General features: G+C 72.7%; 56 protein-coding genes and 1 riboswitch (1 of these 57 cut by a window edge). Of the genes, 26 read left to right on the forward strand and 30 right to left on the reverse strand.

All coding sequences use genetic code 11. The features are described 5' to 3' along the window. The 4 genes from ABT324_RS20470 to ABT324_RS20485 form a co-directional block, all read left to right on the forward strand. The coding region (locus ABT324_RS20470; RefSeq protein WP_351179702.1) for a GAF domain-containing sensor histidine kinase at positions 1-1,021 on the forward strand (1,021 nt) is incomplete at its 5' end. Further along, entirely contained in the window at positions 1,018-1,644 is a 627-nt protein-coding gene (locus ABT324_RS20475; RefSeq protein WP_351179704.1) for a response regulator, read from the forward strand. The genes ABT324_RS20470 and ABT324_RS20475, both read left to right, overlap by 4 nt. A gap of 223 nt (positions 1,645-1,867) precedes the next feature. Beyond that, positions 1,868-3,889 (forward strand): CocE/NonD family hydrolase, encoded by a 2,022-nt coding sequence (locus tag ABT324_RS20480; protein ID WP_351179707.1) that lies wholly within the window; start codon positions 1,868-1,870, stop codon positions 3,887-3,889. Between the two features lie 103 nt (positions 3,890-3,992). After that, complete coding sequence (locus ABT324_RS20485) at positions 3,993-5,276, forward strand: ATP-grasp domain-containing protein (protein ID WP_351179710.1); 1,284 nt, start codon at positions 3,993-3,995, stop codon at positions 5,274-5,276. Positions 5,277-5,495: 219 nt separating this feature from the next. Here the strand turns inward: ABT324_RS20485 and ABT324_RS20490 are convergent, their stop codons facing one another. Next, complete coding sequence (locus ABT324_RS20490) at positions 5,496-5,846, reverse strand: hypothetical protein (protein WP_351179713.1); 351 nt, start codon at positions 5,844-5,846, stop codon at positions 5,496-5,498. Between the two features lie 24 nt (positions 5,847-5,870). On the opposite strand from ABT324_RS20490, the gene ABT324_RS20495 reads away from it, so the two are divergent. Then, positions 5,871-6,158 (forward strand): MFS transporter, encoded by a 288-nt coding sequence (locus tag ABT324_RS20495; RefSeq protein WP_351179716.1) that lies wholly within the window; start codon positions 5,871-5,873, stop codon positions 6,156-6,158. Positions 6,159-6,542: 384 nt separating this feature from the next. On the opposite strand, the gene ABT324_RS20500 is transcribed toward ABT324_RS20495, so the two are convergent. Continuing rightward, positions 6,543-7,088, reverse strand: a complete 546-nt coding sequence (locus tag ABT324_RS20500; protein WP_351179719.1) for a CGNR zinc finger domain-containing protein — start codon at positions 7,086-7,088, stop codon at positions 6,543-6,545. 74 nt (positions 7,089-7,162) lie between these two features. Between ABT324_RS20500 and ABT324_RS20505 the strand changes: the two genes are divergently transcribed. The 3 genes from ABT324_RS20505 to ABT324_RS20515 all read left to right on the forward strand — a co-directional run bounded on the left by ABT324_RS20505 (position 7,163) and on the right by ABT324_RS20515 (position 9,271). Beyond that, a complete protein-coding gene (locus ABT324_RS20505) occupies positions 7,163-7,834 on the forward strand; it encodes a haloacid dehalogenase type II (RefSeq protein WP_351179722.1) in 672 nt (223 codons plus the stop codon). 63 nt (positions 7,835-7,897) lie between these two features. Further along, positions 7,898-8,413, forward strand: a complete 516-nt coding sequence (locus ABT324_RS20510; RefSeq protein ID WP_351179725.1) for an ABC transporter substrate-binding protein — start codon at positions 7,898-7,900, stop codon at positions 8,411-8,413. A 48-nt stretch (positions 8,414-8,461) separates the two neighbouring features. Continuing rightward, complete coding sequence (locus ABT324_RS20515) at positions 8,462-9,271, forward strand: GNAT family N-acetyltransferase (RefSeq protein WP_351179728.1); 810 nt, start codon at positions 8,462-8,464, stop codon at positions 9,269-9,271. Here ABT324_RS20515 and ABT324_RS20520 read toward each other — a convergent pair. From ABT324_RS20520 to ABT324_RS20530, 3 genes are all read right to left on the reverse strand, one after another. Beyond that, positions 9,264-9,974, reverse strand: a complete 711-nt coding sequence (locus ABT324_RS20520) for a class I SAM-dependent methyltransferase (protein WP_351179731.1) — start codon at positions 9,972-9,974, stop codon at positions 9,264-9,266. The two genes, ABT324_RS20515 and ABT324_RS20520, sit on opposite strands and share 8 nt — an antisense overlap. A 176-nt stretch (positions 9,975-10,150) precedes the next feature. Continuing rightward, positions 10,151-10,426 carry a hypothetical protein gene (locus tag ABT324_RS20525; protein ID WP_351179734.1) on the reverse strand — a complete coding sequence of 92 codons (276 nt, stop codon included), beginning with the start codon at positions 10,424-10,426 and terminating at the stop codon, positions 10,151-10,153. Positions 10,427-10,483: 57 nt separating this feature from the next. Continuing rightward, the gene (locus ABT324_RS20530) at positions 10,484-11,977 is read right to left on the reverse strand and encodes a bifunctional phosphatase PAP2/diacylglycerol kinase family protein (protein ID WP_502949777.1); all 1,494 of its coding nucleotides are present in this window, start codon (positions 11,975-11,977) and stop codon (positions 10,484-10,486) included. 575 nt (positions 11,978-12,552) lie between these two features. Between ABT324_RS20530 and ABT324_RS20535 the strand changes: the two genes are divergently transcribed. The 3 genes from ABT324_RS20535 to ABT324_RS20545 are packed head-to-tail and all read left to right on the forward strand — an operon-like array spanning position 12,553 to position 15,321. Beyond that, the gene (locus ABT324_RS20535; protein WP_351179740.1) at positions 12,553-12,753 is read left to right on the forward strand and encodes a ferredoxin; all 201 of its coding nucleotides are present in this window, start codon (positions 12,553-12,555) and stop codon (positions 12,751-12,753) included. Next, entirely contained in the window at positions 12,750-14,102 is a 1,353-nt protein-coding gene (locus tag ABT324_RS20540) for an NAD(P)/FAD-dependent oxidoreductase (protein ID WP_351179743.1), read from the forward strand. Before ABT324_RS20535 ends, ABT324_RS20540 begins: the two co-directional genes overlap by 4 nt. Before the next feature lie 16 nt (positions 14,103-14,118). Then, positions 14,119-15,321: a cytochrome P450 gene (locus tag ABT324_RS20545; protein ID WP_351179746.1), complete on the forward strand. Its 1,203-nt coding sequence runs from the start codon at positions 14,119-14,121 to the stop codon at positions 15,319-15,321. Positions 15,322-15,486: 165 nt separating this feature from the next. Here the strand turns inward: ABT324_RS20545 and ABT324_RS20550 are convergent, their stop codons facing one another. Continuing rightward, positions 15,487-16,059, reverse strand: a complete 573-nt coding sequence (locus ABT324_RS20550; protein ID WP_351179749.1) for an inorganic diphosphatase — start codon at positions 16,057-16,059, stop codon at positions 15,487-15,489. Positions 16,060-16,171: 112 nt separating this feature from the next. Between ABT324_RS20550 and ABT324_RS20555 the strand changes: the two genes are divergently transcribed. Further along, positions 16,172-16,729: a TetR/AcrR family transcriptional regulator gene (locus ABT324_RS20555; RefSeq protein WP_351179752.1), complete on the forward strand. Its 558-nt coding sequence runs from the start codon at positions 16,172-16,174 to the stop codon at positions 16,727-16,729. Positions 16,730-16,767: 38 nt separating this feature from the next. Beyond that, on the forward strand, positions 16,768-17,787 hold the full coding sequence (locus ABT324_RS20560; RefSeq protein WP_351179755.1) for an SDR family NAD(P)-dependent oxidoreductase: 1,020 nt from the start codon (positions 16,768-16,770) through the stop codon (positions 17,785-17,787). 56 nt (positions 17,788-17,843) lie between these two features. On the opposite strand, the gene ABT324_RS20565 is transcribed toward ABT324_RS20560, so the two are convergent. Both ABT324_RS20565 and ABT324_RS20570 read right to left on the reverse strand, forming a co-directional pair. Then, a complete protein-coding gene (locus ABT324_RS20565; protein WP_351179758.1) occupies positions 17,844-19,043 on the reverse strand; it encodes a cytochrome P450 in 1,200 nt (399 codons plus the stop codon). Between the two features lie 33 nt (positions 19,044-19,076). Beyond that, positions 19,077-20,498 carry an MFS transporter gene (locus ABT324_RS20570; protein ID WP_351179761.1) on the reverse strand — a complete coding sequence of 474 codons (1,422 nt, stop codon included), beginning with the start codon at positions 20,496-20,498 and terminating at the stop codon, positions 19,077-19,079. A gap of 281 nt (positions 20,499-20,779) precedes the next feature. Between ABT324_RS20570 and ABT324_RS20575 the strand changes: the two genes are divergently transcribed. Together ABT324_RS20575 and ABT324_RS20580 are read left to right on the forward strand one after the other, a co-directional pair. Next, positions 20,780-21,433, forward strand: a complete 654-nt coding sequence (locus ABT324_RS20575) for a TetR/AcrR family transcriptional regulator (protein ID WP_351179764.1) — start codon at positions 20,780-20,782, stop codon at positions 21,431-21,433. Positions 21,434-21,487: 54 nt separating this feature from the next. Next, the gene (locus tag ABT324_RS20580; protein ID WP_351179767.1) at positions 21,488-22,645 is read left to right on the forward strand and encodes an NAD(P)/FAD-dependent oxidoreductase; all 1,158 of its coding nucleotides are present in this window, start codon (positions 21,488-21,490) and stop codon (positions 22,643-22,645) included. On the opposite strand, the gene ABT324_RS20585 is transcribed toward ABT324_RS20580, so the two are convergent. From ABT324_RS20585 to ABT324_RS20620, 8 genes are all read right to left on the reverse strand, one after another. Next, on the reverse strand, positions 22,638-23,126 hold the full coding sequence (locus ABT324_RS20585) for a (2Fe-2S)-binding protein (protein ID WP_351179770.1): 489 nt from the start codon (positions 23,124-23,126) through the stop codon (positions 22,638-22,640). The genes ABT324_RS20580 and ABT324_RS20585 overlap by 8 nt on opposite strands. Then, entirely contained in the window at positions 23,119-23,967 is an 849-nt protein-coding gene (locus tag ABT324_RS20590; RefSeq protein WP_351179773.1) for an FAD binding domain-containing protein, read from the reverse strand. Before ABT324_RS20590 ends, ABT324_RS20585 begins: the two co-directional genes overlap by 8 nt. Beyond that, positions 23,964-26,312: a xanthine dehydrogenase family protein molybdopterin-binding subunit gene (locus ABT324_RS20595; protein ID WP_351179776.1), complete on the reverse strand. Its 2,349-nt coding sequence runs from the start codon at positions 26,310-26,312 to the stop codon at positions 23,964-23,966. Before ABT324_RS20595 ends, ABT324_RS20590 begins: the two co-directional genes overlap by 4 nt. 793 nt (positions 26,313-27,105) lie before the next feature. Beyond that, entirely contained in the window at positions 27,106-28,233 is a 1,128-nt protein-coding gene (locus ABT324_RS20600; protein WP_351179779.1) for a magnesium and cobalt transport protein CorA, read from the reverse strand. Positions 28,234-28,298: 65 nt separating this feature from the next. Further along, positions 28,299-29,759: an ABC transporter ATP-binding protein gene (locus tag ABT324_RS20605; protein WP_351179782.1), complete on the reverse strand. Its 1,461-nt coding sequence runs from the start codon at positions 29,757-29,759 to the stop codon at positions 28,299-28,301. A 71-nt stretch (positions 29,760-29,830) separates the two neighbouring features. Beyond that, entirely contained in the window at positions 29,831-30,604 is a 774-nt protein-coding gene (locus tag ABT324_RS20610) for an ABC transporter permease subunit (protein ID WP_351179785.1), read from the reverse strand. Next, positions 30,601-31,548 (reverse strand): ABC transporter permease, encoded by a 948-nt coding sequence (locus ABT324_RS20615; protein WP_351179788.1) that lies wholly within the window; start codon positions 31,546-31,548, stop codon positions 30,601-30,603. Before ABT324_RS20615 ends, ABT324_RS20610 begins: the two co-directional genes overlap by 4 nt. Next, positions 31,548-33,059, reverse strand: a complete 1,512-nt coding sequence (locus ABT324_RS20620) for an ABC transporter substrate-binding protein (RefSeq protein WP_351179791.1) — start codon at positions 33,057-33,059, stop codon at positions 31,548-31,550. Before ABT324_RS20620 ends, ABT324_RS20615 begins: the two co-directional genes overlap by 1 nt. Before the next feature lie 263 nt (positions 33,060-33,322). Continuing rightward, positions 33,323-33,494, reverse strand: a riboswitch (cobalamin riboswitch). Between the two features lie 106 nt (positions 33,495-33,600). Here ABT324_RS20620 and lexA point away from each other — a divergent pair. Next, positions 33,601-34,257: a transcriptional repressor LexA gene (gene lexA / locus ABT324_RS20625; RefSeq protein ID WP_351179795.1), complete on the forward strand. Its 657-nt coding sequence runs from the start codon at positions 33,601-33,603 to the stop codon at positions 34,255-34,257. 146 nt (positions 34,258-34,403) lie between these two features. Further along, positions 34,404-34,724 (forward strand): nucleotide pyrophosphohydrolase, encoded by a 321-nt coding sequence (locus tag ABT324_RS20630; RefSeq protein ID WP_351179797.1) that lies wholly within the window; start codon positions 34,404-34,406, stop codon positions 34,722-34,724. 40 nt (positions 34,725-34,764) lie between these two features. Here the strand turns inward: ABT324_RS20630 and ABT324_RS20635 are convergent, their stop codons facing one another. Next, a complete protein-coding gene (locus ABT324_RS20635) occupies positions 34,765-35,190 on the reverse strand; it encodes a DUF5997 family protein (protein WP_351179800.1) in 426 nt (141 codons plus the stop codon). Positions 35,191-35,251: 61 nt separating this feature from the next. On the opposite strand from ABT324_RS20635, the gene ABT324_RS20640 reads away from it, so the two are divergent. After that, positions 35,252-35,980, forward strand: coding sequence for a LysR substrate-binding domain-containing protein (locus tag ABT324_RS20640; RefSeq protein WP_351179803.1), 729 nt, complete (start codon positions 35,252-35,254; stop codon positions 35,978-35,980). 6 nt (positions 35,981-35,986) lie between these two features. Here ABT324_RS20640 and ABT324_RS20645 read toward each other — a convergent pair whose 3' ends face one another. From ABT324_RS20645 to ABT324_RS20695, 11 genes are all read right to left on the reverse strand, one after another. After that, positions 35,987-37,261 (reverse strand): SLC13 family permease, encoded by a 1,275-nt coding sequence (locus ABT324_RS20645; RefSeq protein WP_351179806.1) that lies wholly within the window; start codon positions 37,259-37,261, stop codon positions 35,987-35,989. A 141-nt stretch (positions 37,262-37,402) separates the two neighbouring features. Next, entirely contained in the window at positions 37,403-38,800 is a 1,398-nt protein-coding gene (locus ABT324_RS20650; RefSeq protein WP_351179809.1) for an Nramp family divalent metal transporter, read from the reverse strand. A 112-nt stretch (positions 38,801-38,912) separates the two neighbouring features. After that, positions 38,913-39,854, reverse strand: coding sequence for a phosphoglycerate dehydrogenase (locus ABT324_RS20655; protein WP_351179812.1), 942 nt, complete (start codon positions 39,852-39,854; stop codon positions 38,913-38,915). After that, the gene (locus ABT324_RS20660) at positions 39,851-41,020 is read right to left on the reverse strand and encodes a sialidase family protein (protein WP_351179815.1); all 1,170 of its coding nucleotides are present in this window, start codon (positions 41,018-41,020) and stop codon (positions 39,851-39,853) included. Before ABT324_RS20660 ends, ABT324_RS20655 begins: the two co-directional genes overlap by 4 nt. Beyond that, on the reverse strand, positions 41,017-41,784 hold the full coding sequence (locus tag ABT324_RS20665) for an HpcH/HpaI aldolase family protein (RefSeq protein ID WP_351179817.1): 768 nt from the start codon (positions 41,782-41,784) through the stop codon (positions 41,017-41,019). Before ABT324_RS20665 ends, ABT324_RS20660 begins: the two co-directional genes overlap by 4 nt. A gap of 95 nt (positions 41,785-41,879) precedes the next feature. After that, positions 41,880-42,827, reverse strand: a complete 948-nt coding sequence (locus ABT324_RS20670) for an aldo/keto reductase (protein WP_351179820.1) — start codon at positions 42,825-42,827, stop codon at positions 41,880-41,882. Then, positions 42,824-43,651: an ATP-binding cassette domain-containing protein gene (locus ABT324_RS20675; RefSeq protein ID WP_351179823.1), complete on the reverse strand. Its 828-nt coding sequence runs from the start codon at positions 43,649-43,651 to the stop codon at positions 42,824-42,826. Before ABT324_RS20675 ends, ABT324_RS20670 begins: the two co-directional genes overlap by 4 nt. Next, positions 43,648-44,454, reverse strand: coding sequence for an ABC transporter ATP-binding protein (locus ABT324_RS20680; protein WP_351179826.1), 807 nt, complete (start codon positions 44,452-44,454; stop codon positions 43,648-43,650). Before ABT324_RS20680 ends, ABT324_RS20675 begins: the two co-directional genes overlap by 4 nt. Further along, positions 44,451-45,341 carry an ABC transporter permease gene (locus ABT324_RS20685; RefSeq protein ID WP_351179829.1) on the reverse strand — a complete coding sequence of 297 codons (891 nt, stop codon included), beginning with the start codon at positions 45,339-45,341 and terminating at the stop codon, positions 44,451-44,453. Before ABT324_RS20685 ends, ABT324_RS20680 begins: the two co-directional genes overlap by 4 nt. Then, on the reverse strand, positions 45,338-46,273 hold the full coding sequence (locus ABT324_RS20690; RefSeq protein WP_351179832.1) for an ABC transporter permease: 936 nt from the start codon (positions 46,271-46,273) through the stop codon (positions 45,338-45,340). Before ABT324_RS20690 ends, ABT324_RS20685 begins: the two co-directional genes overlap by 4 nt. Before the next feature lies 1 nt (position 46,274). Further along, a complete protein-coding gene (locus ABT324_RS20695; protein WP_351179835.1) occupies positions 46,275-47,849 on the reverse strand; it encodes an ABC transporter substrate-binding protein in 1,575 nt (524 codons plus the stop codon). A 301-nt stretch (positions 47,850-48,150) separates the two neighbouring features. Here ABT324_RS20695 and pdxA point away from each other — a divergent pair, with 301 nt between their 5' ends. The 6 genes from pdxA (at position 48,151) to ABT324_RS20725 (ending at position 53,270) form a co-directional block, all read left to right on the forward strand. Further along, a complete protein-coding gene (pdxA, locus tag ABT324_RS20700) occupies positions 48,151-49,155 on the forward strand; it encodes a 4-hydroxythreonine-4-phosphate dehydrogenase PdxA (RefSeq protein ID WP_351179838.1) in 1,005 nt (334 codons plus the stop codon). Between the two features lie 11 nt (positions 49,156-49,166). After that, entirely contained in the window at positions 49,167-49,967 is an 801-nt protein-coding gene (locus tag ABT324_RS20705) for a DeoR/GlpR family DNA-binding transcription regulator (RefSeq protein WP_351179841.1), read from the forward strand. Positions 49,968-50,041: 74 nt separating this feature from the next. Continuing rightward, on the forward strand, positions 50,042-50,674 hold the full coding sequence (locus ABT324_RS20710; RefSeq protein ID WP_351179844.1) for a maleylpyruvate isomerase N-terminal domain-containing protein: 633 nt from the start codon (positions 50,042-50,044) through the stop codon (positions 50,672-50,674). A 72-nt stretch (positions 50,675-50,746) separates the two neighbouring features. Continuing rightward, complete coding sequence (locus ABT324_RS20715) at positions 50,747-51,334, forward strand: DUF1707 SHOCT-like domain-containing protein (RefSeq protein WP_351179847.1); 588 nt, start codon at positions 50,747-50,749, stop codon at positions 51,332-51,334. A gap of 67 nt (positions 51,335-51,401) precedes the next feature. Then, on the forward strand, positions 51,402-52,343 hold the full coding sequence (locus ABT324_RS20720; RefSeq protein WP_351179850.1) for an aldo/keto reductase: 942 nt from the start codon (positions 51,402-51,404) through the stop codon (positions 52,341-52,343). A gap of 78 nt (positions 52,344-52,421) precedes the next feature. Continuing rightward, on the forward strand, positions 52,422-53,270 hold the full coding sequence (locus ABT324_RS20725) for an NAD(+)/NADH kinase (RefSeq protein ID WP_351179853.1): 849 nt from the start codon (positions 52,422-52,424) through the stop codon (positions 53,268-53,270). On the opposite strand, the gene ABT324_RS20730 is transcribed toward ABT324_RS20725, so the two are convergent. After that, on the reverse strand, positions 53,248-54,513 hold the full coding sequence (locus tag ABT324_RS20730; RefSeq protein WP_351179856.1) for an MFS transporter: 1,266 nt from the start codon (positions 54,511-54,513) through the stop codon (positions 53,248-53,250). The genes ABT324_RS20725 and ABT324_RS20730 overlap by 23 nt on opposite strands. Before the next feature lie 282 nt (positions 54,514-54,795). Here ABT324_RS20730 and ABT324_RS20735 point away from each other — a divergent pair, with 282 nt between their 5' ends. After that, positions 54,796-55,593 (forward strand): siderophore-interacting protein, encoded by a 798-nt coding sequence (locus ABT324_RS20735; RefSeq protein ID WP_351179859.1) that lies wholly within the window; start codon positions 54,796-54,798, stop codon positions 55,591-55,593. Between the two features lie 31 nt (positions 55,594-55,624). On the opposite strand, the gene ABT324_RS20740 is transcribed toward ABT324_RS20735, so the two are convergent. Then, positions 55,625-56,209, reverse strand: coding sequence for a TetR/AcrR family transcriptional regulator (locus tag ABT324_RS20740; protein ID WP_351179862.1), 585 nt, complete (start codon positions 56,207-56,209; stop codon positions 55,625-55,627). Positions 56,210-56,320: 111 nt separating this feature from the next. Here ABT324_RS20740 and ABT324_RS20745 point away from each other — a divergent pair, with 111 nt between their 5' ends. Then, on the forward strand, positions 56,321-56,905 hold the 5' portion of the coding sequence (locus tag ABT324_RS20745; protein ID WP_351179865.1) for an NAD(P)-dependent alcohol dehydrogenase. It continues 465 nt past the right edge of the window; the window shows 585 of its 1,050 coding nt (coding positions 1-585); the start codon lies at positions 56,321-56,323; the stop codon falls past the right edge of the window.

Raw genomic sequence — 56,905 nt, forward strand, 5'->3', positions numbered from 1 at the left:
GCGGCGGGTCCGCGAGGAGACCGGCGCGCACATCGGCCTGGCCGGTCCGGTCGAAGCCGAGCAGGTCCTGGTGCTGCGCCAGTGGAACGGCACCTGGGCGACCGGCCTGCACGACCTGCACGTCCGGATGGGGCTGGGGCTGGGCGGGTTGGCCGTGGCCGAGCGCCGCCCGGTGTGGGTGTCCGACTACTGCGCATCCGACCTGATCACGCACGACTTCGACGTCCCGATCTCGGCGGACGGCATCAAGACCATGCTCGCCGTCCCGATGGTCCGCGCGGGCCGGGTGCAGGGCGTGGTCTACGCGGCGATGCGCGAGGTGTCCCACTTCGGCGGCAGGCAGCTCGACGCCGCGGTGAACCTCGCCGACACCGGCGGCCTGGCGCTGCAAACCGCCTCGGCCGCCCGGCGCCAGCGCGAGCAGGCAGCCGCGGCCGAGCGCCGCCGGATCGCCGCGGAACTGCACGATTCGGTCGGGGCGCGGCTGTTCCACATCGGTGCCGAACTGCGCGACCTGCGCACGCACGCCCAGGAGAGCAGCGAGCTGCTGGACCGGCTGGCGTCGCTGGAGGACCAGCTGGCCGAAACGGCGTCGGCGTTCCGCGATTCGGTGCACGCCCTCGACCACGACGAACCGACCGGCGGGCTGGCCGCGGCCCTGACCCGCGACTGCGCGGCCTTCCAGCGCCGCACCGGCACGACCGCGCAGGCGGTGCAGATCGGCGAGGTCCCGGACTGCGGCGGGCACCGCACCCGGGTCCTGCTGGCGGCGGCCCGCGAAGCGCTGCTCAACGTCGAGAAGCACGCCGCCGCCCGATCGGTGCTGATCAGCTCGATCGCGCTGGACGGCGGGGTGGCGATCTCGGTGGCCGACGACGGGAAGGGCTGGTCCGAACCCGCGGGCAACGGAATCGGCCTGCGCACCACCGCGGACCGGCTGGCCGAGCTCGGCGGCACGCTGTCGGTGGTGGCCAACGAGGACGGCGGCCTGACGGTGCGGATCTGGATCCCGCTGCCGTGACCGAGATCCGCCTCGTGGTCGTCGACGACCACCCGGTGGTCGTCGACGGGGTGCGCCTGCTGCTCCGCGACGACCCGGCGATCCGGGTGGTCGGCGGTGCGACCGACGCCGCCTCCGCGGTCCGCCTGGTCACCCGGACCCGTCCCCACGTGGTCCTGCTGGACCTGCGCCTGCCGGACGCGGTGGCCAGCGAACTGGTCGCCCCGCTGCGCCAGGCGGCCCCGCAAGCCCGCATCGTGGTCTTCACCGCCTACCGGGACCACGCGGCCCTGCGCGCCACCCTCGACGCGGGCGTTGACGGCTGCATCCTCAAGGACGCGGGCGCGACGGACCTGGTCGCGGCGGTGCGCCAGGCGGCGAACGGCATCCAGATCTTCGACCCCCGGGTGGACGACCGGGCGGCCCCGAGGATGCGCTCCCGGCTGCACGAAACAGGCCTCACCCAACGCGAGTACGAGGTCCTTCGTCACGCGGCGGCGGGCCGAACCAACCCGGAGATCGCGGACCAACTGGGCCTGACCCGCCACACGGTGACGGGCTACCTCCGCAACGCGATGCGCAAGCTGGCAGCCCGCAACCGGATCGAGCTCATCACCAAGGCGGCCAAGTCCGGCCTCCTCTGAACTCGCACCCCTCGGCTTCCGGGGTGCTGCCGTCGCTGCGGACAGTCGGCGGCACACCGAAGCCGCCACCGGCCAGGAGCAGCGCGAAAGCTCAACGCCCACCGCCGGATCCGCGGGCGACCGCGTGTTCGACGCTCCAACACCAGTTCCCCACCCGACGCATGGCCAACGGCGCCGCGGGGTAGTCGTCGAACAAGCGCCGAAGATTTTTGGAGGCGGTTCGATGCGCACGGTGTCGGCCTTGCCGCACGATGTCAAGGAGGAGTTGACCTGGATCCCGCTGTCCGACGGCACCCGGTTGGCCGCGCGCATCTGGCGGCCGGTGAGCTCGGACTCCGAACCGGTTCCGGGCATCCTGGAGTTCATCCCGTACCGGCAGCGCGACCTCACCGCGCGCCGGGACCACGTCAACCACCCCTACATGGCCGGGCACGGCTACGCGTGCGCGCGGGTGGACCTGCGCGGCAGCGGTGACTCCGGAGGGCTGCTGCTCGACGAGTACCTGGAGCAGGAGCTCCAGGACGGGGTGGAGGTCCTGGCCTGGCTGGCCGACCAGCCGTGGTGCAGCGGGCGCACCGGCATGATGGGCATCTCCTGGGGCGGGTTCAACGCGCTGCAGGTCGCCGCCCGCCGCCCGCCGGGCTTGGCCGCCATCGCCGCGCTGAGCTTCAGCGACGACCGCTACGCCGACGACGTGCACTACATGGGCGGGTGCTTGCTGAGCGACAACCTGTCCTGGGCGTCGACGATGTTCGCCTACAACTCCTGCCCGCCGGACCCGGAGACCTTCGGGCCGGGCTGGCGGAGCCAGTGGTACGAGCGGCTCGCGGCGTGCGAGCCGTGGTTGGTGGAGTGGTTGCGCCACCAGCGCCGGGACGCCTTCTGGGAGCACGGTTCGGTCTGCGAGGACTACGCCAGCGTCGGGTGCCCGGTCCTGGCGGTCAGCGGGTGGGCCGACGGCTACTCCAACGCCGTCTTCCGGCTGATGCAGCACCTCGACGTGCCGCGGCGCGGCCTCATCGGACCCTGGTCGCACAAGTACCCGCACCTCGGCCAGCCGGGTCCGGCCATCGGCTTCCTGCAGGAGCTGGTCCGCTGGTGGGACCACTGGCTCAAGGACGTCGACAACGGGGTGATGGACGGCCCGATGCTGCGGGTGTGGATGCAGGACAGCATGCCGCCCTCCACCGCCTACGACGAGCGCCCGGGGCGGTGGGTGGGGGAGCCGTCGTGGCCGTCGCCGCACGTGCAGCGGGTGCGCTGCCCGCTGGGCCAGAACGCCATCGCCCGCCCCGGCGAGGCACCGGTGTCGCGCCCGCTGTCGATCGAGTCGCCGCTGTCGGTGGGCCAGTTCGCCGGGAAGTGGTGCTCCTACAACGCGCCCCCCGACCTGCCCTACGACCAGCGTGAGGAGGACGGCGGGTCGCTGGTCTTCGACACCGGGCCGCTGGCCGAGCGCTGCGAGATCCTCGGCGGACCGGTGGCCGAGATCGACCTGGAGGTGGACCGGCCGGCGGCGATGCTGGCGGTGCGGCTCTCCGACATCGCACCGGACGGCCGGGCCACCCGCGTCACCTACGGCCTGCTCAACCTCACCCACCGCGAGGGCCACGCCGACCCCGCACCGCTGCAGCCCGGCGTCCGCTACCGGGTCCGGGTGCAGCTCAACGGTGTCGCCCAGGTCTTCCCGCCCGGCCACCAGATCCGGATGTCGCTGTCCACCTCCTACTGGCCGCTGGCCTGGCCGCCGCCGGAGCCGGTCCGGTTGACCGTGCACCCGGAGAACAGCGCGCTGGAGCTGCCGATCCGCCCGGTGGCCGAGCCCGACGAGGTGGCCGACCCGGTGTTCGCCGAGCCCGAGGGCACCGCCCCGCCGCCCACCACCCAGCTCCAGCACGGGGAGCAGCGATGGACGGTCTCCCGCGACCTCGTCTGCTACCAGTCGGCGCTGGAGGTGGTCAAGGACCTCGGCGTGGTGCGGTTCGACGACGTGGACCTGGCGGTGACCCGCCGCGCGTGCGAGCGCTACAGCTGGACCGCGGACGAGTACGACTCGGTGCGCGGGGAGATCGAGTGGGTCATGGGGTTCGAGCGCGGCGACTGGTCGGTGCGCACGGTGACGCGCACCGTGCTGACGTCCAACGCGACCGAGTTCCGCCTGCACGCCGAGCTGGACGCCTACGAGGACGACCAGCGCGTGTTCTCCCGAAACTGGCAGCGGAGCATCCCGCGCGACCACGTGTGAGCGGTGTTTGCTGATCTGAGGCCCCCGGGAATCCCGTTGGTCGGCGAGAACCGCAGCCGTTCGGAGTCCACGCGGACTGAGTCGGGAGTCGAGGGCGTCGCGCATGACCAACGTGTTCGTCGTGGGACTTGATGAGCGCAACCTCGCGCTGCTGCGCGACGTGTCCCCACCGGGCTGCCGGTTCCGAGCCCTGTTCGGCAAGTCGGAGGTGATGCCCGCGGCGGCGGACTTCCCGGCGCTGCGGGACGAGGCGCACCGCCGCCTCGACGCCTTCGGCGGGTCGATCGACGCGATCATCGGCTACTGGGACTTCCCGACCACCTCCCTGGTGCCGGTCCTGTGCGCCGACTACGGCCTGCCCGGCCCGCGGCTGGAGCCGGTGGTCAAGTGCGAGCACAAGTACTGGAGCCGCCTGGAGCAGCGCAAGGTCACCGACGCGCACCCGCAGTTCGAGCTGGTCGACCCGGCCGACGACACTGGTCTGCCGAGCGGGTTGCGGTTCCCGGTGTGGCTCAAGCCGGTCAAGTCCTACAGCTCGGTGCTGTCGTTCCGGGTCGCCGACCTCGCCGGGCTGTGCCGGACGGTGGCGGAGATCTGGCAGGGCATGGACCAGGTGGGCAAGTCCTTCGACGCGGTGCTGGGCGGTCTGGAACTCCCGCCCGAGGTCGCCGCCGCCGGTGGCCGGGCGTGCTTGGCGGAGGAGGAGATCGGCGGGGCGCAGGTCACTGCCGAGGGCTACTGCTTCCACGGCGAACCGCACGTCTACGGGGTGGTCGACTCGGTGCGCTACCCGGGTTCGGCGAGCTTCCTCCGATACCAGTACCCGTCCCGGCTGCCCGCCCCGGTCCAGCAGCGGATCGTGGACATCAGCACCAGGGTCATCCGCCAGATCGGGCTGGACTCGACGACCTTCAACATCGAGTTCTTCTGGGACCAGTCCGCCGACGCGCTGAAGATCCTGGAGATCAACCCGCGGCTGTCGCAGTCCCACGCCCCGTTGTTCGAGCTGGTCGACGGGGTGTCGAATCACCACTGCATGGTGCGCCTCGCCCTGGACGAGGAGCCGGAGATGCCGCGCGGGCGGGGCAGCTACCCGGTGGCAGCCAAGTGCTTCCTCCGCTCCTTCTCGGACGGGGTGGTTCGGGGCGCGCCGACCGCGCAGCACCTCGCGCAGCTGCGCAGGGAGGTGCCGGAGGTGGTCGTCGAGGTGGCGGCGCACGAGGGGACGCGGCTTTCCGAGCTGGCTGTGCAGGACAGCTACAGCTACGAGCTGGCCACCTGCTACCTGGGTGGCCGGGACGAAGCGGAGTTGGTGGAGAAGTTCCACCGGTGCTCCGAGCTGCTGCCCTTCACCGTCGACGAACTGCCCGCGGGAGTGCGCGGTTGACCCCACATCTGTGGGGGCCCGCTGTGCGAGCTGCGTCTCACCGGCCGGGCCAGCGATCCGCAGGCGGCATCGTTCCAGCAGGTCAGGCGGTTTTGGGAAGGTGTGCGCGGTGGAGGCCCGGCGAACCCGGTGGAGAGGCTTGGTGCATGAACAAGACCTCGAACCTGGTACTCATCCTCGTCGTCGCAGTGGTCGCCGTCGGCCTGCTCGTCCTCGCCGTCACCACGCAGTGAGGGGTTGAGTCCACATCGGACACGGCTGGAGCGCGACCGGTGCTCCCTCGCCGAGGTGCTTCCGGGCCTGGAGCTCGCCGCAGTGGTGGGAGCGCTCGGTGGAGATCTGCAGCGCCCGCTCGAAGCACTGCCGGGCCTGCGCGGTGCGGCCGTCGGCCAGCGCGCGCTGACCCAGCTGGCACAGCAGTTCCACCACCTCCGTCCACCGCGCCAGCTCCTCGGCGATGTCGATCATCGCGCGCAGGGTCTGCTGGCGGGACGGGCGACCGCGACCGGCACCGGACGGCAGGGCGAACCGGTCGTGCAGGCTCTCGGCCAAGCGCTGCGCTTCGAACACCCGCAACTGTTCGGGCTGGTCGGCGTGGGCGGGGTGATGTTCCTGGTGACCCAGTACCGGCAGCTGGTCGAAGGGCTCTCCCCGTTCGCCGCGCGCCTGTGGATGGGGCCACCGGCGCTGATGATGTTCCTGGCCTCGCTGACCGCCCCGCTGCTCGCGCGCCGGGTGCGTCCGGGCGTGATCGTGGCGGTGACCCTCGTGCTGTCCACTGCGGGCTACCTGCTGCTGTCCGTTGTGGACCGTGGCGACATCGGGCTGGTGGTGAGCCCGACCTGCTGCGCCAGGCGCAGGACGCATCCACCGCGGGCCTGAACGTGACAACCCTGGTCACCGGCCTCGGCGCCCTGGTGTCGGCCACCGTGCTGCGGCACGTCGGCACCATCGGCGACGACCGCTGAACGAGTGGCCCGATCCTTGCGCAGGATGGCCATCGGGCCACTGGTCGCCGGGGTGCCCAGGCAGCACGATCGAGGGGACGGGACGACGACGTGCTGAGGAGGCGACGATGTGGTTGTGGTTGTGGTTGCTGGTGGAGGCGGTCCTCGCGTTCGCGCTGGCGCTCAGCGCGGTGGGCTGGGTCCGCCGTGGTCCGCGGAGTCGATGCTGAGGTCGTGAGTGGCGATGGTGGTTTGGGCAACCATCGCCACTCACGAAGAGGTCGTGAGTGGGGATGGTGGTTTGGGCAACCATCGCCGCTCACGAGGTGTTGCGGGCGCGCTTGCGGGCGCGGTAGGCCGCGGCCTTGACGCGGTTCCCGCACTCCTCCATGCCGCACCAGGTGCGGCGGGCGCCGCGGGAGCGGTCGAGGTAGATCCGGGTGCAGTCGGCGCGCCCGCACTCCTTGAGGCAGGCGTCGGGGTCGGCGAGCAGCGCGATGGCGCTCCGGGCGAGCTGGGTGAGCACGGCGGGCAGGTCCCCCGACGTGCTCACCCCCGAGTCGCTGAGCCGGACCGCGAGCACCGGTCCGGCGGCGGTGCTGTTGACGATGTCGAGGCTGGCCGGGTCGAAGGACCTGCCGAGCACGCGGTCGAGCGCGAGCCGGTACACCGCTTCCCGCAGCGCGAGCGCGGCTTCGAACGTCGCGCTGTCGGCGGTGACGCGGTCGGGCAGCTCGGCGCACTCGGCGACCCAGTGCTCCAGGTCGGCGGGGCAGATGAGGGCGTCACTGGGCTCGTCCCGGCGGGAGCCGACGGTGCCGGCCAGGTCCAGGGCCGGGTTGCCGCTCACGAACGCGAAGTCCACGTCACCATCTTGACCGGTGACGCATCTCGGGGCAAGCTCGTCACCAGTTGAACCGGTGACGCGGAGGAGCGGGTGTGGACGGGATCGAGGTCGTGGTGTTCGACGTCCTGGGAACGCTGGTCGACGAGACCAGCGGTCTTCGGGCGGAAATCCGCGCAGCAGCCTCGGGATCCGACGTGGACGCGCTGGTCGCGGCGTGGCAGCGGCACGTCGAGCGCGAACAGCAGCGCATCGCGCGCGGAGATCGCGCGTACGCCAACTCCGAGGTCATCGACGCGGAAGCCGCCAGGCAGGTGGCCGACCGCGCCGGGCGCACCGATCCGGCGGTGATCTTCCGGTTGGCCACCGCGAGCCAGCGCCTACCCGCCTGGCCGGACTCCGCCGCCGGTCTCGAACTGCTCGCGCAGCGGTTCCCGGTGGTTGGTCTCTCCAACGCCAGCCGCGCGGCCCTGCTGCGGCTGAACGCGCATGCCGGACTGCGCTGGCACCTGGCGCTGTCCGCCGAAGCCGCCTCCGCCTACAAGCCCGCGGCGGAGGTCTACCGGCTCGCCATCGACTCCGCCGCCTGCCCGCCTGAGCGCATCCTCATGGTGGCGGCCCACTCCTGGGACCTCCGCGGAGCTCAGGCGCAGGGCATGCGGACCACCTACGTCCACCGCCCGGTCGGCGACTCGCCGACGAGCGCCGACACCTTCGACGGGCACTTCGACGACCTGGCCGACCTCGCTGCTTCGCTGGCGAGCTAACCCGAGGGCTGCCATGGCCGATTGCCGCCAGTGCGCGCCGCTGCCGCGTGCCAACGTGGGAGCGTGAGTAACAGATCACCGCTGATCGACGCGGGGGAGTCGGCGTGGGTCGGCGAGCTCCCCGACCCGGCCCCGCACACCGCGGCTGAGCTCTCCGCAGTGGTCGGTCTGCTGGCGCGGCACGACGCGGTCACCGTCGGCCACAGCCGCGACGACGCGTCCCGAACCGCAGCGGAGGCATTCGCCGCCGCGTGGCGGGCAGCAGGGGGCACCGTTCTGGCCACAGTGGACTGGCCGGAGGTGGCCGCCTCCTGGCTGCGCCCGGCGAAGCGGATGACCGCCGACCTCCCGGACGCGTGGGTGGTGGCGGCCGCCCCGCTCGGCTTCGCCCAACTCGCCCGCCGACTGCGGCACAGCACGGGATGGGAACCCTCCCGCACGATCGCCTTCGCGGGCTTGCAGGACTCCCGGCTCCCAGCGCTCACCGGTGGCCGGGTCCTCGACGGGCTGCGCGGCGCAACGGCGGGCGGTGGCACCTGGGAAGTGCGTGGCCGCTGGGTCAGCACGACCGTGGTGTGACCACAGTGGACTCCGCGGTAGTTCGGGTGCGGTCCGTGGTGAGGTGTGGTGCCATCGATCCGTGTGCGCATCGACCCTCCCGAGGACCTGCTCGACCGCATGGAGCGGAACCTGGCCGAGCACGCCTGCCACCTGCACCGCGGGCTGGCGGGCGCGACGGTCGTGGAGAGCGCCGACCTGCTGGTGGCGGACAGCGGCCTCGACGACGACACGTTCAACATCGTCGCGCGGGCCCGCTTCACCCCGAAGTCGGCCGCCGCCCGAATCGACGAGGCGCTCCGGGAGCTGACCGCCACCGGACGCCGGTTCTCCTGGTGGGTCGGCCCGGCCTCGGCCCCGACCAACCTGCGGGACCGCCTGTCGGCGGCCGGTCTGCCCGAAGCGGAACGCGAGGCGGCGATGTGGGCGGAACTCGACGACCTGCCGCGTCCCGAAGTGGCCGGGCTGGAGATCCGCACGGCGACCACGCCCGCGGAACTCGCCGACTACGCCCAGGTCCTCGCCGCGAACTGGGACCCGCCCGCAGAGACCGTCCGCAGCTTCTTCGCCCGCACCGCGGACCGGGCGCTGGCCGCGGACTGCCCGTCCCGCTACCTGGTCGGCTACGTGGACGGGCAACCGGTCTGCTCGGTCGAGGTCTTCCTGCACGCGGGAGTCGCCGGGATCTACAACATCTGCACCCTGACCACCCACCGCCGCCGAGGCTACGGCGGCGCGATGACCTTGGCCGTCCTCCACACGGCCCGCGACCACGGCCACAACACGGCGGTCCTGCAAGCCTCAACGGACGGAGAACCGGTCTACCGCCGCATCGGCTTCCACCCCTGCGGCCACTACACGGAGCACGCCATCAACTGAGCTGTTCGGGGAGGTCGGTGACGCGCCAGAGGCCCAGTGCCTTGTCGGCGTAGTGGCCGTCGCCTTCCTCGCAGCCTTCGGTGATCACTTCGAGGGGTTCGGGGAAGGCGAACGGGGCGAGTTGGAAGTTCAGCGGGCGCCAGTCGCCGGTTTCGACGTCGACGTTCACCTCCAGGTCCGGGAACGTGGTGGTCAGCAGGTAGCCGATTCCGCTGTCCCGGATGGTGCGCAGGGCCGCGCGGATCTGCTCGAAGCTGAGGTGCACCAGGCAGTCCCGGCACAGCAGCAGGTCCGCGGCGGGGAGCCGGTCGCGGGTGAGGTCCAGGACCTCGAAGCGCCGGTCGTCCGAGGCGAAGCGCTGGCGGTTGCGCTCGACCAGCTCTGGCACGATGTCGGCGCCGAAGTAGCTCGTCACGCCCAGGTTGGTGGTCGACAGCCAGCCGAAGTCACCGCAGGGCACGTCCGCGAGGGAGCGCACCTGCCACCGGCGCAGCAACGCGGGGACCTCGGCGCGGATGTGCTCGGTGGCGGCGCCCTCCGACCCCAGCCCGGACACCGATTCCGGGCTGCCCCACAGGTTCTGCTCGTAGATGTAGCGGAACACCCCGCCGGTGTCCTGGTCGGCCAGCCGCTCGCGGTGCTCGCGGAACGTGGCGTTGGTGGTCAACTCCGGGCGTCCCCACGACGTTCCGGCTGCGCTCATCGCGTCGTCCTCCTGGTGGTCCCGGTGGATCCACCACCGGCCGAGATCTCGGTTCCGGACGGCGCTGTCCGCAATCGAAGTGCACCAGCTCCCGACCCGCTCCGCCATCGCGCAACAGGAGTACCGCCACTACCCCCGGCGGCCCCGGTCGCTTGTGGCGCTTGCGTTCTCGCTGCTCACGGGCTCAGGTGGTAGTGCGCGGCGACCAGTTCGGCGGCGCACTCCTCGGGCTGCTGCGCGGCCGCGTGGTCGAGCGCGCAGCGCAGGGCGGCCAGCGCTTCCGGTGCGACCTCGGCGAGCAGGTCGGCGGCGCGGTCGGTGGACTTGGCGAGGTCGACGAGCAGCGCCTGCACCTCGATGCTGTCCGGTCTGACGAGGACCGAGGGAATGGTGCTGCGAAGTTGCGCGCGCAGGGCGTGCATGACGCGGTCCGCGTCGGGATGGGCGACCACGGCATCCCTCCTTGGGCGCTTCGGGCCTGCTACCGGGGGGGGGGGACGCTCCAGGGATCAGCTCGTGACGGCGTCCTCCGGGCGGTAGACGCGCAGCACCTCGTCGCGCGAGGTGAACCGGAAGTCCCGCCCCGGTTCGACGACCTCGCCGTCGCAGGCCAGCGCCACCGGTTCGCTGAGCACCTCGACGTGCGTGGCCTTCTGCTCCTGCTGGACGTAGGTGCGGCTGTTGATCAGCGCACCGGTCAGCGCGGCGAAGGCGCACCGGAGCCGGGACAGCGGGAGGTCGGCGCGGATGTAGCGGATGTCGAGCACCCCGTCGTCCAGGCGCGGCCGCCAGGTCGGGGCGAAGCCCTTCGGCTGGTAGCCGGTGGCGCCGACGAACAGCAGCCAGATCTTGCGGTGCACCCCGTCGATGCGGACGTCGATCGGCTCCGCCTTGGCGAGGACCCGCAGCAGCGCCGCGGCAGCCGCGGGCCACTTGCCCCAGCGCGGCTGCCACTTCTCCCGCAACCGGACCATGTCGGGGTAGCCGCCGAGGCTGGCGGTGTTGACGAACCACCGGTCCGGCCGGTCGTCGACGCCGACCGAGCCCAGGTCGACCCGCACCGCGGACCCGGCGGTCAACGCCCGCGCCGAGTCCTGCGCGCTCGTCACGCCCAGGTCGCGGGCGAAGTGGTTCAACGTGCCCGCCGGGACCACGGCGAGCGGCAGCCCGCGGACGGCGGCCGCGGAGGCGGCGGCCGCCACGGTGCCGTCCCCGCCGGCGACGGCCAGCGCGCGGACGTCGTCACCGGCCGCGTCCAGCTCGCGGTGCAGCTGCTCGACGAGATCGGCTTTGGGGTCCGGGCGCAGGACCTTGGCGGCGGGCCACAGCTCGGACACCGTGGCGGACGGGTCCTCGTCGGCGTCCCCGGACGCCGGGTTGACCAGCACCGCGAGCCCGTTGCCGTCGGGCAGCGCGGCGACGTGCTGGCTCGGCCGGGCCCACCCCGGCTCGGCCGGGCGCACCGGCCACCACCAGCGGGTCGCCAACCCGACCCCGCAGCCGATCGCGGCGCCGAAGACGACGTCGGTGGGCCAGTGCACCCCGACGTGCACGCGGGAGTACGCCACGGCCGCCGCGACCGGCAGCACCGCCGCGCCCAGCAGGGGTGACTCCATGGTCACCGCGGTGGTGAACGCAGCGGCGGAGGCGGCGTGCCCGGACGGGAACGACGAGGAGGCGGGCGGCGAGCCGACCCGCCGGTGCGTGGGCAGCAGGTGGGTGGCCGGACGTCGCCGCGGCAGCAGCCGCTTGGCCAGCAGGTTCGTCACGGCGCTGGTGGCCCCGATGGCGGCGACCCCGCGCAGCGCGGCCCGCCGCGAAGGCCCCTTGCGCAGCACCAACCCACCGGCCACCGCGAACCACAACTTGCTGTGGTTCGCCGACCAGCTGAGCCCCCGCATCGCGGGGTCGACGACGCTGCGCGGGAGCATGGCATTGCGGTGCACCAGAAGACGATCAACGCCAGAAACCCGCCTGCGTGCCGCGCCGAGAACCTTGAACATGACCACATGCTAGGCGCTGGGAGCCCGCCACCCCGGCAACCAGCCCACCAACACGCCCCCCATCGAAAGCGACGGTGGACACACCAACCCGTGGCGAGGAAAGGCGAAGGCCGAAGGCGGGGTGGTGGTGTCAGTGCGGTGCCGCAGAGGAGTGGTGAGAACGGACGAGGACCTCAAGTGGGCGGTGAGTTCGGTGCGGTGCTGAAGGAGGAGAGTGCGAGGTGAGTGGGGTGCCGTACGAGGGGTGGTGGGGGTTGCGATTTCCATCGAGACTGCTCGACCTCGCGACTGGCGATTCCGTCGATAACGTCGCGATGTCGATGGGAATTGCACATCACAAGGCGACCACCTACCGCATTGACCTCCACGAAACCACGCGCCCACGCACCTCTTCAGCATCAACCACACCCCGTCACCACCGTCTACCCCCAGCCTCCAAACCTCCACAGTGGATCCAAAATCGACGGAAAATTCCCCACCACGCGGAAACCTCGTCAGCCCATGCGGTATCCACCCCGCTAGGTCACGATGGAGTCGGGTTGACTTCGAGGGGGCGAGGTCGGATGCGGGTCAACGTGGATCTCAACCGTTGCCAGGCCTACGCGCAGTGCGCCTTCCTGGCCCCGGACGTCTTCCAGCTGCACGGCGAAGAAGCCCTCCTCTACCAGCCGGACGTTGACGAGTCGCACCGCGACGACGTGCTCCGCGCGGCGGCAGCGTGCCCGGTCCAGGCCATCCTGGTCGACCGGGCCGAGCCACCGAGGGCCGAGCGATGACCAGCAGCCCAAGGCGGATCGTGATCGTCGGAGCATCCCTGGCCGGGCTGCGGGCCGCCGAGCACCTGCGGGCGGGTGGCTTCGACGGGGCGCTCACGCTGATCGGCAGCGAACCGCACGAGCCCTACGACCGGCCACCGCTGTCCAAGCAGGTCCTGCTCGGGATGACGCGGCCCGAGGGCACCGCGTTGCCCCGCACCCGCGAGGTCGACGCGGAGTGGCGGCTCGGGGTCGCCGCCGCCGGGTTGGACCGCGAGCGCAGGCGGGTGCAGCTGGCCGACGGCGCGGAGGTCGACTACGACCGGCTGCTGATCGCGACCGGCGTCCGCTCGCGCCCCTGGCCCAACGAGTCCGAAGCCACGCTGGACGGGGTCTGCGTCCTGCGGACCAGGGACGACGCCGCGCACTTCGGTCGGCTGCTGGCCCGCCGCCCGCACCGGGTGCTGATCATCGGCGCCGGGTTCACCGGTTCGGAGATCGCCTCGGCGTGCCGGGAGCGCGGGTACGCCGTCACCGTCGCCGAGCGCGGGGAGGCACCGCTGGTGGGCGCGCTGGGCGGGGTGGTCGGCGAGGTGGCGGCGCGGCTGCAGCGGGACCACGGCGTCGACCTGCGCTGCGGCGTCATGGTGACCTCGCTGGAAGGCGACTCCGCTGGTCGGCTCCGGCGCGCCCACCTGTCCGACGGTTCTGCGCTGGACGCGGAAGTCGCCGTGGTGGCTCTTGGCGCGGTGCGCAACACCGGGTGGCTGGAGGGCTCGGGGTTGGCGGCGGGGCCGCGCGGTGTCGCCTGCGACGCCGGGTGCCGGGCCTTCGACGTCCACGGCATCGTCACCGACGACGTGTTCGCGGCGGGGGACGTCGCCCGGACCCCGCACCCGCTGTTCGGCTACCAGTTCCTCTCGCTGGAGCACTGGGGCAACGCCGTGGCGCAGGCCGAGATCGCCGCGCACAACATGATCAGCGCCGATGCCCGGCGGCGGCCGCACCTGTGGACGCCGTCGTTCTGGTCCGCGCAGTTCGGCGTGAACATCAAGTCCGTCGGCGCGCCGTCGATGGGCGAGGAGGTCGTGGTGACCCAGGGTTCGCTCGCCGACCACCGCTTCGCCGCCGCCTACGGGTACCGGGGGCGGGTGATCGCCGCGGTCGGCTTCGACCACGGGAAGTGGATGGACGGCTACCGGCGGCTGATCGAGCAGGCCGCGCCGTTCCCGCCGGAACTGCCCGGTGGGCAGCGGCCGGTGCCCGCCCGGTTCCCCGACCCGGCGCTGCCCAGCCACGGCCCCACCGTCACCCTGACCGGCCACTCGCCCACCGAGAAGCGGGTCGTGTTCACCCCGGCCCGCGCCTGATCGACAGGAGTTGCGCATGTCCAGCCCGGTGCAGCGGATCGCCGACCAGGCGGCGCGCCCCGACCCCTACCCGGTCTACGCCGAGCTCCGCCGGAACCCGGTGGTCCGCGACGAGAGCGGTGTCCACCTGGTCACCACCTACTGGGAGATCCGCGACCTGCTGCAGGACCCGCGGATCAGCTCCGACGCGCGGAACCTGGCGCCGGGCGCCAACCCGCTGCTGGCCGAGGAGGACGAGACGGCGCTGCCGCCCAGCTTCATCCGCCTGGACCCGCCCGAGCACGACCGGTTGCGCCGCTTGGCGATGCGCCCGTTCGGGCCGCCGCACAGCCCGCGCCGCATCCACGACATGCACGGCGAGCTGGCCGCCATCGTCACCAACCTGCTCGACGGGCTCGGCGAGCGGTTCGACGTGGTCGACGACTTCGCCTACCCGCTGCCGGTGGCGGTGATCTGCCAGCTGCTCGGCGTGCCGCAGGAGGACGAACCGCGCTTCCGGGTGCTGGTCGACGGGGTGGTCGCGGGCCTGAACCCGGCCCAGCCGGTGGCGGAGAAGCGCGCCGCCCAGCGCAGCCGCTTCGAACTCGGGCAGTACTTGGCCGAGCTGATCGAGCAGCACCGCCGCGACCCCGGCGACGACATGCTCTCGGCGTGGGTCACCGACGAGGGCCCGGAGGGGCGGATGTCCCTGGTGGAGCTGATCACCACCGCTGTCCTGCTGCTGATCGCGGGCCACGAGACGACGGTCAACCTGATCACCAACGGCGTGCTCACCCTGCTGCGCCACCCGGACCAGCTGGAACGCCTGCGCGCGGACCCGTCGCTGGCGCCGGTGCTGGTGGAGGAGCTGCTGCGCTTCGAGCCGCCGGTGCAGCTGCTCCCGCAGCGCACCACGCTGACCGACCTGGAGGTGGCGGGCACGGTGATCCCGAAGGGCGCGCCGGTGTGGTTGCTGCTCGCCTCGGGCAACCGCGACCCGCAGCGCTTCACCGCCCCGGACCGCTTCGACCCGACCCGCGAGGACAACCAGCACCTCGGCTTCGGCTTCGGCGTGCACGCCTGCTTCGGTGCCCCGCTGGCCCGCCTGGAAGCCCAGGTGGCGCTGACCGAACTCGCCCGCAGGCTCCCCAACCCGCACCTACCCGATGACCCACCGCCCTACCGCCCCAGCCCGGTCCTCCGCGGCCCCCGTCACCTGACCATCACCACCGGAACTTGACGTGGGGAACTCCTCGTTGAGTGGTCATGCCGAAGTCCGAAGTGGACATGGGGACTCGCCGAAACTGGTCGCGGCGGTGGATCGGGCACCCAGATCACGGAGTCTGCTTCCCGCTCCCGGCCGCCGCTTGGGCGCAAGGCGAGTGACGCCCGTCCCTGCCGGGGTTCAGCCACCCGAGCGCAGTGGGTGCCTCCGGGCGCGGCGGCTCGTCCAGGTCAGTTGGCAGACCCGGGGTGCCGGGGCCCCGCCCGGGCCCGCGCTGTCCGCGGCGCGGGCGAAGGCGCCCCGGATGGCCGCCTCCGCCTCGGAGCAGGCCTGCCAGCCGCTGATCTCGCCGCCCTTGCGGGGCTCCACGTCCCGGTAGGTGGCGAAGAAGTGGCTGATCTCGTCGCGGTCGTGCGGCGGGATGTCGGACAGGTCGCGAATGTGGTCCGCGCGCGGGTCCTCGGCCTGCACGCACAGGACCTTGGCGTCCGGCCCCTGCTCGTCGCGCATCCAGAACACCGCCACCGGCCGGACCCTGATCATGCAGCCCGGGAAGGTCGGGTGGACCACCTGCACCAGCGCGTCCAGCGGGTCGCCGTCCTCGGCGAGCGTGCCGGGGAAGTACCCGTAGTCGGCCGGGTAGCGGGTCGCGGTGAACAGGGTGCGGTCCAGCCGGATGCGCCCGCGCTCGTGGTCCATCTCGTACCGGTTGCGCGACCCCCGCGGGATCTCCACGACCATTTCGAGTTCCACGGTGCTCTCCCCTCGTGGAGCCGCCGTCCCCAGTGTCGCGCGCCTTGCACCGGCACGCCTGCCAACCGGAGCGGTCGGGTGACCGACCGAATCGGTCGGGTAGGGTCGCGGCATGGCACGAGCGCTGCGGCAGCAGGTTGACGAGGAGATCCTCGACCGCGCGGCTGCGCTGTTCGCCCAGCACGGCTTCGAGCAGACCTCCCTGAAGGCGCTGGCCGACGCGGTCGGCCTGTCCAAGGCGGGACTGCTGCACCACTACCCGAGCAAGGAGGCCCTGCACGCGGCGGCGCTGCAGTTCTCCGCGGTGCGGTGCGGGCAGGTGCGCGACCAGGTCGCGGCGCTGCCGCGCGGCCTGGAGCGGGACCGCCGCGTGCTGGAGCTGCTGACCGACACCGCGCTGGACCGGCCGGGGCTGGTGGCGCTGCTGTTCCGCCCGGTCACCACGCCGGAGGCGCACAACGCCGACCACGACGCGCTGCTGTCCGACCTGTTCGGGGTCGACCCGTCGGACGTGGAGCGGCTGGTCCGGGTGACGGGGGCGCTGAGCGCGCTGGCGGTGCTGAGCCTGGCCGCCCACTACCGGGGCGACAAGACGTCCTGGCGGCCGCGCATCGTCGCGACCTGCCTGGACGCCCTGGGCCACGCGGGCTCGGACCGCGTCCGGGGGTGACGAGGCGTGCCGGACCACAGGAAGTCGAGGAGGGTGATGTGGCAGTCGGATCCAAGCCGTTGACCGGGGCCAGCTCGGTGGGCGAGTGGCTCGCGCATCCCGAGGGAGCGCCGCTGCTGCGCGAACTGCTGGCGCAGACCGGTTCCGACGTGCAGGTTCTCGCGCCGGTGCGCCAGCTCCCGCTGCAGCAGCTGGTCGACCTGAGCCAGGGTGCGCTGCCGCAGGACGTCGTCGACGACCTGGTGCTGCGGGCCAACGGCGGTGTGGTGCCGGAGGAGCCCGCGGCGGACACCGGGTGGCAGGAGCGCATCACGCCGGGCCGCTTCGACGGCAGGACCGTGGTCGTCACCGGCGCCGGTTCGGGCATCGGCCGGGCCACCGCCTCCCGCGTCGCGCGGGAAGGTGGCCGGGTGGTGGCGGTGGACCTCGCCGCCGAGCGGCTGGAGTCGCTGGTCGCGGACCTGCCGGATGCCGGGGTCGTCACCGTCGTCGCCGACCTCACCGACGCCGACCACCTCCAGCGGATCCTCGACGCCGCCGGGCCGCGCATCGACGGGCTGGCCAACGTGGCGGGCATCAACGACGACTTCTCCCCGATCCACGAGGTGTCCGACGAGGTCTGGCAGCGGGTCTTCGCCACCAACGTCGACGGCCTGTTCCGGCTCACCCGGGCGGTGGTCCCGGTGATGCTCGAAGCCGGGCGGGGATCGATCGTCAACGTCGCGTCCGAGGCGGCGCTACGCGGATCGGCCGCGGGCGTCGCCTACACCGCCTCCAAGCACGCCGTCGTCGGCATCACGCGCAGCTCGGCGTTCATGTACGGGCCGCAGGGCATCCGGGTCAACGCGGTCGCGCCCGGCGGGGTGGCCACCGGGATCGCCAGCGCCGGGACGGCCTCGGAGTTCGGTGGTGGTCGCCTCCGCGACTTCCACGCCCTGATCCCGCCAATCGCCGCCGCCGAGCATGTCGCGGCGTCCATCACCTTCCTGCTCAGCGACGACGGGGTGAACGTCTCCGGCGCGGTCCTGCCTTCGGACGGGGCCTGGTCGGTGCAGTGATCCGGGGTCGTGAGTGCGAAACGGGGTTGGAACACTGTTACGCACTCACGACCCCCTCACCAGGCGACGGGGAGCTCCTTCAACCCGTAGATCGCCTGGTGGGTGGCGAAGGCGACCGCCTCGTCCGGGACCGCCAGGCGCAGGCCCGGGAACCTCCGCAGCAGCGCGGGGAAGGCGATGCGCATCTCCATCCGCGCCAGCGGTGCTCCGAGGCAGTGGTGGACGCCGTGGCCGAAGCCCAGGTGCGGGGACGCGGGGCGGGTGATGTCCAGGCGGTCCGGATCGTCGGTCAGCTCCGGATCCCGGTTCGCCGCTGGGAGGTTGAACACCACCAGGTCCCCGCGACGGATGGTCCTGCCCGCGAACTCGACGTCCCGGGTGGCCATCCGCGGCGATCCGCCGTTGACCACGCTGAGCCAGCGCAGCAGTTCCTCGACGGCCTTGGGCACGGTCTCCGGGTCGTCGCGGACGAGGGCCAGCTGGTCCGGGTGGCGCAGCAGCGCGAGGGTGCCCAGGCCGAGCATGTTCGAGGTCGTCTCGTGGCCAGCCACGAGCAGCAGGTTGGCGATGCCGACCAGTTCGGCGTTGCTGAGCCGGTCGTCGTGGTCGCGGATCAGCATGCCGATGAGGTCCTCGCCGGGGTCGCGGCGGGCCCGCGCGACGAGTTCGTTCATGTAGGCCAGCGACTGCGCGGCGAGCTCGACCTTCTCGGACTGGGGCAGCGTGGTGTCGAGCTGGCGGTTGGTGCGCGCCTGGAACTCGGCCTGGTCGGCGGTGGGGACCCCGAGCAGCTCGCAGATGACCAGCGAGGGGATCGGCAGCGCGAACTCGGCCACCAGGTCGACGGGGGCGCCGCGGCGCTCCATGGCGTCGAGGTGCTGGTCGACGATCTCCACGATGCGCGGTTCGAGGCGGCGCATCCTTCGCACGGTGAACTCCGGGGTGAGCATCCGGCGCAGCCGGGTGTGGTCCGGCGGGTCCAGCGAGAGCAGGTTCCCGCTGCGGTCGCCGGAGAGCTGGCGCGGGTCCAGCGCCAGCCCGTCGAGGTCCTCCGGGCCCCAGCCGTTGCGGAAGGTCTCCGCGTCGCCGAGCATCTGCCGCACGTCCGCGTGGCGGGTGAGCAGCCACGCCGACGGGCCGAACGGGGTGGGCACCTGGGTGATCCCAGGCCGGTCGCGCAGCGCCGCCATGTCGGGCGCCGGGCTGAATCCGGTGCGGAGGTTGCCGTGCCGCTCGGCGGCGGGGGACTGGTCCATGCGGGCTCCTGGTTGGTTCGGTGGACAGGTGGCCTACCGGCGCGCGGGGCCCGGCAGGAAGCTGGCGACCACCAGCGCGAACAGCGCGGCGACGGCGCCGATGGCCAGCACGACGCGGAACCCGGCGAGCGAGGGGACCGCCGCACCGGCCAGGTCGATCGTCAGGTGCGCGAGCACGGCCCCGGCGATCGAGCTGGACAGCGAGGTGCCGATGGAGCGCATCAGCGTGTTGAGGCTGTTGGCCGCGGCGGTTTCGGACACCGGCACGGCGGCCATGACCAGCGCGGGCATCGCGCCGTAGGCGAGCCCGACCCCGGCGCCGATGATGCTGGAGGCGATCATGAGCTGCCAGATCGTGGACATCATCACCAGGCTCAGGCCGTACCCGGTGGCGACGACGAGCGCACCGACCATCAGCGTCACCTTCGGGCCCCTGGCCCGGGAGATGCGCGCCGACACCGGCGACATCGCCATCATGATCAGCCCGTTCGGTGCCATCACCAGGCCCGCGGCCAGGATCGACTGCCCGAGCCCGTAGCCGGTCGCCGCGGGCAGCTGCAGCAGCTGCGGGATGACCAGCGAGGTGGCGAACATCGCGAACCCGAACACCACGGAGGCGATGTTGGTGAGCAGCACCTGGCGGCGCGCGGTGGTGCGCAGGTCGACCAGCGGGTGCGGCGTGCGCAGCTCCCACCAGCCCCACACCGCCAGCACCACCAGCCCGGCGACGAGCAACCCGGGGGTCAGCCAACCGCTCCAGCCCCAGTCGGCCCCCTTGGAGATCACCAGCAGCAGGCACAGCAGCGCGATCGACAAGCCCACCGCGCCCGGCAGGTCGAACCGACCGCGGGTGCGGACCCGCGACTCCGGCACGAGCGTGGTCACCAGCACCGCCGCGGCGGCGCCCAGGGCGGCAGCCACCCAGAACAGCGTGTGCCAGTCGGCCTTCTCGGCGATGAACGCGGCCGCGGGCAACCCCAGCGCCCCGCCGACACCGAGGGAGGCGCTCATCAGCGCGGTCGCGCCACCGAGCCGCTCCGGCGGCAGCTCGTCGCGCATGATGCTGATGCCCAGCGGGATGACGCCGGAGGACAGGCCTTGCAGGACCCGCCCGACCACCATCAGCACGAGCCCGTTGGACAGCGCGCAGACGACCGAGCCCAGCACCAGCATCCCCAGGCTGAACAGCAGCATGCGCCGCTTGCCGTGCATGTCGCCGAGCCGACCGACGGTGGGCGTGGCCACGGCCGCGGCCAGCAGGGTGGCGGTGATCGCCCACGCGGCGTCCGCCGGGCTCGCGCTCAGCAGCTCGGGCAGCTTGGGCACCAGCGGGATCATCAGGGTCTGCGTGAGCGAGACGACGATGCCGCTGAACGCCAGCACCGGCACGACGGTGCTCGGGCGCGCCTGCGGGGGAGCGGCCGCGGCGGGCGGCGTGCTGGGGGCACGGGTCATGGGTGCAAGGGCTCCCATCGTCGGGTGGCTTGAAATCCGCTGGTCCATCGTGCGTGCAGATCGGCGCACCCGCTGCGGACCCCGCAGGTTTAAGTCAGCTGCTTGACTGACGATAGCAGTCGGCGTTTCACTGGGGCCACCGGCCGCGGTGGGGCGGCCGCCGGGACGCGGCGATCTGCAGGTCACACTGGAGGTGCTGCTGCGCGAGCTCGGAACCGGCCGCGCGGCCGCGCCAGTCGGAGCGGCCCTGGGCCGCGCTAGGTTCCAGTGCGGTGGTGATCATGATGGCGCGAACGACGGGGTCGACGCGGGCGGCGGCGACGCGGGAGCTGATCCTCTCGGCCGCGGAGCGGCTCTTCGCCGAGCACGGCGTGGTCGCGGTGTCGAACCGGCAGGTCAGCGAGGCGGCCGGGCAGGGCAACAACACCGCGGTCGGCTACCACTTCGGGTCGAAGGTCGACCTGATCCGCGCGATCCTGCGCAAGCACAGCAGCCCGATCGAGCAGCTGCGCGCCGAGATGGTCGCCGAGGTCGGCGACTCCGCGGACGTGCGCGACTGGGTGGCCTGCGTGGTCCGCCCGTCCACCCGGTACCTGGCTGCGCTCGGCGCCCCGACCTGGTTCGGCCGCTTCGGCGCCCAGGTGATGACCGACCCGGCCTACCGCCAGATCATGGTGGCGGAGTCGCTCAACTCGCCCTCGCTGCTGCGGGCCACCGACGGGCTCCACAGCTGCCTGCCGGACCTGCCGCTGGAGGTGCGCTTGGAGCGCCGGGACATGGTGCGCCAGCTGATGGTGCACATGATCGCGGAGCGGGAGCGCGCGCTGGCCGAGGGGGAGCCGACCCCGCGGCGGACGTGGGAGGACGCGGCGAACGGCCTGATCGACGGCATCGTGGGCCTGTACATGGCGCCCGTGACCGGTCCCGCCCGCTGACCCGGCGTGGCATCGTGGTGGTGCACGGGGGTCCGTCGAGTTGAGCGAGGTGTCTTGAGCGAGCTGCGAGAAGTCCTGGTGGTCGGCGCGTCTGCCGCCGGTCTGTCCACAGTGGAAGCACTTCGGCGGAAGGGCTACCGCGGTGCGGTGACCGTGCTCGGCGCCGAGCGGCACCTGCCCTACGACCGGCCGCCGCTGTCGAAGAAGGTGCTCTCCGGCGAGTGGCAGCCCGACCGCGCCAACCTGAGGCAGGAGGCGGCCCTGGCGGCGCTGGACGCCGAGTTCGTCCTCGCCGACGCCGCGGTGGGCCTGGACCCCGCGACGCGGGCGGTGCGGACCGCCTCCGGCCGGGAGCTGGCCGCGGACGCCGTCGTCATCGCCACCGGCGCGAAGCCCCGGACGCTGCCCGGGCAGGACGGGCTGGACGGCGTCCACGTCCTGCGCACCCTCGACGATTCCGCAGCCCTGCGCGAGAGCCTGCTCGCTGCTTCGCGGCTGGTCGTCGTCGGTGAGGGCGTGCTGGGATCGGAGATCGCCGCCACGGCCCGCACGATGGGCCTGGCGGTCACGGTGGTCGGCCCGCAGCCGCTGCCGATGGCCGCCCAACTCGGCCCGCTCGTCGCGCAGCGCCTCGCCGACCTGCACGCGGAGCGCGGCGTGGTGCTCCGCCTGGGAACCGGCGTGGACGGCTTCACCTCCGAAGGTGGCCGGGTCACCGGCGTGCACCTCAGCGGCGGCGAGGTGCTGCCCGCCGACGTGGTCGTGGTCGCGGTCGGTGCCGCCCCGCAGACAGCCTGGCTCGCCGACAGCGGCCTCAGGATCGACAACGGCGTGGTCTGCGACGCGCACTGCCGCGCGGCGCCGGGCGTGTACGCGGTGGGCGACGTCGCGCGCTGGTGGCACGAACCCTCGAAGTCGTTGCTGCGCCTGGAGAACCGGACGAACGCGACGGAACAAGCCGCCGCGGTGGCGGCGAACGTCCTGGGCGAGGAGCTCCCGTACACGCCGATCCCGTACTTCTGGACCGACCAGTACGACGCCAAGCTCCACGTCCACGGCACCGTCCCACCAGACGCCGAAGTGGCGGTGGTGGAGGGCTCCCCGGCCGAAGGCCGCTTCGTGACCCAGTACAGCCGCGCAGGCCGAACGGTCGGGGTCGTCGGCTGGAACATGGCCAAGCAAGCCCGCCTCCACCGCCAGCAGATCACCTGACCTGCGTCCGCCCCCAGGCCTGGTTGACCGCCTCGACGATGTGCTGGTATCCCGTGCACCGGCAGAGGTTGCCGGACAGGAGCTCGCGGATCGACTCGTCGTCCGGGTGGTCTTCGGGCTCGGCTGCGGTGAGTGTCGTGAGCAGGCCCGGGCTGCAGAAGCCGCACTGGAGGCCGTGGCAGTCCTTGAAGGCCTGCTGGAGGGGGCTCAGGCCCTCCTGCGGGGTGAGGCCCTCGACCGTGGTCACCTCGGTTCCGTCCGCCTGCACCGCCAGGGTGATGCAGGAGCGCGCCGGTTCGCCGTCGACCAGGATCGTGCAGGCCCCGCAGACGCCGTGCTCGCAGCCCGCGTGGGTGCCGGTGAGGCCGAGGTCCTCGCGGAGGAAGTCCACCAGCAGGCGGCGCACGGGGACCGCGCGCTGGACCTCCCGGCCGTTCACGGTCAACGTGATCTCCCTGCTCGCGGACGGTGTTTCAGGCATTCGACACCTGCTTCAGGGCTCGGTGCGCGGCTGAGCGCAGGGCGGCGCGTCGGGTGTGCGGGTCGGCGCGGGGGTCGTCGGGCGGGGCGGTGGCGTCGGCTGCGGCTTGGGCCGCGGAGGCGATCAGCGCGTCGTCGAGCGCCTGCCCGCGCAGCACCGCTTCCGCTTCGGGGAGGCGCTGGACCGTGCCGCCGATGCCGAGCCCGACCAGGCGCGCTTCGGTCACCGCACCATCGGCGACGTCCAGCGCGGCGGCCACGCCCGCGAGGGCGAAATCGCCTGCACGCGTGCCGATTTCGGCGAACCCGCAGCGCGCAGCGCGAACCGGCACGCGTACCTCGGTGAGGACCTCCTCGGCGGACAGCGCGGTCTGGAACGGTGCGACGAACAGGTCCGACGCCGGGATGGAGCGGCGGCCGCTGGTGCCGGTCACCACCACCTCGGCGTCCAGCGCGACGGCCGCCGCGCACAGCTCGGCTGCCGGATCGGCGTGGGCGAGGGAGCCGCCGATGGTGCCCCGGGAGCGGATCTGGTGGTGTCCGACGTGGCGCAGCGCCAAGCCGAGCAGCGGGCAGGACTCCCGGACCAGCTGGGCGGTCTCGGCGGTGCGCTGGCGCACGCCCGCGCCGATGACCAGGACGTCGTCCTTGCGGCGCAGCCCGGACAGCTCCGGCAGGCGGCCGATGTCGACCAGGACGCTCGGGCGGGCCAGGCGGAAGTTCATCATCGGCAGCAGGCTCTGTCCACCCGCCAGCGCCTTCGCGTCCTCGTCGGCGGCCAGCAGCCGGACCGCCTCGTCGAGGGTCCCCGGGCGGGCGTAGTGGAACGGCGGTGGCTTCACGACCGGGCCTCCTCGATCAGCCGACGCACCACCGACGGGGTCAGCGGGGTGGAGTCGAAGCCGGTCACGCCCAGCGCGTGCTCGACGGCGCTCGCGATCGCAGCTGGCGGCCCGATGATGCCCGCCTCCCCGGCCCCCTTGATGCCGAACGGGATCTCGGGCGCCGGGCTGCACAGCTCCTCGGTGGTGATGTCGGGGACCTCGCAGGCCGTGGGCAGCACGTAGTCGGCGAAGGTGGTGGCCAGCGGTTGCCCGTCCTCGTAGGGCAGCTGCTCGTGCAGCGCCCCGCCGATGCCCTGCGCGACACCGCCGTGGACCTGCCCGGCCACGGTCAGCGGGTTGATGACGCGGCCGCAGTCGTGCACCGCCGCGTACCGCCGCACCCGCACCACGCCGGTGCCGGGGTCGACCTCGACCACCGCGGCGTGCGTGGAGTTGGTGTAGTTGGCCGCCGCGTTCATCTTCCCGTCCGGGCGCGGCCCGTGGTCGACACCGGGCGGTTCGTAGCTGGCCCGCGCGTCCAGGCCCGGAGCGAGCCCCGGCGGCAGCTCGAAGGTGCGGGTCAGGGCCACCCGCGCCACCTGCGACCAGGGCACCGAGCTGCCGGGGCTGCCGCGCACCTGGAACCCGCCGTCGGCCAGCTCCAGGTCCTCCGGAGCCGCCTCCAGCAGGTGCGCGGCGATCTCGGTCCCCTTGCGCCGCAGCACCTCCGCGGCCTGCGCGATGGCGCCACCCGCCACCAGCGCGCTGCGGCTGGCGTAGCTGCCCAGGCCGAACGGCGCGGTGTCGGTGTCGCCCATGACGACCCGCACCTGGTCGATCGGCAGGGCCAGCGACTCGGCGACCAGGGTGGCCACCGCGGTGTGCGCGCCCTGGCCCATCGCCGAGATGCCCACCGCGACCGTGACCCCACCATCTGGGTCGAAGCGCAGGTCCGCCGCGTCCTGTCCGCTGCGGATGCCGGTCACGGAGAAGGCGCTGGCGGCCACCCCCTCGATGTAGGTGGCGTACCCGACGCCCAGGTGCGCGCCCGGCTCGGCGCGTTCCCGCTCCTCCGCGAGCATCTGCTCGCCGAGCTCCACCGCCCGCTCGAAAGCCGCGCGGTGGCTGCCGGAATCCAGCCGCGCGCCCGCGGCGGTCTCGTACGGCAGGTCGTCCGGGTCGAGGATCATCCGGCGGCGCAGGTCGAGCGGGTCGATGCCCAGCTCCCGGCCGATCTTGTCCACCAACCGCTCGATCGCGAAGGTGCCCTCCGGCATGCCGTAGCCGCGGTAGCCACCGAGCGGGGTCTTGTTGGTGACCACGCCCTCGACCGCCACGCACTGGTGCGGGATTCGGTACGGCCCGCACAGCGACCCGACCGCCACCAGGCTCGGGCCGAACCCGCCCGGGAACGCCTCCCCGGACCCCAGGTCGGTGCGGATCCGCCCGCGCAGCGCCGCGATGGTCCCGTCGTCGCGCACCGCCGCGGACAGTTCGATGCGCATGTCCCGGGCGTGGCAGGCGGTGAGCAGGTGCTCGTGGCGGTCCTCGACCCAGCGGACCGGGCGGCGCAACCGCACCGCCAACCACGGCACCAGGTAGTCCTCGGGGTACAGCTGGTTCTTCTGTCCGAACCCGCCCCCGACGTCGGGCGTGATGACCCGGACGTCCCGCTCGGCCATGCCGAGCACGCCGGCCAGCATCGAGCGCACCAGGTGCGCGGCCTGGGCGGAGATCCACACCGTCAGCCGGTCGCCGTCGTACTCGGCCACCACCCCGCGGGTTTCCAGCGGAGCGGCCGCGTGGCGGTGGGTCGTGTAGGTGCCGCTGATCGTGCGGAAGCGCTCGAACGCCGCGTCCACGGCCGGGTTCTCCGGGGCCATCGACAGCAGCAGGTTGTCGCCCCACTCCGGGTAGAGCAGCGGTGCGTCGGGGGCCAGCGCCGCGTCGGTGGTGGTGGCGGTGGGCAGCGGGTCGAGGTCGACCTCGACGAGTTCGGCGGCGTCCTCGGCGAGGTAGCGGTCATCGGCGACCACCACCGCCAGCGGGCACCCGACGTAGCGGACGCGGTCGCGCGCCAGCAGGGCCTGCCGCACCGGGCGCACCCACTCGACCAAGTCCGGGAGCGGGCCGATGGGCAGGTCCGCGCCGCTGACGGCGGCGTGCACGCCCGGCGACCGCAGCGCGGCGGAGGTGTCGACGGCGCGCACCTCGGCGTGCGGCAGCTCGCTGCGGACGAACGCGACCTCGAGCATGCCGGGCCGCACCACGTCGGCGATGTAGCGGGCGCGGCCGGTCAGGAGGCGGTCGTCCTCGATCCGGGGAACGCGTGCGCCGATCAGCGTTGGGCGCGTGCTCTGCATCGGTTGCACTCCCCGGACTCCTGGCCACCGCCCGGCGGACAGCGGCGATCTCATCCGGAAGGGTCCGGCACTTCCGGCCCCCGTGCAATCCACCGAACGAGCACTGAACCGCGGTGCAAGCCCCCAGCCCTCGGAACCTGCGCGACCCGAAGCCGCACCCGGTCCGAATCGGAGAGGTTCTCGCGTCCGGGATGTCGCGACTCCCACGGACATCGGACCACACGCCACCACGGCTCCGTCGCCTCCGCACCCATCAATGTCCCACCCCCGCAGGACGTGAAGACCTCAGTCCCGACACGCCCGAGGACCGCAGTTTCAATTGAAACTGCGATCCGCCCTGCCCAGGGTTCGCAGTTTCAATTGAAACTGCGGGCCGCCCGCGTGGCCGGGGTTACCCCGGGGTGAGGTGGGGGTGATTGCGATGGGGTGATCTCAGTGAAAGCGCCCCGACGCATCACCGGTGTGTCGGGTGCCCGACACACCGGTGGTTACAGTTTCAGTTGAAACTGTAACCGTCCCCCACTCCTCTGCCGACGCGTCACCACTCGCACGCACCCGAATAAGGACCCTTCACTGGCCCAGTCGGAGAAGGCACCCGTCATCAACTTCCGCGATCGGCGCTGGGTGTCGGTGGGAGCGGTTTCGGCACTCACCTGGGGTTACAGTTTCAGTTGAAACTGTGGATCATTCGGCGACTCGCTCGTGCGGGGCTGGTGAGATCACCTCGATGGGGATCAGGTGGGTGAGCTCCATTGGTATCGCGCCGGTGGTGGAGCGTTTCGAGGGGCGGGGGTCAGAGCCAGTTGCGGCGTTTGAAGACCGTGTAGAGGCTGAGGCAGACCGCGAGCATCAGGACCACCGCGAAGGGGTAGCCGAAGGGCCAGTGCAGCTCCGGCATCAGGTCGAAGTTCATGCCGTAGACCGTGCCGATCAGGGTGGGGGCGAACAGGATCGCCGCCCAGGCCGAGATCTTCTTCACCTCCTCGTTCTGGACGAGGCTGGCCTCGGTCATCTTCTGCATCTCCGCGTTCTGGGCCTGGGTGACCAGGGTGGCGTTCACCGTGAGAATCTTGTCCAGGAGCTGGCGGAAGCCGTCCGCCCGCTCGCCGACCGTGGTGGCGTGGTCGGCCACGTCGCGCAGGTAGCGCTGCAGCTCCTCGTCGATGCCGTACTTGGTGAAACCTGCCTCGAGCTGGCGCAGGATGCCCAGCAGTGGCTGGGTGGCGCGCTGGAACTCGATGACCTCGCGGGTCAGCTCGTAGATGCGCCGGGAGACGTGCGGTTCGGCTTCGAAGACCTCTGTCTCGATCTCGTCGATGTCGTTCTGCAGCCCGGCGATCACCGGGGCGTAGCCGTCCACCACTTTGTCCAGGACCGCGTACAGCACCGCTTCGGGACCGCGGCGCAGCAGGTCGGGGTCCTCCTCCATGCGCCGGCGGACCGCCGACATGTCGGGGGACTGGCCGTGCCGGACGGTGAGCACGAAGTTGGTGCCGATGAACAGGTGCAGCTCGCCGAAGCTGACCTCCTCGGCCTCGTCCACGTAGGTCGCGGCGCGCAGCACCACGAACAGCGTGTCGCCGTAGCGCTCGATCTTCGGCCGCTGGTGCGCGACGATCGCGTCCTCGACGGCGAGCTTGTGCAGGTCGAACTCCTCGGCCGCGGCCTGCAGCTCCTCCTCGGCCGGTCGGTACAGCCCGATCCACGCCATCGTGTCGGGCTCGTCGCGCAGCCGCCGGTAGGTTTCGGCCAGGCTCGCGGGGGTGGCGATCCGGATGCCGTCGCGGTAGATCGCGGTGTCGATCAGCGGCCGGTCGGCCAGCGGTCGCTCGTCATCCGAACGGGGGTCCATCGAGTGCTCGGGCGCTTCGGGTTCGGTTCGCCGGGGCTTGCGCCGCGACCGGGGACGCCATTCGGGCACGGGAACCTCCTGGATGTCGGAGCAGGCGTTGGCCGAAGACCTCGCTGTCCACGATCGAGGGGAGCCTACCCAGCCGAACCCCGGGTCTGCCGTTCCGGCTCGGGACGCGCCGAGTCCGCACCGTCCACCAGGGAGCGCGCCACCGCTGTCCGCGGGTGGGCCAACAGCGCCGCGGTGGGGGAGCGCTCGACGCAGCGGCCCGCGTCGAGCACGAGGACCTCGTCGGCGACCGCGGCGACCGCGCCCAGGTCGTGGCTGATCAGCACCACCCCGACGGCAGTGGTGCGCAGCGTCGCGCCGAGCAGGCCGAGCAGCTCGGCGCGGTTGATCGGGTCCTGACCGGTGGTGATCTCGTCGCAGATGATCACTGCGGGCTTGGCGAGCAGTGCGCGGGCCACCGCCGCGCGTTGCAGCTGACCGCCGGAGAGGGTGTCCGGGCGGCGGTCTGCCTGTGCCTGGTCGAGGCCGACCGACGCGAGCACCTGTTCGGCCTCGGCGCGGGCCTGCGCGGCGGAGGCACCGCGCGTCAACCGGGCGGTCCGGGCGATCTGGGCGAGGACCGGGCGGAACTCGTCGAAGGACGCCCTGGCGTCCTGGTGGATGTACTGCACCTGCGTCCGCCGCCGGTCGCGGTGCCGGATGTTGGCGGCCAGGGCCACGCCGTCGAGCAGCACCTGACCGAAGCTCGGCCGGGTCAGCCCGGCGAGGCAGCGGGCGAGCGTCGTCTTGCCCGAGCCGGATCGCCCGACGACCGCCAGGCACCGGCCGGGCGGGACCACGAGGTCGATCCCGTCCAGCAGGCGGTCGCCGTTCTTCGCGACCTTGGTGAGCCCGCTCGCCCGCAGCCCGCCCTCCGCCGGTCGGGGAGCTTCAGCGGCGGGTGGGCGGGGTTCGGCGGCGAGCAGGGCTCGGGTGTGCTCGTGGGTGGGAGCGGTCAGCACGTGCTGGCCGCGCTCGACGATCCGGCCCGCGTGCAGCACCACGGAGGTGTCGGCAGTCCGGCGTGCCAGGCCCAGGTCGTGGGTGAGCAGCAGGATCGCGGTGCCCCGACCGGCCATCTCGGTCAGCGCCGCGACGGCTTCGGACTTGGTGATGGCGTCGAGCCCGGTCGCTGGTTCGTCGAGGATGAGCACGGCGGGGCGGTTGACCACCGCCTGCGCCAGCACCGCCCGTTGCTGCTGCCCGCCGGAGAGCTGGTGCGGGTAGCGGTCGAGCAGCTGGGCGTCGAACCTCGCGGCCTTCAAGGCTTCGGGGATCGCGTCCGCGTCGTGCGCCAGCTCGGCCAGGACGCGGCCGACCTTGCGGAGCGGGTTGAGCGCGGCGGCGGGGTGCTGCGGCAGGTAGCCGATGACGCCAGCACGTGCGGCCCTGCGCTGAGCTCCGATCAGGTTGGTGCCGCGCAGCGCGGCGGTACCGCCCAGCACCACGCCGCGGCGGCTTTCGCCTTGCAGCGCCAGGCCCAACGTCGTCTTACCGCTGCCGGACTCGCCGATGACGGCGGTGATCTCGCCCGGCCGCAGGTCCAAGTCGCAATCGGCCAGCAGGGTGCGCGTCCCGGCGGAGGCACACAGACTCCGTGCGCTGAGGACAGGTTCGGTCATTGGCCCCCGCCCCTGCGCGCGAGCGCGTGGTCCAGCAGCAGGTTGAGGCCCGTGCACAGCGAGACCAGCAGTCCGGCCGGGACCAGGACCGCGAGCGGTTGCAGGAACAGGGCCTCCTTGTTGCGCTCGACCAGCACCGCCCAGTCGCTGGCCGACGGGGCGAGCCCGAGCCCCAGGAAGTTCGCCGACGCCAGCAGGGAGAGCACCAGGCTCAACCGCGAGCCGGCGTCGACGAGCACCGGGCCCAGCACGCACCGCCCGACGTAGCCGAGGTGGATCCGCCACCACGGCTCGCCCTGCATGGTCATCGCCTCGACCGCCGCGCGGCAGCCAGGGGCCAGCGCGGCGCTGCGGACGATCCGCACCACGGCGGGCAGCTGGAGCAGGGCGGTCGCCAGCGCCAGCGCCACCGCGCCGCGCCACCCGGCGGCGGCCAGCACCATCAGCACCAGGAGCCCGGGCAACGCGAGCAGGAAGTCCAGGACCCGGCCCGTCCAGCGGTTCGCGACGAGCAGCCCCAACGGCACACCCACCAGGTAGGACACCAGCAGCGAGGCACCGGTCAGCGCCACGATCGAGGCACCGCCGCTGAGCGCGAGCGCCGAGACGTCGCGGCCCAGGACATCGGTGCCCAGCGGGAAGTTCGCGCTCGGCCCTCGCAGCGGCGCGGACACGGACTGCACCGAACCGGCCAGCAGCGGCCCGGCCAACGCGATCAGCGCGGGGACACCGAGCAGCACCGAGCCGACGATCGCCGAAGGGCGCTTCACCCGATCACCTCGCGTTGTGGGACCAGGCGGCGGGAGGCGAGGTCGGCGGCCAGGTTCAACGCGATCGTGGTGGCGGCGAACACCAGCGCGTAGCCCTGCACCGCGGGCAGGTCGCGGACCAGCACCGCGTTGACGAAACCGGAGCCCATGCCGGGCAGGGCGAAGACGGCCTCCACGACCACCACACCGCCCAGCAGCCCGTCGACCGCCCGGGCCAGCTGCTGCACGGCCGGAGCCAGCCCGTTGGGCAGCACGTGCCGGAACAGCACGGTGCGCTCGGGCAGGCCGTGCAAGCGGACGTGCAACGCGTACTCGGCGCCATCGGCTTCGGCCACCCCGGTACGGACCTGGCGCGCCAGGGCGCAGAGCTGTTTGCACACCAGCACCCCGACCGGCAGGACGAGCACCGCGGGCTGCCCGAGCAGCGCCCACCCGGAAGCACCGGCCGCAGTGGCGGGCAGCCAGCCGAGCTGCACCGAGAACAGGGCGACGAGCAGCAGCGCGAGGGCGAACTCGGGCACCGAGTTGAGCACCACGACCGCGCTGGTGAGCGCCCGGTCCAGGCGGGAACCCCGGCGCACCCCGGTGGAGACGCCGACCGCCACCGCCAGCGGGACCACCACCGCGAGCGCGAGCAGCGCCAGCACCGCGGTGGTGGCGAACCCGCGGGCGATCTCGTCGGCGACCGGGGCGCCGGTCAGCAGCGAGGTCCCCAGGTCGCCGCGCACCGCGCCACCCAGCCAGTCCAGGAACCGCTCCCACACCGGCCGGTCCAGCTGCAACTGCTCGCGCAGCACCGCGATCTGCTCGTCGGTCGCGTGCTCGCCGAGCACGACCACCGCCGTGTCGCCCGGCAGCAGGGAGGTGAGCGCGAAGACGGTGACCGCCACCGCGAGGAGCTGCAGCGCGGCGACCACCAGCCGCCGCAGCACCAGCGCTGCCATCAGCTCAGCGTGGCCCGTTCGAAGCGCGCCCAGTCCAGCGAGTTGGGCGGGGCCGCCCGGATCCCGGACACCGCGTCGGACACCGCCACGTTCCAGTCGCTGAAGCCCCACACGAGCAACCCGCTCTCCTCCCGCGCCAGGCGCTGGGCGTCGCCGAGCAGGCGGGACCGCTCGGCTCCGTCCACTGTGCTCAACGCCCGATGGAACAGCCCGTCGAACTCCGGTGACCGGTATCCGGTGTAGTTGCTGGTGCCCGCACCGCTGCGCAGCCGCTCCGCCAGGAACGTGGTCAGCGGCAGCGGCGCGGTCCGGGTGAGGGCGGCGACGCCGTTGGTGCGGATGTCGCTGAAGTAGGTCTCCGCCGGGCCGATCCGCGGGGTGACGCGCAGCCCGACCTCGGCCAACTGCTGGGCGATCAGCGTCGCGGCGGACTCGAAGCACGGGTCCACCGAGCTGGTGAGCAGTTCGAACCCGGCCAACCCGGCCTCCCGCACCAGCGACCGGGCGCGGTCGACGTCGCGGCCGCGCTGCGGCAGGTCCGGCGGGTAGTGCCTGAGCCCCTTGCCGAACAAATCGTTGCCGACCTGGCCGTGCCCGCTCAGCGCCACCGAGACGAGCGCTTCCCGGTCCACACCGGACAGGACGGCCTGCACCAGGCGCGGATCGTCGAACGGTGCGCGGTCGACCTTGAGCGCCACCGCCTGCATGGTCCCGTGCGGCGCGGCGAGCAGCTGGGCCCGCCCGTCGCGCTGCACCAGTTGCGCGGAGTTCGCGCTGATGTCGTGGATGTAGTGCACCTGGCCGGACAGCAGTGCCGCGACGCGGGCGCTCTCGTCGTTGATGGGCACGAACTCCAGCTCGGCGATCGCCGGAGCACCGCCCCAGTACCCGTCGAAGCGGCGGAACACGGCAGGTCGGCCGGGCTGGAACGTGGCGAACCGGAACGGGCCCGAGCCGACCGGGGCAGTGAAGTCGCGGGTCCCGGCCGGGACGATCTCGGTCGCCGGGGCGCCCCACGCCGACGGGAACTCGAAGTTCGGGGCGTGCAGCACGAGTTCCAGCTCAGTGGCCGACCGCGCCCGGCTGGCCGCGAAGTCGACGCCGAGGAACTGCTTGCGGGCGGGCGAGGCCGTGGCGGGGTCGGCGATGCGGCGGTAGCTGTGGAGCACGTCCTCGGCGGTGACCGGGCGGTTGTCGTGGAAGCGGGCCTCGCGCAACCGGATGGACCACCGGGTGCCGGTCGTGTCGGGCTCCCACGACTCGGCCAGCCGCGGCACGACGCTCATGTCGTGGGCGTAGCCGACCAGCGTGTCGAACAGCGCTTTGGCCCGGGCCTGGTCTACGAACAGCGAGCTGAGGTGCGGGTCGAGCGATTCCTTCGCGCCGCCTGTCGGGAACGCCGCGCGCAGCCGTCCTTCTGGTGCGGACGCGCCGCCGCAGGCCGGGATCGAGGCGACGGCGAGCGATCCCAGCGCCCCCTTGAGCAGTGCCCGCCGGTTGACGGTGGTCATCGAGTTCCCTTCCGGTCCCGGCGCGCGGTGCTGCTCGCTCAGGACACGGTGGATGGAGCGCGCCGCACGTCCCCGTGCGCGAGGGGTGGGGGAACCGGTCAGCGCGCGACGGTTGAGGTCAGGACTTGCCTTCGGTGCGGCGGACAACCCGACCTCGCCGCTTGCTCCGCTGGCGTGCTGCCGCGCGGGATGAGTTCGTGGGACAAGCTCCAGCAGCGTGCAGCCGCATGGTTGGCGCACCTCCTCCGGGGCTCCGCGACCCCGTGCGAATCGGCACGACGGCGCCAGTCTCCTGACTCGTGGATCGACGCTGGCCGCCTGCCTTCCCACCGCGGTCGCGGCAGTGGCTCGCGTGGCGGCAGCTCCCCACTCACAGTGGCGGGACCGTGCCGGATTCGCACCGGCTTCCTGCGCACCGTCGCATGAACTCCAGCGGCGACGTTGGCACCGGACGGGGTGGGTGTCAAGGGCGGTGGGGCGAGATCACGTCCGGGGTCGGGGCAGTGCTCCGGGCGGCGGCGCTGACCTCTACCATTCGGGGGTGGCCGCCTACGACTTCGACGCCTTCGAGCACCTGGACGCCTCGGACCTGCCGCTGCGCCAGCAGCGCATCCTGGCCGCGATCCGGGACTGGGTGAACCGCTACGGGTACTCGCCGAGCACCCGCCAGATCGGCGAGGCGGTCGGCCTGCGCTCCTCGTCCTCGGTGTCGAAGCATCTGAACGCCTTGGAGGACAAGGGTTTCCTGCGCCGCAGCGCGACGGTGTCCCGACCGATGGACGTGCGGGCGTTCCTCCAGCCGTCGGCGGCGCGCGACGACGAGACCTCGGTGCCGGTGCCCGTGGTCGGCGACATCGCGGCGGGCGCCCCGATCACCGCGGACGAGCACCTCGACGACGTGATGAGCCTGCCCCGCGAGCTCACCGGCCGGGGCACCGTGTTCGGCCTGCGGGTGCGCGGCGATTCGATGGTCGACGCAGCGATCTGCGACGGCGACATCGTGGTGGTCCGCCAGCAGCAGGAGGCGCACTCCGGGCAGATCGTGGCGGCGATGATCGACGACGAGGCGACGGTGAAGGTCTACCGCCGCCGCAACGGCCACGTCCTGCTCGAACCCCGCAACCCGGCCTACGAGGTCATCGACGGCGACAACGCGGTCGTCCTGGGCGTCGTCGTCTCGGTCCTCCGCAGCGTCTGACCCGGTCGTGAGCGCGTAACAGTGTTCCAGCACCGTTTCGCGCTCACGACGGTCGTGAGTGCGTAACGGTGTTCCAGCCCTGTTTCGCGCTCACGACCCCTGTTCGCGTCGGTGATGGCGGGCTCGGGGCGGGCTACGGTGTCGGCATGGACAGCGTTGAGGGGCTCCGGAACAGGTTGCGGGAGTTCGCGGCGGCGCGGGACTGGGAGCAGTACCACACGCCGAAGAACCTGGCGATGGCGCTCAGCGGGGAGGCCGGTGAGCTGGTCGCGGAGCTGCAGTGGGTCGACGACGCCGGGGCCGCGGCGGGCCTGGCGGACGGCGGGCTCAAGGACCGGCTGGCCGACGAGGCGGCCGACGTGCTGCTCTACCTGGTCCGGCTGACCGACGTCTGCGGCATCGACCTCCTCGACGCCGCCAACGCCAAGATCGACCGGAACGAGACGCGGTTCCCGCCGGGGGCCTGACCTGCGGTGTCCGATGTGGACACCGCAGCCCGCCCGGGGGTCAGGCGCGCCGCTGGCGGTGCTGACCGGCCGCGGTCCGCGCGGCTTCGCGCTTCGCCTCGGCCTTGTCCCTGATCCGGGCGGCTTCCCGCTTGACCTCCTGCTGGGTGGCGCGCTCCTGCTGGAGCCACTCCGGGTTCTCCTCGCGCAGGGCGTTGATCTGGTCGGTGGTCAGCGGCTCGGTGATGCCCGCCCGGGTCAGGCCGCCGATGGAGATGCGCAGTCGCGCGGCCACCACCTGGCGCGGGTGCGGGCCGTTGCGGCGCAGCTCGCGCAGCCACTCCGGCGGATCGGTCTGCAGGGCGTTCAGCTCTTCGCGCGAGACGACGCCCTCCTGGAACTCAGCGGGGGTGGCTCCGAGGTACACGTCGAGCTTCTTCGCCGCGGTCGCGGGCTTCATCGTCTGGGAGGTCTGGCGCGCCTTCATGCCCTCCAGGGTATCGACCGCACCGGCACCACCTGCGCAGACGCCCGGTAACCTGGGCCGCGTGACTGGTTCGGACGAGCAGCCCTCCTTCAGGCTCGGCTACGTGGCGGGCGTGACGCCCGGCAAGTGGGCGCGCAAGTGGGCGGAGCGGGTGCCCGAGGTGCCGCTGGAGCTCGTCCAGGTGCCCGCCGCCGACGCCGCCGACCTGGTCGGCCGCGGCGAGGTGGACATGGTGCTGCTGCGGTTCCCGGTCGACCGCACCGGCCTGCACGCGATCCCGCTCTACACCGAGGCGACCGTGGTGGTCGTCCCGAAGGACCACGTGGTGACCGCGGCCGAGGAGGTCTCCAGCGACGACCTGGCCGACGAGGTGGTGCTGCACCCCCTCGACGACACCCTCGACTGGGCGGGCCCGCCCGGCCAGCCCGCGATCGAGCGCCCCGCCACCACCGGGGACGCCATCGAGCTGGTGGCGGCCGGAGTGGGGTTGCTGGTGGTCCCGCAGTCGCTGGCCCGCCTGCACCACCGCAAGGACCTCACCTACCGGCCGGTGACCGACGTCCCGCAGTCCCGCGTCGCGCTGTCCTGGCCGGAGGAGGAGACCACGGACCTGCGGGAGCAGTTCATCGGCATCGTGCGCGGCCGGACGGTCAACAGCACGCGCGGCCGCCCGCCGACACCCCCGCAGGACAAGCGCAAGCGACCGGCCGAGGCGAAGAAGCCGACCGGTCGCCCGCGCGGTCCCGGGAACCCGCGCGGCGGCAGGCGCGGCAAGCCCCGCCGCCGCTGAGCGTGCTCACCCCAGGCCGGGCAGCACGAACACCAGCCACAGCGCGGCCGGGACGGTGGCGACGATGGTCGCGCCGTAGCGCAGCAGCTGCCGGAAGAACACCTCGCGGTCGACGTCCTTGGCGTTGGCCAGCACGATCGCGCCGTTGGTGGAGAACGGGCTGACGTCCACCACGGTGGCGGCCACCGCGAGCGCGGTGATCATGCCGATCGGCCCGATGCTGCCCTCCTGCAGGAAGGGCACGGCGAGCGGGATCAGCGCGCCCATGAGCCCCACCGACGAGGCGAAGGCGGACACGATCCCACCGATGTAGCACAGCAGGAGCGCGGCCAGCAGCGGGACGCCGATCCCGGCCACGGAGTGGCCCACGTAGTCGATCGTGCCCATCGACTCCAGCACGCCGACGTAGGTGAGCACGCCGCAGATCAACAGCACGGTGGGCCACGCGACCTCGCTGGGCGCCTGCTTGGCCATCTTCGGGGAGAGCACGCTCAGGACCACCGCGGTGGTCATCGCCACCAGCCCGACGTCGAGGCCGAACCCGAGCGTGGTGACCACCAGGACGACCAGGCCAGCCAGCGTGAGCACCCGGTCCCGGTTCAGGCCGACCTCCTCGGCGGGCTCCTCGCCGCCGCTACCCGCGCCGACGGTGACCAGCTGCTCGGCCTCGGCGGTGCGCCGCAGGCGCAGCCCGCCGAACACCACGAACACGACGGCGGCGATCACCGCGTTGACCACCAGGCTGCCCAGGAACAGCACCACCGGGTTGCCCGGCAGCCCGCTGCGGTCCAGCACGCCGTTGACGATCGTGCCGTAGATGCTGATCGGGGAGAAGCTCCCGGCCTGCGTCCCGTGCACCACCATCGCGCCCATGAGCAGCGGGTTGATCCGGTGCTGGGCGGCGAGGTTCAGCGCGATCGGGGCGACGATGGCGGCCGCGGCCGGGCTGACCGCGCCGATGGCGGTCAGCACCGCACCGATGCCGAACATCACCCACGGGATCAGCGCGATCCGCCCGCCGACCAGCCGCACGGCCTGGCGCACCAACCAGTCGGTGGTGCCGTTGGCCCGCGCGATGGCGAACAGGAAGGTGACGCCGACCAGCACGACGAACAGGTCACCGGGGAACCCGGCGAAGATGTCGTCCTCGGACATCCCGCCGACCAGCGTGCCGACCAGGAAGGCCGCGGCGAAGGCCAGCACGCCCATGTTGATCGAGAGCGTGGTGGCGATGACGAACGCGGCGACCAGCACCAGGATCGATGTCAACTCGGGCGGCACCGTTGCCTCCTTGCCGGGCGGGCAGCCGCCACCACGGTGTGGTGCGCGGCACAGTGGCTGACTGGCTAGGCCACTTTCAGCGATCAACCCGCCGAAGTCAAGACCTCGGTGGCCAACTGGCTCAGCCACTGCGCCGCCGGTTCAGCGGATCTCGATGCCGAATACCTCCAGGGCGGAGTAGGCGCCGAGGGCCGCGATCGCCAGGCTGCTCAGGACCAGTGCCGCGGTCACCAGCGGGTGCGGGCGCAGGCGCTTGTCCGGTTCCCGCGCGCGCAGATACCAGACGGCGATCACCACCGCGACGAGGAAGACGCCACCGCCGAACCCGCCGATCTGGACCATCAGCACCGGGGACTGGACGAACAGGTAGGACGCCGCCCACAGCGGGGGCAGGCAGTACGTCAGGGCCCGGATCGCGCGCTCCCGCACCACGGGGTCCCGCCAGTCCAGGACACCGAGGATGCCGAGCGTGTTGGTCCACAGGCGCGGCACGCTCGCGGTCGAGCCGACGATCGTGGAGAACAGGACCGCGATGGCACCGAGCAGGAACAGCACCTCCGCCCACGGGCCGAGCGTGTCGGTGTACATCCGGGACAGGATGGTGATCATGTCGTTGCCCTCGGGCACCAGCTGCTGCGGGTGCAGCACCGAGGCGCCGATGACGTAGAACGACAGCGTGCACAGCGTGCACACCAGCCAGGAGACCGCGACGTCCAGCTGCATCACCTTCAGCCAGCCCACCGCGCGACGGTCCCGCTCCGGGGTGCCGTCGGCGGGGCCGGTCCAGCGGGCGTAGCCCTTCTCCAGGCACCAGTAGGTGTAGGTGGTCATCTCGTCGGCGCCTACGCCGGTCAGGCCGAACATCGCCACCGCCATGCCCAGCGCCCCGGCGGGCACCGCCAGCTGGAGTCCGCCGGCGAGGTCTCCTGGCGTCCAACCGAATTCGGTGAACGGCAGCGCCAGCGCCAGCGCGACGGTGATCAGCGTGAACAGCGCGACCGCGAGCACCGAAGCCGTCTCGACGGTGGAGTAGCGGCTGCTGCGCAGCAGCGCGACCGTCCCCACCACGATGATCAGCGACCACACCGCCGTCGAGGTCCAGCTCAGCGGGGCGCCCGCGATCGGCCACAGCACCGAGCACGCCGCGGCCGCGCCGCCGATGATCCCGCCGCGCTGGAACATCTTGGCGAAGTCCATGCCGATCCACAGGAAGTTGATCCAGCCGCCCCGCCGGGTGCGCGGCTTGACGTCGCTGAAGGCCTCCAGCGCCGGTCGTCCGTGCAGGACGGTGAGGCGGCCGAGCTCCAGCTGCACCCAGACCTTCACCGTGGTCGCCGCGATGATCAGCCACAGCAGGGCGAAACCGGCGCGGGCCCCGAGTGAGGTGGTCAGGATCAGCTCACCCGAGCCCACCACCGCAGCCGAGAGGATCATGCCGGGGCCGAGGTAGCGCAACCGCGCCCGGAACGTCGTCGGCGGCTCCGCGACGTCCTCCGCGCTCAGCGCGTACGGGTCCACCCGTGTGCTCGTGCCGCTCATCGGACCAGCTCCGGGGCGGGGTCGACCGGCGCTGATCGCGACCGGCCGGGGCGGACGTGTTCGATCTCCATCGACTTCCTCGTTCTCTGCGCGGTTCTCCGGGTGGTTCGGCTCAGGCGGCGGCGTGCGGGGGTTCGGCGCCGTTGAGCGCGGCGAGCACGCCTTCGGCGACCGCGAGCCCCATCGCCCGGTTGGCCTCCCTGCTGCACGCGCCGATGTGCGCGGTGAGCACCACGTTGGGCGCAGCGCGCAGCGGGCTCGCGGCCAGCGGTTCGACGGCGAAGGCGTCGAAGCCCGCACCGGCCAGGTGCCCGCTGTGCAGCAGCTCCGCCGCGGCCGACTCGTCGACCAACCCGCCGCGCGCGGCGTTGAGCAGGATCGAGCCGGGGCGCATCGCGGTCAGCCGGTCGCGGTCCAGCAGCGGCTCGGCCCCGGGTGTCGCGGGCAGGTGCAGGCTCACCACGTCGTTGTCCAGCACGGTGTCCAGGTCGACCGCCGGGACCTCGCCGAACGCCTCGGCGGGCAGGTGCGGGTCGTGCGCGGTCACGGTCATGCCGAACGCGGTCGCGTACCCGGCCACCAGCCGACCGATCCGGCCGAAGCCGATGATGCCCAGGCCCCGCCCGGCCAGCTCGCCGCCGAAGGTCTTGGGCCAGCCCCCGGCGCGTACCGCCCGGTCGTTCGCGCTGATCCCGCGCGCGACGTCGAGCAGCAGCCCGAACGTCAGCTCGGCGACCGCGCGCGAGTTGCTGCCGGGCGCGTAGACCACCCGGACCCCGGCCTCGCGCGCGATGTCGAGGTCGATGTTGTCGTAGCCGACGCCGTGCTTGGCGACGACCTTCAGCCGGGGCGCCGCCTCGAACACCTCGCGGTCGATCCGGTCCATGCCCACGATCAGCGCCTCGGCCTCCCCGACCCGGTCGAGCATGTCGGCGCGGGGCAGCGCGGCGTCCTCGCGGGGCCGTTCGGCGCGCACGCCCGCGTCGCGCAGCATGTCCCACGGCTCGGTGGAGAACCGGCCGAACGTCGGGGTGGTGACCAGGACCAGGGTCATGCGACCTCCTGCCAGCCGGGCCAGTCCGGGTCGAGCCGGACGTGGGTGATGGACGACCGGTGGTGGGTGAACGCCACGTGCACCCGGCCGCGGTCGTCCTGGACGATCGACGGGTAGGACAGCTCCCGGTTCAGCCCGTCGCGGGAGTTGTTGGTCAGGCAGGTGCCCTCCCCCTGGGCGAGGTCGGGGTGCCGGTGCCAGGTGCGCCCACCGTCGGCCGAGGTCGCCAGCGCCAGCGGGGCCCGCGGCGCGCCCCAGAACGCCTCCCGGTCGTCGCAGCCGCCGTCGACGGCGACCGCGGCCCGCTCCTGCCCGGCGAGCGCGCCGTGCTCGTCCACCTCGTCGTAGAGGCCGGCCCGGCGGTGCGTGGCGTCGGCCGCGCTGCTGGCGTTGTAGACCAGCGCGATCCGGCCGTCGGCGAGCGTGGTCGCCTGGATCGACGAGTTGTTGTTGGGCAGCCGCAGCGGTTCCGGGACCGTCCACTCCAGACCGTCCGGCGAGCTGCTGGTGCGGATCACGTCGGCGAAGCGGCTCCGGTAGAACGCCACGTAGCCCGCACCGGAGGGCAGCACGTTCATGTGCACCGACCCGCGGCTGCTCGGCACGTCGTGGCGCGTCCAGCTCGCGCCCGCGTCCCGGCTGGCGTACACCGCGCTGGTGTCCTCGCCGCCGGTCCAGGTGCCGGTGGTGGGGGTGGTACAGCGGAAGGCGGGCAGCAGCCAGGTGCCCTCCGCCGTGACCTGGACCGGTTGCCGGATGAACACCCCGCCCAGCTCGTCGGCGGGCAGCAGGACCCGCGGTTCGTCCCAGGTCCGGCCGCCGTCGGGGGAGCGGCGGGACCGCACCTCGGCGGTGTCCTGGCGGCCCGCGCGCTGCGCGGTCCACAGCAGCCACAGCACGCCGTCCGGTGCGTTGAACAGCACCGGGTTCTGCTCGGAGCGGTCCGGGTCACCGGTGAGCGCGACCGGCTCCGACCAGGTGTCGCCGTCCGGCGCCAGGCGGGAGAACCAGATGCGGATGTCGTGCACGCCCTCCTGGGTGCCGCCGAACCAGGCGCAGCCGAGATCCCCGCCCGGCAGCACGGCGAGGTTCGCCGCGTGGCACTGCGCGACCGGGGCGGTGAGCGTGGCGTCGGCGCGCCCGGGGCCGTTCTCGCGCAGCCTCACCGCTCACCCCGCGCGGACGCCAGGTGCGCCTTCGCCGCCTGTTCGAGGTGCACGAGGTCGCAGGCCACCGTCGCGTAGGTGTAGCCCTGCGCGAGCCGCCGCTGGGCGACCTCGCCGCTGGGGGTGTGGATGCCCGCGGCGATCCCGGCCTGCGCCGCGGCCTCGGCGATCTTGGCCACCGCCTCCTCGAAGACGTCGTCCACCGCGGGGTCGGTCGAGGTCGCGCCGCCGACCGCCAGCCGCAGGTCCGACGGGCCGACGTACACCCCGTCCAAGCCGGGCGTCGCGCAGATCTCGGCGACGTTCGCCAACCCCTCCGGGGTTTCGACCATGGCCAGCACCAGCACCGACTCGTTCGCCTCGGCCGGGTCGGGGCCGACGCGCAGCTGCGAGCGCATCGGCCCGTAGGAGCGGCGGCCCTCCGGCGGGTAGCGGGTGGCGCGCACCGCCGCCGCGGCGTCCTCGGCGGTGTCGACCAGCGGCACGATGACGCCCGTCGCGCCCGCGTCGAGCACGCGGCCGATGGCGAAGGGGTCGTTCTGCTCGACGCGTACCACGGCCGCCGAGGTGGCGCCCGCGTCGATGGCGAGCACCGCGTCGCGGATGCCGGTGTAGCCGAGCAGGCCGTGCTGGGCGTCGACTGCGACGTAGTCGTAGCCGAGCCGGGCGAGGCGCTCGGTGGCGATCGGGTCGTCGAGCACCACCCAGTAGCCGATGGCCTGCTGGCGGTTCCGGATGCGGCGGGCGAAGTCGAGTGCGGTCACGGCGATGTCCTCCTGGTCTCCGAAGTGCCCGGGTTGGGCGCTGGGCGCGCGATCCCCATTGGGATCGGAGGCGCGATTTCCACGCAAGGGCGGTCTCAGCGGTTGTAGGCGGGCATGGGGCCGCGCAGCGCGGCGCCGACCTCGTCGCAGGCGGCGGCGACGTCGGCGGGCAGCGGGCCCTTGCGCAACGCGGTGATGTTCGAGGTGAGGTGGTCCAGTTTGGATGCTCCGAGCAGCACGGCGTCGACGACCGGCCGGGTCAGCAGCCAGCGCAGCGCCAACTCGGTCAGCGGCAGCCCGGCGCCCTCGGCGATCCGCCCCAGCGCCGAGACGGCCTCGAACAGCCGCTCGTCCCAGTAGCGCTGCCGGTACATCCCGGCGAGCAGCGAGTCGCCGAAGCGCCCGCTGCCGGGGTCGCTGCCGAAGTGGTGCTTGCCGGTGAGCAGCCCGCCGCCGAGCGGGTTGTAGACCACTGTGCCCAGTCCGGTGGACCTCGCCATCGCCGCGTACTCGTCGTCGATCCGGCGCGCCAGCAGGTTGTAGAGCTGCTGCGCCACCACCGGCCGGGGCGCGCCGACCCGGTCGGCGACGTGGTTGAGCTCGACGACCTGCCAGGCCGCGAAGTTCGACACCCCCAGCTCGCGGACCTTGCCCTCCGCGACCAGGTCGGCGACGGCGCGCAGGGTGTCCTCGACGTTCGCGGCGTAGTCGGGCTGGTGCAGGTAGAACAGGTCGATGTGGTCCACGCCGAGCCGCCGCAGGCTGCCTTCGACGCTGGCCCGCAGGCCCTGCGGCGAGAGCGGCGAATGCTCCCCGGCGTCCGGGTGCGGGATGCCCGCCTTCGTCGCCAGCCTGATCCGGTCCCGGCGGGGTGCGATGAGCGGTGCCAGCAGCTGCTCGGTGGTGCCCCCGGCGTAGCCGTTGGCGGTGTCCACGTCGGTGATTCCGGCGTCGAGCGCGGCGTCCAGCATCGCCTCGGCCTCGGCGGCCGCAGCGGTGTCGCCGAAGGTCATCGTGCCGAGCACCAGCCTGGGGTCGGTCATGGTCTTCCTCCCGTGTCGGAGATCGCGGTCAGCAGGTGCCGCGGTTTGCGGCCGGTCATCGTGGTCGGGTCCAGGGCGGCGTCGCGCAGCGCGCGCGTGTAGGCGGACGCGGGGCGGGTCAGCACCGCACCCACCGGGCCGCGCTCGACGACCTCGCCGCGCCGCAGCACCAGCACGTCGTCGCTGAGCTCGTGCACCACACCGAGGTTGTGCGAGATCACCACGTACGCCACCCCGGTCTCGGCCTGGATGTCCTTGAGCAGGGCCAGGACCTGCGCCTGCACGGACACGTCCAGCGCGCTGGTCGCCTCGTCGCAGACCAGCACGTCGGGGCGGCAGGCCAGCGCCCGCGCGATGCCGATGCGCTGCCGCTGCCCGCCGGAGAACTCGGCGGGACGCCGGTCCAGCGCGCTGGGCGGCAGCTCGACCCGCTCCAGCAGTTCCCGCGCCTGCTGCCTGCGGTCGCGCACTCCGCGCAACCTGAGCGGCTCGCCGACGATCTCGGCGGCGGTGAGCCGCGGGTCGAGGGAGCCGTAGGGGTCCTGAAAGATCATCTGCACCCGGGAGCGCAGCGGGCGCAGCCGCCGTTCGGACAGCTGCGAGATGTCGGTGCCCGCCAGCAGGATCCGGCCCGACGTGGGGCGCTGCAGGCGCACGATGCTGCGCGCGATGGTGCTCTTGCCGCACCCGGATTCACCGACGATGCCAACGGTGCGGCCCCGGTCCAGGCCGAACCCGACACCGGAGACGGCGCGGAACACCTCCCGCCGGCCGGGGCCGGGGAACTCGACGACCAGGTCTTCCACCCGCAGGACCTCGCTCACGCCGTCGCCCCCTCACCGGACAGCCGCGGCACGGCGGCCAGCAGCTCCTTCGGGTACGGGTGCTGGGGCGCGCCGATGACCTGCTCGACCTCGCCGCTCTCCACGAACCGGCCCGCGCGCATCACGTGCACCCGGTCGGAGACCATCCGCGCCACGCCGAGGTCGTGGGTGATCATCAAGATCGCCACCCCGGTGCGCTCCTGCAACTCCATGAGCAGGTCCAGCACCCCCGCCTGCACGGTGACGTCCAGTGCGCTGGTCGGCTCGTCGGCGACCAGCAGCTCCGGTTCGCCGACCAGCGCGCAGGCGATCAGCACGCGCTGCTGCAGCCCGCCGGAGAGCTGGTGCGGGTAGCGCTCGAGCACCCGTTCGGGGTCGGGAACCCGCACCCGTTCCAGCAGTTCCGCCGCCCGCACCCGGGCCTGCCGCCGGGTGGTGCCCCGGTGCCGCAGGCGGACCAGCTCCACCAGCCGCGATCCGACGGTGTGCACCGGGCTGAGCGCGGTCATCGGGTCCTGCGGGACGAGTCCCACCACCCGCCCGCGCAGGTCCTGGATCGCGGCGGGGTCGGCGATGACGTCGTGCCCGGCGAGCACCGCCCGGCCCGACAGCACGGCCAGGTCCGGCGGCAGCAGCCGCAGCAGGCCCATCGCCGTGGTCGACTTGCCGGAACCGGACTCGCCGATCAGCGCCACCGCCTCGCCCGGGTCGACGTGCAGCGAGATCCCGTCCACGGCGCGGACCACACCGCGCGCGGTGATGAGTTCGATCTGCAGGTCCTCGACGTCCAACAGCCTGCTCATGCCGCTCCCCTCCGAGTGCGCGGGGCGTCCCGCAGCCCGTCACCGAGCAGGTTCACGCCGACCACCAGCAGCACGATCACCAGGCCGGGCAGCGTGACCAGCCGCCACGACGTGGTGATGTAGTCCTGTCCGTCGGAGATCAACCGCCCCCAGGTGGGGAACGGCCGCTCCGGACCCGCGCCGAGGTAGCTCAGCGCGCTCTCCAGCAGCACCGCCTGCGCCAGCAGCAGGAGCACGACCAGGCTGGTCTGCCGAACCACGTTGGGCACCAGGTGGCGCAGCAGCACGCCGCGGTGCGTGAGGCCGAGCGCGCGGGCCGCCTCCACGTAGGGCTTCTCGCGTTCGACGAGCACCATCGACCGCGTCATGCGGGCCACGTCGGGCCACTGGGCGATCGCGATCACGGCGGTGATCACCGGTACCGACGGCCCGAACAACGCCACCACGAGCAGCAGCATCATCAGCAGCGGCAACGACATCTGCGCTTCGAGCAGGCGGGAGACCACCGCGTCCACCCAACCGCCGAAGTACCCGGCCGCGGCGCCCGCGGCGAGCCCGATCAGGCCGGAGACGACCACGGCGAGCACCCCGATGAGGATCGACACCTGCCCGCCTTCGAGGACCCGGGCCAGCACGTCCCGGCCCAGCTGGTCGGTGCCGAACAGGTGCCCGTCGGTGATCGGCGGCAGCCGCCGCGCCCCGAGGTCCTGCTCGGTGGCCGCGGGCAGCGGGAGCAGGTCGGCGAGCGCGACCGGCAGCACCACCAGCGCGGTGAGGATCGCCCCGGCCCAGATCTTCGCCGTCGCGGTGCGGGACCGGCGGGTGGCGCTGGCCCTCCGCAGGTGGGCGGGTGTGACGCGGCTGGGCCGCTCCGTCGTGGTGTTCATCGCGCCGTGTCCCTTCCGAGGCGCACCCGCGGGTCCAGCAGCGGGTACAGCAGGTCGACGAGGAGTTGGGCGAGGATCGCCAGCGCGGCGGTGACCAGCACCGTCGCCTGGATCAGCGGGTAGTCGCGGGTTTCCAGCGCGCGCACCACCAGCGAGCCGACGCCGGGCCAGTTGAACACGACCTCGACCACGACGACGCCGTTGAGCATCGCGGCGAACCGGGTGCCCAGCGCGGTGAGCACCGGGATGGCCGAGTTTCCGAGCGCGTAGCGCCACAGGATCCGGTGCTCCGGGATGCCGTGCGCGCGGGCCACCGCGACGTGCGGCGCGGTCAGGTTGCCGACCATCTCGCGGCGCACCAGCCGGGAGATGAGCGCGACCTGCAGCAGCGCGACGGTGACCGCGGGCAGCACCAGCCCCGACCACGTGGTGAAGCCGGAGGCGGGCAGCACCGGCAGCAGCACGGAGAAGGCGGTGAGCAGCATGATGCCGCTCCAGAACTCGGGCATCGACTGGGCGGCGACCACCGCGACGTTCGCGCCGGTCTCGCGCGCGGAGTCGGCGCGGCGGGACATCCAGATCCCCAGCGGCAGCGCGACCACCGCGGTGAGCGCGATCGCGGCCAGCGCCAGCGTGATCGTGTAGGGGACGCGGCCGAGCACCACGTCCAGCGCGGGGGCCCGGAACGAGTAGGACGTGCCGAGGTCCCCGGTGAACAGCTGCCCGAGGAACGTCAGGTACTGCGCGGGGATCGAGCCGTCCAGGCCGAGCTGGGCGCGGATCTCCGCCAGGTCCTCGGTGCTGGCGTTGGGTGCGGCGAAGGCGGTGGCCGGATCGCCCGGCGCCATCCGGATCAGCACGAACACGGTGGAGACGGTGAGCAGCACGACCAGCGCGCTCTGGCCGAGCCGCTTCGCGACGTAGCGGACCACCTCACGCCCCCAGACCGATGCCGGTGAGCTCGTAGGAGTTGGTGGCCTCCAGCGAGACGTCGGTGACGCGGGTGCGGTAGGCCAGCACCGAGTTCGGCACGAACGCCCACATCGCTGGCCACGAGTCCCACACCACCTGCTGCAACCGGGCGGTGACCTGTTGGCGGCGGGCGGTGTCGACCTCGGCGTAGGCCTCGTCGAGCAGGGCGAGCACCTCGTGGTTGACGTAGCCCTGGTAGGTGTCGCGGGTGAGCTCGCGCTCGGGGGTGCCGCCGTACATGCCCTGCAGGATCGGCAGCGCCGCGCCGACGGGGGAGGCGTAGCCGTTGCCCAGCACGTCCCAGTCCCCGCCGCGGCCCTGGCGCCACTCGGAGATGTCGCCGCCGGGTTCGAACTGGCGCAGCGCCACCGGGACCCCGATGTCGCCGAGCATCTGCACGACGGCTTCCATCACGCTGGTGTCGCCGGCGAACTCCCCGGTCTCCCAGATCAGCGTGAGCCGCAGGTCGCCGTGGCTGATGCCCTCGGCTTCCAGGACCTGCTTGGCGCGCCGCGGGTCGAACTCGTAGCTGCCGCAGCGGACGGCGCCGTTGAGCGTCTCGGCGACCGGACCGGTGGCCGAGCGCACCGAACCGGACAGCACCTCCTCGGCCAGCCGCCGCCCGTCCACCGCGAGCGAAAGGGCCTGCCGGACGGAGGCCTTGGCCAGCGGGTGGTCGGCGGGTTTGCGGAAGTTGTAGAAGAGCTGGTTGATCCGGGTGCCGCGGACCTGCTCGATGGCGACGTCGGGCAGCCCGCGCAGCTGCACGGCCGAGTCGGGGGAGATGGTGTCGATGATGTCGAGCTCGCCGGAGCGCAGCCCGACCACGCGGTTGGACTCCTCGGGCACGAACCGCACCTGGACCTGCGCCACGCGCGGCGGTGCGGCCCAGTAGTCCTCGTTGCGGCGCAGGGTGTACTCGCCGGTGCCGCGGTTGGACGCCACCACCACGTACGGGCCGGTGCCGACCCCGCTCTGCAGCTCCTCCGGGCGGTTCGCCGCGGCCGGGGTGATGAGGATGTTGGCCATCAGGTAGTCCAGGACCGGCAGCGGGTGCTCGGTCTCGAGGGTGAAGGTGCGGTCGTCGACGGGCACCACGGTCGGCCACTCCGGGAAGAACGCCGCCAGGTAGGAGCCGCTGACCTGCCGGTACATCTCCAGCGCGGTGCTGACGTCGGCGATGCGGACGGGGCTGCCGTCGGAGTAGCGGAGCCCCTCGCGCAGCCGCGCCGTCCACTGCGCCGGGGCGGTGCGCTCGAACCGGTCGGCGAGCACCGGTACGGGGGTGAGGTCGGGGCCGATGCGGGTCAGCCCCTGGCGCACCGCGCGCTGCACGGTGACCGCGGCGTCGAACTGGTTGAGCTTGTTGTCCAGCGAGACGAGCGTGCGGTTGAGCCCGAGGCTCACCGAACCGGGCGGGGGTCCGCCGGTGGGGCCCGCGCAGCCGGGGAGGACCGCCGCGCCGCCGGCGACGCCGAGCGCTTTGAGCAGTGTTCTTCGGGATAACCGCGCCGATCGCGGCGTCGCCGTCCGCACCTGGAACCTCCCGTGAGCACCGTTGCCGAGGGCCTGTTGGTGCGACACGCTGACATAGTTGCGCGAGATGCGCAATATAGATAGCGTGATTCGCGCAGAAAGTGCTGTGCGGGTGTGGTCGTCAACGCGCCGAAGATCACCAGCTTTGCCGGTTCTGGTGGCATCCCCTGGGAATGGCGAGACGGCAGGGCCGGTGGCCAAACTTGCGCGTTTCGCGCACAATCACGGAGTGCAAGCGTGCGCGCCCCGGCCCGGTGGCCTGGTCGCGACCACCCCGCCAGCCCGACCCCCAGGAGGCCCAGTGAGTCCGTCGTCGCCCGTCATCGCCGTCACCATGGGGGACGGGGCTGGTGTCGGTCCCGAAGTCGTGGTGGGCGCGCTCGCCGACGCGGCCGTGCACGAGCTGTGCCGACCCCTGGTCATCGGGGACGCCCACCGACTGCGGGAAGCCGCCCGGCTGCGCGGCACCGCGGTCGAGGTCGTCGAGGTCGGCTCCCCTGCCGAAGCCCGGTTCGAGCCCGGGCGCATCGACGTCGTCGACCTCGGGCTGCTCCCGGCGGACCTGCCGTGGGGGAAGCTGAGCGCGGTCGCCGGTGAAGCCGCCTACCAGTACGTGCGCGTCGCCGCGGAACTCGCGGTGGCGGGGGAGGTGCAGGCGATCTGCACCGCCCCGCTCAACAAGGAGGCGCTGCACGCCGCCGGGCACCTCTACCCGGGGCACACCGAGCTGCTCGCCGCGCTCACCGGCACCGAGGAGGTGTCGATGATGCTGTCCACGCCGAAGGTCAAGGTCATCCACGTGACCACGCACATCGGGTTGGTCGACGCGATCGCGCGGATCGAGCCCGGCCTGGTGGCCCGCACCGTCCGCCGCGGCCACGTGGCGATCCGCGCCTCGGGGGTCGAGGCGCCGGTCATCGGGGTGTGCGGGATCAACCCGCACGCGGGGGAGAACGGGCTGTTCGGCGCGGGCGAGGAGGAGGCGAAGATCGTCCCGGCGCTGGAGCAGCTGCGCGCCGAGGGCATCGACGCGCGCGGCCCGCTGCCCGCCGACACCGCGTTCTTCCTCGCCAGCCGCGGTGACTACGACCTGATCGTGGCGATGTACCACGACCAGGGGCACGCGCCGGTCAAGGTGCTGGGCATCGAGGCGGGCGTGAACATCACCGTGGGGCTGCCGGTGATCCGCACGTCGGTGGACCACGGGACGGCCTTCGACATCGCCGGAACCGGCGTCGCGGAGGTGGGTAGCATGGTCGAGGCGTTGCGCCAGGCCGCGGACCTGGCACCGGTTTCGGTCGGCTGAAGGGACGACGAGTGGCCCGCGATTCCAAGCTCCGCCGGGAGGCCATCGTCCAGCTGGCCACCACCACCGGTCTGGCCGGTGTGGACGAGCTGTCCGCCCACTTCGGGGTCACTGCGTCGACGATCCGGCGCGACCTGGCCCACCTCGAGCGCGCGGGCGCGCTGGCCCGCACCTACGGCGGGGCGATGGCGATCGTCGCCCACCCGGAGGCGAGCCTGCGTCAACGCGTCGGCGAGGAGTTCGAGGCCAAGCGCGCGATCGCCCGGTGGGCGGCCCGCCAGCTCGGCGCGGGCGAAACCGTGCTGCTCGACGCGGGTTCGACCACCGGAGCCCTCGCCCACGAGCTGCGCGGCGGCCCGGCGCTGACGGTGGTGACGACCGGCATGACGGCCCTGCAGGAGCTGGCGTCGGCCGAGGACGTGACGGTGGAGTGCCTCGGCGGGGTGCTGCGCCCGAAGAGCCAGGGGTTCATCGGTCCGCTGGCCGAAGCGGCGCTGGAACGCCGGACCTTCGACCGGGTCTTCCTGGGCGCGGACGGGGTCACCGCGGAGGACGGCATCTGCGAGGCAGACATCCGGCAGACCCGGCTCAAGGAGCTGATGGCGCGCCGCGGCGACCACGTCTACGTGCTGGTCCACGCGGCCAAGATCGGCCGCCGCCCGTTCCACGCCTGGGCCCCGCTACCTCCTAAGTGGACACTCGTGACGGATGCCGCGGCGACCGGTGCGGACCTGGAACCGTTTCGCGCCAAGGGGGTTGCGGTCGTCGTCGCCGACGAGCACGGCAACGACGTGTCGGCAACCTCCTGTTAGCGAACTTCGCGAGCGCTGTCAGGCCGGTGGGCCATACTTGGGCCGAACGAAGATCGTGATGTGTGGAGGCAGCGATGACCACGATGAGCCGGGCGTACCTGCGGGCAGCGGAAGCCGCGGTTGAACTCCTCCGGGACCCGGCGGTGTCGGCTGCCTGGGACAAGCCCAGCGCGTTGCCGGAGTTCAGCGTGCGGGGGCTCGCCGGGCACCTGGGCTCCCAGGTCCTGCACGTCACCCGCATGCTGGCTGCGGAACCGGTCGCGGAGCGGCCGATGTCCCTGACCGAGTTCTACGGCGCGGCGCAGGCCTTCCACACCGGCATCGACTCGGACATCAACGTTCGCATCCGCGAGATGGGCGAGGACCTGGCGGTCGACGGGGCACCGGCGCTGGCCGCCGAGGTCGCCGCGGCCGTCGAGGAGCAGCGCGCCGCGCTGCCCGCGGAACCCGACGACCGGGTCGTCTCCTTCGGGCAGCGCCCGGTGCGGCTGGCGGACTACCTGGTCACCCGCATGATGGAAATCGCGGTGCACTCCGACGACCTGGCCGTCAGCGCGGGCATCGAGACCCCGGAACTCCCGCACGAGGTCGTCGAGCCGGTGATCGGGCTGCTCGCCGAGCTCGCCGTCGTCCGGCACGGCCAAACCCCGGTCCTGCGCGCGCTGAGCCGGGCCGAACGGGCCCCGGGAACCATCGCGGCGATCTGAGCAGGCCCCGCACCAGCAGCGCCGTTCGGCGATCGCCGATCATCGAGCGGCGCGTTGGTTATCATCTGCGGCATGGCGTCCGAAACACCCGCGAGTCGCGGTGAGATGCGCGCGTCCAACGCCGATCGCGAGGCGGTGGTGCAGCGGTTGCAGGAAGCCGCGGGTGAGGGGCGCATCGACTTCACCGAGCTGACCGAGCGGGTGGACCAGGCGTTGGCGGCCAAGACCTACGCGGAGCTGGACCCGCTCATCGCCGACCTGCCGGTCTCGCAGGTCGCCCCTCCCACCGAGCCGCTGGCCGTCGACGGCGGGAAGTACGGGAACTCGCGGACCGGGCGCTGGCAGGTCCCCGAGCGGATCAGCGCGCACGGCGGCTGGGGTGGTGTGAAGATCGACTTCAGCGAGGTCGACTGCAGGCTCCCGGTGATTGACGTGGAGGCGCACGGCCAGCAGGCCGGGGTGACCCTCGTGATCCCCGAGGGCTGGGCCGCGCAGGTCGGCGAGATGGAACCCGGCCTGGGCGGCTTCAAGGACAAGACCACTGCCCACCGCGAGCCCGGCACCCCCCTGCTCCGCCTCAGCGGAACGGGCGGCATGGGCGGAGTGGTCCTCCGCCACCCCAACGCCTGGGAACGCCGCAAACTCCGCCGCAAGGGCTAGGGAACCTCCTGAACGCCCACCAGAACACCGGGCCGACCATGGCATGATGCGCGGCGTGGTTGTGGAGATGAGTGTGCGGGAGCACCGGTTGGTGTACGGGTGCATGGGGCTTGGTGGGAGCCGGGACGAGCCGCTCGGGGCTGGTGACGTCGCCGCGGCCGAGGTTGCGGTGCAGGCTGCGCTGGATGCCGGGATCACCATGTTCGACCTCGCCGACATCTACCGGAACGGCAAGGCCGAGGCCGCTTTTGGTGAGGTGCTGGCTCGTTCGGCCGGGTTGCGCGAGCGGATCGTGCTGCAGACCAAGTGCGGCATCCGCGTGGCGGATGGCGAGCGGCCGGGGATCTACGACCTGCGTGGGCGCAGCATCGTGCAGCGGGTTGAGGAGAGCCTCACCCGGTTGCGGACCGACGTGCTCGACGTGCTGCTGCTGCACCGGCCGGACCCGCTGGCCGATCCGGAGGACGTCGCCAAGGCGCTGATGTCCCTGCACGAGCAGGGGCTCGTCCGGGAGTTCGGCGTGTCCAACATGAACGCCGCGCAGATCGCGCACCTTCAGGCGCACCTCGGGGTGCCGCTGGTGGTCAACCAGCTGGAGATGAGCCTGCACCGGCGGGACTGGGTCGAGGACGGCGTGCTGGTGAACACGCCCGCGAGCGCGGCGAACGGGTTCCCGGCCGGGACGGTCGAGCACTGCCGCCGCAACGACATCGCCCTGCAGGCGTGGGGACCGCTCGCCCAGGGGCGCTTCACCGGGCGCCAGGAGAGCACGACCGAGCAGGCGACCGCGCAGCTCGTCGCGGAACTCGCGGAAGCGAAGGGCACCTCACCGGAGGCGGTCGTGCTGTGGTGGTTGCAGCGCCACCCGGCCCGCATCGCACCGGTCATCGGGAGCACGAACCGCGAGCGGGTCCTGGCCTGCCGGGACGCCGCGCAGCGCGAACCCGACCTGACCCACGAGGAGTGGTACCGGCTCTGGATCACCGCCCGCGGCGAACCCCTGCCCTGACGCCAGCGCGACCGAGCGCGCCCCGGCCCCGGGCCGGAGAATGCGGGACGCGTGGTCCGCGGGGGAAGGGACGGAGTCATGGGCGCGATCAAGGTGGTCGGTCTGGTCCAGCACCCGCGTCGGCACTGCACCGAGGTGGTCGGGGCGATCGCCGAGTGGGCGGGCGAGCGCGGCATCGAGGTCGTCGGGCTCACCGGCGAAGCCGCTCCCGGGCTCCCGGAGCTCAGCGCCGAGGAGCTGGCCCGGCGGGCGGACCTCGTGGTCAGCCTCGGCGGCGACGGCACCATGCTGCGGGCGCTGCGCCTCGCGCACGAGCACCGGACGCCGGTGCTGGGCGTGAACCTCGGGCGGCTGGGCTTCCTGCCCGAGGTCGACGCGCCCGAGCTGGCGGAAGCGCTGTGCGCGATCGACGAGGACCGCTTCACCACCGAGGCCCGTTCCGGGCTGTGCATCACCAGCTCGGGTCGCTCCGTGGTCGCGTTCAACGACATCGCCCTGCTGCGCTCGCCGGGTTGCGGGATGGCCGCGATCGAGGTGCACATCGAGGGGCACCCGTTCGTCAGCTACTCCGCCGACGCGCTCGTCGTCGCCACCCCGACCGGGTCCACCGCCTACAGCTTCTCGGCGGGCGGGCCGATCGTGTCACCCCAGGTCGGAGGCCTGCTGATCACGCCGGTGGCACCGCACTCGGCGTTCAACCGCGCCCTGTTCCTGTCCGAGCGCGAGCAGCTGGCCCTGCGGATCCTGCCCTCCAGCGGGGAGCTCGGGGTCGAGGTCGACGGGCGCCTCGTCGCCCGCCCGGAACCCGGCACGCTCATCGACATCACCGTCCAACCCGCGGCGGCGCGCGTCGTGCGCCTCGGGCGCACCACCTTCTACCAGCGGGCCCAGCGCAAGCTCCGGCTCACCGGTTCGCCGACCACCTGAGGTCCGCGGTCAGGTCGTGCGGTGGGCGGGCGGCGAGGGCGGCGAACAGGAACTGGAGGAGGCTGAAGAACAGCAGGGCCGCCAACGCCCAGTCCGCGGTCGCCGAAGCGTCGGTGAGCGCGCCGATCAGGGCCGGGCCGAGGGCGGCGAGCAGGTAGCCGTAGCCCTGCGCCATCGCCGACAGGCGGGTCGTCTCGCCGCTGTCGGTGGTGTGCGCGGGGATCGCGGCCATGGCGGGCGCCAGCGCGGCCATGCCCACGCCCAGCAGCCCCGACCACAGGACCGGCGCCGCGCTCGGCGCGACGAGCAGCCCGAGCAGGCCGATCCCGCCGCTGCCGGTGGTCAGCACCATCCAGGTGCCGATGAGCTTGGCGTTGCGGTAGCAGGAGGCGGTGATCACCGCCGAGGCGACGATGCTGACCACGAGGGTCCCGGCGCTGAGCGCGGCGGCGCGGACCGGTCCGACGCCCGTGGTCCGGAGCAGGACCGGCTGCCAGGACAGCAGGGACAGCGCTTGCAGCGACTGCAGGCCCATGAACATCGTCAGGTACCAGGCCCGGGCGCTGCGGAGCAGGGAACCGCGCCGCGGCAGCGGGAGCTGGCGGGCCGCGGCGCTCGTCGTCGTGGCGCGCGAGAGCGGCAACCACAGCAGGAGGGCGGCCGCGACGGGCAGGATCCAGGCGCCCAGCCCGGTGCGCCACCCGCCGATCGAGGTCAGCCAAGGCGTGGTCGCGGTCGCCGTGGCCGCTCCGGCACCGATCACGCTGGCCGACAGGGTGGTGAGCGCGGCCGCGTGCGAACCGCCCAGCTGCTGGCAGACCGCGGGCAGCAGGACCTGCAGCCCGCCGATCGCGCAGCAGGCCAGGACGGTTCCGGCGAGCAGCGACCACTGGCCGTGGGTGATGCGCACCGCCTGCCCGGCCAGCAGCACGCCGAGGAACAGCACGACGCTGCTCAGCGTCCCCCAGCGCTGGCGCAGCAGCGGGACGAGGAACGTCGTCGCGGCGATGCAGAGGGCGGGCAGCGCGGTGAGCGCGGACACCGCCGCGGTGCCGAGCCCCAGCGCGGCGCGGAGTTCGGGCAGCGCCGCGCCGACCGCGGTCACCGCGGTCCGGGCGTTGAACGCGGCCACCACGATGGCGGCGATCGCCAGCGCCTGCGAGCGCTTCCGCGGTGCCGGGGTCTGGACCACGCGCTGGATCGGCAGGGTCTGCTCGGTGGCGATCGCGACGGAGGTGGACATGCGCCTTTCCCGGGCCGTGCTGGTGGTTTCGGCGTCGGCGCGAGATGTTCGCTGCGCCAGGGGTGAGGGCGGAGCTGATGGCTCCGGACCGAGATCATGATAGGGGTGCGCGCGGGAGCCAAACCGGCGACCCGACGATCCACTGTGGAGGCGTTGTGCTACCGGAATGCACGATCCCGCACACGCATCCGATCGCGCTCCGGACTGGCCACCGGGCGGCCGAGCAAGTTAGCCTTGCCTAACGAACTGGGGTTGTCCCCGTCGGCGAGCCGAGGAGTCCGATTGACGACTTACCTGACCGTGACCAGCGCGGAGCTGGTGACCCCCACCCTGCGCCGGGTGTGGTTCCGCACCGACGACCTGTCGGCCTTCGCGGGCAGCGAGCACACCGACCGCTACGTCAAGCTGATCTTCCCGAAGCCGGGGGTGACCTACCCCGACCCGATCGACGTCCGTGCGCTGCGCGGCGAACTGCCCGCCGAGGACCTGCCGACCGTCCGCACCTTCACCGCGCTGTTCCCGGACGTCGAGAGCGGCACGATGGCCATCGACTTCGTGCTGCACGGGGACGAGGGGGTCGCGGGCCGCTGGGCGGCCGCGGCCGCGCCGGGGGACCAGCTGGCGGTCAACGGCCCCGGCGGCGCCTACCGACCCGACCCGGCGGCCGACTGGCACCTGCTGGTGGGCGACGAGACGGCGCTCCCGGCGATCAGCGCGGCCCTGGCCGACCTGGGGCCGGACGCGGTGGTCCGCGCGGTCCTGCTGGTCGACTCCGCGGACCACGAGCCGAAGCTCGACGTCCCGGCCCGCGGCGAGGTGACCTTCCTGCACCGCCGCGAGCTCGGCGCGGACGGCGTGCTCGACGCGGCGGTCCGGGGCCTGGACTGGCTACCGGGCCGGGTGCACGCCTTCGTGCACGGTGAGGCGCACGAGGTGATGCGCCGCATCCGCCCGCACCTGCTCCGCGAGCGCGGCCTGACCCGCGACCAGGTGTCGATCTCGGGCTACTGGCGCCAGGGGCGCACCGAGGAGGGCTTCCGCGAGTGGAAGGCCGAGTTCGCCCGAGTCGAAGGCCGCTGAGGCGGGAGCCGCCCGCGGTGGTCCGACGGCCTCAGTGGTGGCCGCGGATCACCGCGCGGGCTGCGGCGGTGGACTTCCGGACGACCTGGTCGGGGGTGTAGTCCTGCCTGGTGAAGACCCCGTCGAGCCAGAACATGCCGTAGCCGTGGGCTTGGGTGAACAGCTGCTCCATCAGTTCGAGCGCGTCCTGCGGGGCGGCTGAGACCGCCAGGCAGAGCTTCAGGAACTGGTCGGTGAGCCTCCGGGTCTGCTCGTGCAGTTCGGCGTGCTTGGGGCCCTGCAGGCCTTCCGCGTAGATGACGTTCATGCCCGCCCGGCGCTCGATCACGTAGCCGGTGTAGGCGCCGGCGGCGGCCGCCAGCGCGTCCACGGGGTCGTCGTGGGCCTCGACCGCGCTCCGCACGCGTTCCGCGAGCTGGCAGGCGACCGTGGCCGCCGCGGCTGCCAGCAGGCTCTCCCGCTCCGGGAAATGCCGGTAGGGGGCGGCCGGGCTGACCTTGGCCCGGCGTGCCACTTCGGCCACCGAGAAGCCGCTTAGACCGCGTTCGGCGATCAGGTCGAGCGAGACGCGCACCAGCTCCGCGCGCAGGTCGCCGTGGTGGTACTTGCTGCCCATGCCGTACGTCACATCGCCCGGTCGGAATATGTAAGAGCCCTCTTACGTAGTGAATGTAAGAGGTCTCTCACATGATCGGGACCTGTGGCACGGCTTTCCCACGGAGGTTTCATGAGCACGATCACGCACGCTATCGCCGTCCCGGCCCCGGGGGCACCCCTGGAGCAGACGACGATCGAGCGACGTGACCTGCGGCCGGACGATGTGCTGATCGACATCGCCTACGCCGGCATCTGCCACAGCGACATCCACCAGGCCAAGGAGGACTGGGGCGAGGCGATCTTCCCGATGGTCCCCGGGCACGAGATCGCCGGTGTCGTCGCCGCGGTCGGCTCGGCCGTGACGAAGTACCGGGTCGGGGACCGGGTCGGGGTGGGCTGCATGGTCGACTCCTGTGGTGGGTGCGAGTACTGCCAGGCCGGCACCGAGCAGTTCTGCGTGAAGGGCAATGTCCAGACCTACAACGGCGTCGGCTTCGACGGCGAGAACACCTACGGCGGCTACAGCCAGCAGGTCGTGGTCAAGGACGCCTTCGTGTGCCGGATCCCGGAGGGCGTCGAGCTCGACGTCGCGGCGCCGCTGCTGTGCGCTGGCATCACCACCTACTCGCCGCTGCGCCAGTGGGGTGCGGGTCCGGGCAAGAGGGTCGCGGTGGTCGGCCTCGGTGGGCTCGGGCACATGGCGGTCAAGCTCGCC

The sequence above is a fragment of the Saccharopolyspora sp. NPDC000359 genome, from assembly GCF_040300525.1.
In the GTDB taxonomy this organism is placed as follows: domain Bacteria; phylum Actinomycetota; class Actinomycetes; order Mycobacteriales; family Pseudonocardiaceae; genus Saccharopolyspora.

Coding starts and splice junctions, on each gene's coding strand:
- ABT324_RS20565 (WP_351179758.1), bottom strand. CDS start 19,043: ATGGACCAGTCCCCCGCCGCCGAGCGGCACGGCAACCTCCGCACCGGA.
- ABT324_RS20730 (WP_351179856.1), bottom strand. CDS start 54,513: ATGTCCACCTCCGTCGCGATCGCCACCGAGCAGACCCTGCCGATCCAG.
- ABT324_RS20650 (WP_351179809.1), bottom strand. CDS start 38,800: ATGAGCGGCACGAGCACACGGGTGGACCCGTACGCGCTGAGCGCGGAG.
- ABT324_RS20620 (WP_351179791.1), bottom strand. CDS start 33,059: ATGACCACCGTCAACCGGCGGGCACTGCTCAAGGGGGCGCTGGGATCG.
- ABT324_RS20570 (WP_351179761.1), bottom strand. CDS start 20,498: ATGACCCGTGCCCCCAGCACGCCGCCCGCCGCGGCCGCTCCCCCGCAG.
- ABT324_RS20720 (WP_351179850.1), top strand. CDS start 51,402: ATGAGTGTGCGGGAGCACCGGTTGGTGTACGGGTGCATGGGGCTTGGT.
- ABT324_RS20725 (WP_351179853.1), top strand. CDS start 52,422: ATGGGCGCGATCAAGGTGGTCGGTCTGGTCCAGCACCCGCGTCGGCAC.
- ABT324_RS20740 (WP_351179862.1), bottom strand. CDS start 56,209: ATGGGCAGCAAGTACCACCACGGCGACCTGCGCGCGGAGCTGGTGCGC.
- ABT324_RS20630 (WP_351179797.1), top strand. CDS start 34,404: ATGGACAGCGTTGAGGGGCTCCGGAACAGGTTGCGGGAGTTCGCGGCG.
- ABT324_RS20710 (WP_351179844.1), top strand. CDS start 50,042: ATGACCACGATGAGCCGGGCGTACCTGCGGGCAGCGGAAGCCGCGGTT.
- ABT324_RS20635 (WP_351179800.1), bottom strand. CDS start 35,190: ATGAAGGCGCGCCAGACCTCCCAGACGATGAAGCCCGCGACCGCGGCG.
- ABT324_RS20585 (WP_351179770.1), bottom strand. CDS start 23,126: ATGCCTGAAACACCGTCCGCGAGCAGGGAGATCACGTTGACCGTGAAC.
- ABT324_RS20480 (WP_351179707.1), top strand. CDS start 1,868: ATGCGCACGGTGTCGGCCTTGCCGCACGATGTCAAGGAGGAGTTGACC.
- ABT324_RS20545 (WP_351179746.1), top strand. CDS start 14,119: ATGTCCAGCCCGGTGCAGCGGATCGCCGACCAGGCGGCGCGCCCCGAC.
- ABT324_RS20615 (WP_351179788.1), bottom strand. CDS start 31,548: ATGGCAGCGCTGGTGCTGCGGCGGCTGGTGGTCGCCGCGCTGCAGCTC.
- ABT324_RS20715 (WP_351179847.1), top strand. CDS start 50,747: ATGGCGTCCGAAACACCCGCGAGTCGCGGTGAGATGCGCGCGTCCAAC.
- ABT324_RS20520 (WP_351179731.1), bottom strand. CDS start 9,974: ATGAGCGCAGCCGGAACGTCGTGGGGACGCCCGGAGTTGACCACCAAC.
- ABT324_RS20555 (WP_351179752.1), top strand. CDS start 16,172: ATGGCACGAGCGCTGCGGCAGCAGGTTGACGAGGAGATCCTCGACCGC.
- ABT324_RS20540 (WP_351179743.1), top strand. CDS start 12,750: ATGACCAGCAGCCCAAGGCGGATCGTGATCGTCGGAGCATCCCTGGCC.
- ABT324_RS20655 (WP_351179812.1), bottom strand. CDS start 39,854: ATGACCCTGGTCCTGGTCACCACCCCGACGTTCGGCCGGTTCTCCACC.
- ABT324_RS20595 (WP_351179776.1), bottom strand. CDS start 26,312: ATGCAGAGCACGCGCCCAACGCTGATCGGCGCACGCGTTCCCCGGATC.
- ABT324_RS20680 (WP_351179826.1), bottom strand. CDS start 44,454: ATGAGCAGGCTGTTGGACGTCGAGGACCTGCAGATCGAACTCATCACC.
- ABT324_RS20685 (WP_351179829.1), bottom strand. CDS start 45,341: ATGAACACCACGACGGAGCGGCCCAGCCGCGTCACACCCGCCCACCTG.
- ABT324_RS20485 (WP_351179710.1), top strand. CDS start 3,993: ATGACCAACGTGTTCGTCGTGGGACTTGATGAGCGCAACCTCGCGCTG.
- ABT324_RS20530 (WP_502949777.1), bottom strand. CDS start 11,977: ATGTTCAAGGTTCTCGGCGCGGCACGCAGGCGGGTTTCTGGCGTTGAT.
- ABT324_RS20670 (WP_351179820.1), bottom strand. CDS start 42,827: ATGACCGACCCCAGGCTGGTGCTCGGCACGATGACCTTCGGCGACACC.
- ABT324_RS20575 (WP_351179764.1), top strand. CDS start 20,780: ATGATGGCGCGAACGACGGGGTCGACGCGGGCGGCGGCGACGCGGGAG.